General features: G+C 40.0%; 61 protein-coding genes, 2 tRNA genes and 2 pseudogenes. 42 read left to right on the top strand and 23 right to left on the bottom strand.

All coding sequences use genetic code 11. From position 1 onward, the window contains the following. Positions 1-271 precede the first annotated feature (271 nt). Entirely contained in the window at positions 272-2,056 is a 1,785-nt protein-coding gene (locus D0T87_RS09795; RefSeq protein WP_163174949.1) for an aminopeptidase P family protein, read from the top strand. 21 nt (positions 2,057-2,077) lie between these two features. Continuing rightward, on the top strand, positions 2,078-2,590 hold the full coding sequence (locus D0T87_RS09790) for a gamma carbonic anhydrase family protein (protein WP_163174948.1): 513 nt from the start codon (positions 2,078-2,080) through the stop codon (positions 2,588-2,590). Between the two features lie 83 nt (positions 2,591-2,673). Here D0T87_RS09790 and D0T87_RS09785 read toward each other — a convergent pair whose 3' ends face one another. Both D0T87_RS09785 and gltX read right to left on the bottom strand, forming a co-directional pair. Then, entirely contained in the window at positions 2,674-3,909 is a 1,236-nt protein-coding gene (locus tag D0T87_RS09785) for a 3-deoxy-D-manno-octulosonic acid transferase (protein ID WP_203558661.1), read from the bottom strand. Then, positions 3,909-5,426: a glutamate--tRNA ligase gene (gene gltX / locus D0T87_RS09780; protein WP_163174947.1), complete on the bottom strand. Its 1,518-nt coding sequence runs from the start codon at positions 5,424-5,426 to the stop codon at positions 3,909-3,911. The genes D0T87_RS09785 and gltX overlap by 1 nt, the downstream gene beginning before the upstream one ends. A 93-nt stretch (positions 5,427-5,519) precedes the next feature. On the opposite strand from gltX, the gene D0T87_RS09775 reads away from it, so the two are divergent. Beyond that, positions 5,520-7,613: an HD family phosphohydrolase gene (locus D0T87_RS09775; protein ID WP_163174946.1), complete on the top strand. Its 2,094-nt coding sequence runs from the start codon at positions 5,520-5,522 to the stop codon at positions 7,611-7,613. Here the strand turns inward: D0T87_RS09775 and D0T87_RS09770 are convergent. From D0T87_RS09770 to D0T87_RS09760, 3 genes are all read right to left on the bottom strand, one after another. Next, complete coding sequence (locus D0T87_RS09770; RefSeq protein WP_163174945.1) at positions 7,552-8,022, bottom strand: low molecular weight protein-tyrosine-phosphatase; 471 nt, start codon at positions 8,020-8,022, stop codon at positions 7,552-7,554. The genes D0T87_RS09775 and D0T87_RS09770 overlap by 62 nt on opposite strands. Before the next feature lie 38 nt (positions 8,023-8,060). Further along, positions 8,061-10,520, bottom strand: a complete 2,460-nt coding sequence (priA, locus tag D0T87_RS09765; protein ID WP_163174944.1) for a primosomal protein N' — start codon at positions 10,518-10,520, stop codon at positions 8,061-8,063. 85 nt (positions 10,521-10,605) lie between these two features. Further along, positions 10,606-11,199, bottom strand: coding sequence for a porin family protein (locus tag D0T87_RS09760; RefSeq protein WP_163174943.1), 594 nt, complete (start codon positions 11,197-11,199; stop codon positions 10,606-10,608). 242 nt (positions 11,200-11,441) lie between these two features. Between D0T87_RS09760 and D0T87_RS24595 the strand changes: the two genes are divergently transcribed. Further along, complete coding sequence (locus D0T87_RS24595) at positions 11,442-14,135, top strand: ATP-binding protein (RefSeq protein WP_239063590.1); 2,694 nt, start codon at positions 11,442-11,444, stop codon at positions 14,133-14,135. A 233-nt stretch (positions 14,136-14,368) separates the two neighbouring features. Here D0T87_RS24595 and D0T87_RS09750 read toward each other — a convergent pair whose 3' ends face one another. The 3 genes from D0T87_RS09750 to D0T87_RS09740 all read right to left on the bottom strand — a co-directional run bounded on the left by D0T87_RS09750 (position 14,369) and on the right by D0T87_RS09740 (position 15,877). After that, the gene (locus D0T87_RS09750) at positions 14,369-14,590 is read right to left on the bottom strand and encodes a DUF2795 domain-containing protein (RefSeq protein ID WP_002558131.1); all 222 of its coding nucleotides are present in this window, start codon (positions 14,588-14,590) and stop codon (positions 14,369-14,371) included. A 71-nt stretch (positions 14,591-14,661) separates the two neighbouring features. Further along, positions 14,662-15,225: a cob(I)yrinic acid a,c-diamide adenosyltransferase gene (locus tag D0T87_RS09745; protein WP_163174942.1), complete on the bottom strand. Its 564-nt coding sequence runs from the start codon at positions 15,223-15,225 to the stop codon at positions 14,662-14,664. A 31-nt stretch (positions 15,226-15,256) separates the two neighbouring features. Beyond that, positions 15,257-15,877, bottom strand: coding sequence for a hypothetical protein (locus D0T87_RS09740; RefSeq protein ID WP_163174941.1), 621 nt, complete (start codon positions 15,875-15,877; stop codon positions 15,257-15,259). A 71-nt stretch (positions 15,878-15,948) separates the two neighbouring features. Between D0T87_RS09740 and D0T87_RS25070 the strand changes: the two genes are divergently transcribed. Further along, positions 15,949-16,185 carry a CapA family protein gene (locus D0T87_RS25070; RefSeq protein WP_370526833.1) on the top strand — a complete coding sequence of 79 codons (237 nt, stop codon included), beginning with the start codon at positions 15,949-15,951 and terminating at the stop codon, positions 16,183-16,185. Between the two features lie 109 nt (positions 16,186-16,294). Here the strand turns inward: D0T87_RS25070 and D0T87_RS09730 are convergent, their stop codons facing one another. Then, on the bottom strand, positions 16,295-16,972 hold the full coding sequence (locus tag D0T87_RS09730) for an energy transducer TonB (protein ID WP_163174940.1): 678 nt from the start codon (positions 16,970-16,972) through the stop codon (positions 16,295-16,297). A gap of 363 nt (positions 16,973-17,335) precedes the next feature. Here D0T87_RS09730 and D0T87_RS09725 point away from each other — a divergent pair, with 363 nt between their 5' ends. Beyond that, on the top strand, positions 17,336-18,385 hold the full coding sequence (locus tag D0T87_RS09725; RefSeq protein WP_163174939.1) for a winged helix DNA-binding domain-containing protein: 1,050 nt from the start codon (positions 17,336-17,338) through the stop codon (positions 18,383-18,385). A 162-nt stretch (positions 18,386-18,547) separates the two neighbouring features. After that, entirely contained in the window at positions 18,548-18,838 is a 291-nt protein-coding gene (locus D0T87_RS09720) for a hypothetical protein (protein WP_163174938.1), read from the top strand. Between the two features lie 9 nt (positions 18,839-18,847). Here D0T87_RS09720 and D0T87_RS09715 read toward each other — a convergent pair whose 3' ends face one another. After that, positions 18,848-19,597, bottom strand: a complete 750-nt coding sequence (locus D0T87_RS09715; protein WP_163174937.1) for a DeoR/GlpR family DNA-binding transcription regulator — start codon at positions 19,595-19,597, stop codon at positions 18,848-18,850. Between the two features lie 225 nt (positions 19,598-19,822). Between D0T87_RS09715 and D0T87_RS09710 the strand changes: the two genes are divergently transcribed. The 9 genes from D0T87_RS09710 (at position 19,823) to D0T87_RS09675 (ending at position 25,935) form a co-directional block, all read left to right on the top strand. Continuing rightward, a complete protein-coding gene (locus D0T87_RS09710) occupies positions 19,823-20,335 on the top strand; it encodes a 5'(3')-deoxyribonucleotidase (RefSeq protein ID WP_163174936.1) in 513 nt (170 codons plus the stop codon). Between the two features lie 75 nt (positions 20,336-20,410). Then, positions 20,411-21,049, top strand: coding sequence for an HD domain-containing protein (locus D0T87_RS09705; RefSeq protein WP_370526832.1), 639 nt, complete (start codon positions 20,411-20,413; stop codon positions 21,047-21,049). Positions 21,050-21,401: 352 nt separating this feature from the next. Then, a complete protein-coding gene (locus D0T87_RS09700) occupies positions 21,402-21,884 on the top strand; it encodes a signal peptidase II (protein ID WP_163174935.1) in 483 nt (160 codons plus the stop codon). Between the two features lie 75 nt (positions 21,885-21,959). Further along, positions 21,960-22,454 carry a cupin domain-containing protein gene (locus D0T87_RS09695; RefSeq protein WP_163174934.1) on the top strand — a complete coding sequence of 165 codons (495 nt, stop codon included), beginning with the start codon at positions 21,960-21,962 and terminating at the stop codon, positions 22,452-22,454. A 71-nt stretch (positions 22,455-22,525) separates the two neighbouring features. Then, positions 22,526-23,995, top strand: a complete 1,470-nt coding sequence (locus D0T87_RS09690) for a RimK family protein (protein ID WP_163174933.1) — start codon at positions 22,526-22,528, stop codon at positions 23,993-23,995. After that, positions 23,992-24,444, top strand: a complete 453-nt coding sequence (gene rimI / locus D0T87_RS24210; RefSeq protein WP_203558660.1) for a ribosomal protein S18-alanine N-acetyltransferase — start codon at positions 23,992-23,994, stop codon at positions 24,442-24,444. The genes D0T87_RS09690 and rimI overlap by 4 nt, the downstream gene beginning before the upstream one ends. Positions 24,445-24,468: 24 nt before the next feature. Further along, positions 24,469-24,798, top strand: coding sequence for a carboxymuconolactone decarboxylase family protein (locus D0T87_RS24205; protein ID WP_203558659.1), 330 nt, complete (start codon positions 24,469-24,471; stop codon positions 24,796-24,798). 40 nt (positions 24,799-24,838) lie between these two features. Beyond that, positions 24,839-25,402, top strand: a complete 564-nt coding sequence (locus tag D0T87_RS09680; protein ID WP_163174932.1) for a Crp/Fnr family transcriptional regulator — start codon at positions 24,839-24,841, stop codon at positions 25,400-25,402. A 206-nt stretch (positions 25,403-25,608) separates the two neighbouring features. Beyond that, entirely contained in the window at positions 25,609-25,935 is a 327-nt protein-coding gene (locus tag D0T87_RS09675) for a multidrug efflux SMR transporter (protein ID WP_163174931.1), read from the top strand. 133 nt (positions 25,936-26,068) lie between these two features. On the opposite strand, the pseudogene D0T87_RS24590 reads toward D0T87_RS09675, so the two are convergent. Together D0T87_RS24590 and D0T87_RS09665 are read right to left on the bottom strand one after the other, a co-directional pair. Next, positions 26,069-26,206, bottom strand: a pseudogene (locus tag D0T87_RS24590) (RNA-directed DNA polymerase); the annotation flags it as partial. 79 nt (positions 26,207-26,285) lie between these two features. Next, on the bottom strand, positions 26,286-26,984 hold the full coding sequence (locus D0T87_RS09665) for a reverse transcriptase domain-containing protein (RefSeq protein ID WP_163174930.1): 699 nt from the start codon (positions 26,982-26,984) through the stop codon (positions 26,286-26,288). Between the two features lie 688 nt (positions 26,985-27,672). Here D0T87_RS09665 and D0T87_RS09660 point away from each other — a divergent pair. The 7 genes from D0T87_RS09660 (at position 27,673) to D0T87_RS09630 (ending at position 31,324) form a co-directional block, all read left to right on the top strand. Next, positions 27,673-28,755 (top strand): hypothetical protein, encoded by a 1,083-nt coding sequence (locus D0T87_RS09660; RefSeq protein ID WP_163174929.1) that lies wholly within the window; start codon positions 27,673-27,675, stop codon positions 28,753-28,755. A gap of 286 nt (positions 28,756-29,041) precedes the next feature. After that, complete coding sequence (locus tag D0T87_RS09655; RefSeq protein WP_163174928.1) at positions 29,042-29,251, top strand: helix-turn-helix domain-containing protein; 210 nt, start codon at positions 29,042-29,044, stop codon at positions 29,249-29,251. Between the two features lie 18 nt (positions 29,252-29,269). After that, complete coding sequence (locus D0T87_RS09650) at positions 29,270-29,557, top strand: helix-turn-helix domain-containing protein (RefSeq protein ID WP_163174927.1); 288 nt, start codon at positions 29,270-29,272, stop codon at positions 29,555-29,557. Positions 29,558-30,061: 504 nt separating this feature from the next. Next, entirely contained in the window at positions 30,062-30,394 is a 333-nt protein-coding gene (locus D0T87_RS09645) for a hypothetical protein (protein ID WP_163174926.1), read from the top strand. Further along, positions 30,387-30,659 (top strand): hypothetical protein, encoded by a 273-nt coding sequence (locus D0T87_RS09640; RefSeq protein ID WP_163174925.1) that lies wholly within the window; start codon positions 30,387-30,389, stop codon positions 30,657-30,659. Before D0T87_RS09645 ends, D0T87_RS09640 begins: the two co-directional genes overlap by 8 nt. Then, entirely contained in the window at positions 30,637-30,819 is a 183-nt protein-coding gene (locus tag D0T87_RS09635; RefSeq protein WP_163174924.1) for a hypothetical protein, read from the top strand. The genes D0T87_RS09640 and D0T87_RS09635 overlap by 23 nt, the downstream gene beginning before the upstream one ends. Further along, the gene (locus D0T87_RS09630) at positions 30,803-31,324 is read left to right on the top strand and encodes a hypothetical protein (protein WP_163174923.1); all 522 of its coding nucleotides are present in this window, start codon (positions 30,803-30,805) and stop codon (positions 31,322-31,324) included. The genes D0T87_RS09635 and D0T87_RS09630 overlap by 17 nt, the downstream gene beginning before the upstream one ends. 742 nt (positions 31,325-32,066) lie before the next feature. Here D0T87_RS09630 and D0T87_RS09625 read toward each other — a convergent pair. Both D0T87_RS09625 and D0T87_RS09620 read right to left on the bottom strand, forming a co-directional pair. After that, positions 32,067-32,423, bottom strand: coding sequence for a hypothetical protein (locus D0T87_RS09625; RefSeq protein ID WP_163174922.1), 357 nt, complete (start codon positions 32,421-32,423; stop codon positions 32,067-32,069). Between the two features lie 419 nt (positions 32,424-32,842). After that, positions 32,843-32,915: transfer RNA gene (locus D0T87_RS09620), tRNA-Pro, on the bottom strand. 128 nt (positions 32,916-33,043) lie between these two features. Here D0T87_RS09620 and D0T87_RS09615 point away from each other — a divergent pair. After that, a tRNA-Phe gene (locus D0T87_RS09615) sits at positions 33,044-33,116 on the top strand. A 239-nt stretch (positions 33,117-33,355) separates the two neighbouring features. Further along, positions 33,356-34,570, top strand: coding sequence for a site-specific integrase (locus D0T87_RS09610; protein ID WP_163174921.1), 1,215 nt, complete (start codon positions 33,356-33,358; stop codon positions 34,568-34,570). A 70-nt stretch (positions 34,571-34,640) separates the two neighbouring features. On the opposite strand, the gene D0T87_RS09605 is transcribed toward D0T87_RS09610, so the two are convergent. The 3 genes from D0T87_RS09605 to D0T87_RS09595 all read right to left on the bottom strand — a co-directional run bounded on the left by D0T87_RS09605 (position 34,641) and on the right by D0T87_RS09595 (position 37,470). Beyond that, the gene (locus D0T87_RS09605; protein WP_163174920.1) at positions 34,641-34,934 is read right to left on the bottom strand and encodes a helix-turn-helix domain-containing protein; all 294 of its coding nucleotides are present in this window, start codon (positions 34,932-34,934) and stop codon (positions 34,641-34,643) included. A 7-nt stretch (positions 34,935-34,941) separates the two neighbouring features. Beyond that, on the bottom strand, positions 34,942-35,226 hold the full coding sequence (locus D0T87_RS09600) for a helix-turn-helix domain-containing protein (RefSeq protein WP_163174919.1): 285 nt from the start codon (positions 35,224-35,226) through the stop codon (positions 34,942-34,944). Between the two features lie 183 nt (positions 35,227-35,409). Then, positions 35,410-37,470, bottom strand: a complete 2,061-nt coding sequence (locus tag D0T87_RS09595; protein WP_163174918.1) for a UvrD-helicase domain-containing protein — start codon at positions 37,468-37,470, stop codon at positions 35,410-35,412. A gap of 137 nt (positions 37,471-37,607) precedes the next feature. Here D0T87_RS09595 and D0T87_RS09590 point away from each other — a divergent pair, with 137 nt between their 5' ends. Beyond that, positions 37,608-38,192, top strand: a complete 585-nt coding sequence (locus D0T87_RS09590; protein ID WP_163174917.1) for a phosphoglycerate mutase family protein — start codon at positions 37,608-37,610, stop codon at positions 38,190-38,192. Here D0T87_RS09590 and D0T87_RS09585 read toward each other — a convergent pair. Next, on the bottom strand, positions 38,189-38,953 hold the full coding sequence (locus D0T87_RS09585) for a LuxR C-terminal-related transcriptional regulator (RefSeq protein WP_163174916.1): 765 nt from the start codon (positions 38,951-38,953) through the stop codon (positions 38,189-38,191). The genes D0T87_RS09590 and D0T87_RS09585 overlap by 4 nt on opposite strands. A 359-nt stretch (positions 38,954-39,312) precedes the next feature. Between D0T87_RS09585 and D0T87_RS09580 the strand changes: the two genes are divergently transcribed. The 4 genes from D0T87_RS09580 to D0T87_RS09565 all read left to right on the top strand — a co-directional run bounded on the left by D0T87_RS09580 (position 39,313) and on the right by D0T87_RS09565 (position 42,096). Beyond that, complete coding sequence (locus D0T87_RS09580; RefSeq protein WP_163174915.1) at positions 39,313-39,699, top strand: hypothetical protein; 387 nt, start codon at positions 39,313-39,315, stop codon at positions 39,697-39,699. A 159-nt stretch (positions 39,700-39,858) separates the two neighbouring features. Beyond that, on the top strand, positions 39,859-40,215 hold the full coding sequence (locus D0T87_RS09575) for a helix-turn-helix domain-containing protein (RefSeq protein ID WP_163174914.1): 357 nt from the start codon (positions 39,859-39,861) through the stop codon (positions 40,213-40,215). A 303-nt stretch (positions 40,216-40,518) separates the two neighbouring features. Beyond that, positions 40,519-41,145 carry a BfmA/BtgA family mobilization protein gene (locus D0T87_RS09570; RefSeq protein WP_163174913.1) on the top strand — a complete coding sequence of 209 codons (627 nt, stop codon included), beginning with the start codon at positions 40,519-40,521 and terminating at the stop codon, positions 41,143-41,145. A 3-nt stretch (positions 41,146-41,148) separates the two neighbouring features. Beyond that, positions 41,149-42,096 carry a DUF5712 family protein gene (locus D0T87_RS09565; RefSeq protein WP_163174912.1) on the top strand — a complete coding sequence of 316 codons (948 nt, stop codon included), beginning with the start codon at positions 41,149-41,151 and terminating at the stop codon, positions 42,094-42,096. 205 nt (positions 42,097-42,301) lie between these two features. Here the strand turns inward: D0T87_RS09565 and D0T87_RS09560 are convergent, their stop codons facing one another. Both D0T87_RS09560 and D0T87_RS09555 read right to left on the bottom strand, forming a co-directional pair. Further along, positions 42,302-45,385: a metallophosphoesterase gene (locus D0T87_RS09560; RefSeq protein ID WP_163174911.1), complete on the bottom strand. Its 3,084-nt coding sequence runs from the start codon at positions 45,383-45,385 to the stop codon at positions 42,302-42,304. Between the two features lie 33 nt (positions 45,386-45,418). After that, on the bottom strand, positions 45,419-46,741 hold the full coding sequence (locus D0T87_RS09555) for an ATP-binding protein (protein WP_163174910.1): 1,323 nt from the start codon (positions 46,739-46,741) through the stop codon (positions 45,419-45,421). A 1,108-nt stretch (positions 46,742-47,849) separates the two neighbouring features. On the opposite strand from D0T87_RS09555, the gene D0T87_RS09550 reads away from it, so the two are divergent. Beyond that, positions 47,850-48,200 carry a transposase family protein gene (locus D0T87_RS09550; protein ID WP_163175011.1) on the top strand — a complete coding sequence of 117 codons (351 nt, stop codon included), beginning with the start codon at positions 47,850-47,852 and terminating at the stop codon, positions 48,198-48,200. 55 nt (positions 48,201-48,255) lie between these two features. Next, complete coding sequence (locus tag D0T87_RS09545; protein WP_203558658.1) at positions 48,256-49,179, top strand: transposase; 924 nt, start codon at positions 48,256-48,258, stop codon at positions 49,177-49,179. Between the two features lie 514 nt (positions 49,180-49,693). Here D0T87_RS09545 and D0T87_RS24885 read toward each other — a convergent pair. Then, complete coding sequence (locus tag D0T87_RS24885) at positions 49,694-49,822, bottom strand: hypothetical protein (protein WP_255495862.1); 129 nt, start codon at positions 49,820-49,822, stop codon at positions 49,694-49,696. A gap of 167 nt (positions 49,823-49,989) precedes the next feature. Here D0T87_RS24885 and D0T87_RS09535 point away from each other — a divergent pair, with 167 nt between their 5' ends. From D0T87_RS09535 to D0T87_RS09490, 10 genes and pseudogenes are all read left to right on the top strand, one after another. After that, the gene (locus D0T87_RS09535) at positions 49,990-50,238 is read left to right on the top strand and encodes a helix-turn-helix domain-containing protein (protein WP_163174909.1); all 249 of its coding nucleotides are present in this window, start codon (positions 49,990-49,992) and stop codon (positions 50,236-50,238) included. Between the two features lie 2 nt (positions 50,239-50,240). Next, on the top strand, positions 50,241-50,789 hold the full coding sequence (gene fic / locus D0T87_RS09530) for a protein adenylyltransferase Fic (protein ID WP_163174908.1): 549 nt from the start codon (positions 50,241-50,243) through the stop codon (positions 50,787-50,789). A gap of 298 nt (positions 50,790-51,087) precedes the next feature. Then, positions 51,088-51,659: pseudogene (locus tag D0T87_RS09525) on the top strand (ORF6N domain-containing protein). A 575-nt stretch (positions 51,660-52,234) separates the two neighbouring features. Then, positions 52,235-52,522 carry a hypothetical protein gene (locus D0T87_RS09520; RefSeq protein WP_163174907.1) on the top strand — a complete coding sequence of 96 codons (288 nt, stop codon included), beginning with the start codon at positions 52,235-52,237 and terminating at the stop codon, positions 52,520-52,522. Then, a complete protein-coding gene (locus tag D0T87_RS09515; RefSeq protein WP_163174906.1) occupies positions 52,519-53,064 on the top strand; it encodes a GNAT family N-acetyltransferase in 546 nt (181 codons plus the stop codon). Before D0T87_RS09520 ends, D0T87_RS09515 begins: the two co-directional genes overlap by 4 nt. Beyond that, positions 53,061-53,504: a VOC family protein gene (locus D0T87_RS09510; RefSeq protein WP_163174905.1), complete on the top strand. Its 444-nt coding sequence runs from the start codon at positions 53,061-53,063 to the stop codon at positions 53,502-53,504. The genes D0T87_RS09515 and D0T87_RS09510 overlap by 4 nt, the downstream gene beginning before the upstream one ends. Positions 53,505-53,513: 9 nt before the next feature. Next, positions 53,514-53,870 carry a class I SAM-dependent methyltransferase gene (locus tag D0T87_RS09505; protein ID WP_370526834.1) on the top strand — a complete coding sequence of 119 codons (357 nt, stop codon included), beginning with the start codon at positions 53,514-53,516 and terminating at the stop codon, positions 53,868-53,870. A 143-nt stretch (positions 53,871-54,013) separates the two neighbouring features. Further along, positions 54,014-54,541, top strand: coding sequence for a GNAT family N-acetyltransferase (locus tag D0T87_RS09500; RefSeq protein ID WP_163174904.1), 528 nt, complete (start codon positions 54,014-54,016; stop codon positions 54,539-54,541). 5 nt (positions 54,542-54,546) lie between these two features. Then, a complete protein-coding gene (locus tag D0T87_RS09495) occupies positions 54,547-55,683 on the top strand; it encodes a DNA alkylation repair protein (protein ID WP_163174903.1) in 1,137 nt (378 codons plus the stop codon). After that, complete coding sequence (locus D0T87_RS09490; protein ID WP_163174902.1) at positions 55,680-56,273, top strand: YdeI family protein; 594 nt, start codon at positions 55,680-55,682, stop codon at positions 56,271-56,273. Before D0T87_RS09495 ends, D0T87_RS09490 begins: the two co-directional genes overlap by 4 nt. A gap of 12 nt (positions 56,274-56,285) precedes the next feature. Here D0T87_RS09490 and D0T87_RS09485 read toward each other — a convergent pair whose 3' ends face one another. Together D0T87_RS09485 and D0T87_RS09480 are read right to left on the bottom strand one after the other, a co-directional pair. Continuing rightward, complete coding sequence (locus D0T87_RS09485; RefSeq protein WP_163174901.1) at positions 56,286-56,627, bottom strand: DUF4405 domain-containing protein; 342 nt, start codon at positions 56,625-56,627, stop codon at positions 56,286-56,288. Positions 56,628-56,716: 89 nt separating this feature from the next. Beyond that, the gene (locus tag D0T87_RS09480) at positions 56,717-57,565 is read right to left on the bottom strand and encodes an AraC family transcriptional regulator (RefSeq protein WP_163174900.1); all 849 of its coding nucleotides are present in this window, start codon (positions 57,563-57,565) and stop codon (positions 56,717-56,719) included. Between the last annotated feature and the right edge of the window lie 106 nt (positions 57,566-57,671).

The following is a 57,671-nucleotide window of genomic DNA, read 5'->3' as shown; positions in this document are numbered from 1 at the left end:
TTAGTCTTATTTAATGCACCGACGATGACGGTGAATGGGCCGTTTTACTTTTTGCCTATATTGTCAACTGTTTAGCATCAGAAATCGAATTTAAACTTCTATTTTCAAACATCTTGAATATTTTAAACGTTAAATATCCTAACCGGAAAAAGAGGAAAAGTTTAATCTTTGTTTTGATTCGTTTTACCATCAGTTTTCAATCACTTTGCAATCTTTTGCCTACATTTGTATCCACAGTTACTCAGGAAATAAATTAATTCCATGATATATTATGAAGCAAATTATTCAAAACCGGATACAGGCATTGCGGAAAGTTCTGAAAGAAAAAGGGCTGAGTGCGTTTATTATTCCCAGTACGGACCCACATGTAAGTGAATACGTAGCTCCCCACTGGCAATCGCGTGTGTGGATTTCGGGCTTCACCGGATCGGCCGGAACGGTGGTCGTAACGCTTGAGAAGGCTGGGCTGTGGACCGATTCGCGGTATTTCATACAAGCTGCCGATCAGCTTGCCGGCACGGAGATTGAATTATATAAAGAAATGTTGCCCGAAACTCCAAGCATACCGGCTTTCTTGTGCAATGAACTAGCCAAAGGAAGTAAAGTTGGAGTGGATGGAAAGGTTTATGCAACAACGGCAGCCGAAGGTCTGCAAAAAGAATTAGCCGTTAGTGGCATTGAACTCATCACGAACATTGACCCGATAGCCCGAATATGGGCAGACCGACCAGCCATACCGCAGAATCCACCATATATTTATGACGAAAAGTATGCTGGTAAATCTACCGTCGAGAAACTCAGGGAGATCCGCATAGAGTTGGCCAAAAAGAACTGTGAAGCTATACTGATATCTGCTTTGGACGAAATTGCATGGACGCTGAATCTGCGCGGAAGTGACGTAAAATGCAATCCGGTAGTGATAGGCTACTTACTGATTACACAGCAGCACGCGATTTTCTTTATTGCTCCGGAGAAAGTAACCGGCGAAATTGAAACCTATCTGAAGTCGCAGGGGGTTGAAGCAAGGAATTACAGTGATATCGAAGATTATCTATCGCAGTCCGGCGCTTCACCTATTCTATTGAATCCGCTGCAAACAAACTTCACGGTTTATTCATCCGTCAACCCCGAAGTCGAGATTATCCGCAACAGTTCGCCGGTAGCTTTATTGAAGGCCGTCCGGAACGAGCAAGAGATTAAAGGAGTGCACAACGCGATGAAGAAAGACGGCGTTGCGTTGGTCAGGTTCTTAAGGTGGCTGGAAGAGGCTGTTCCCTCGGGCAAAGAGACGGAGTTGAGTGTAGACGAGAAGTTGCACGGCTTCCGGGCAGAACAAGACCTTTATGTCGGAGAGAGCTTTGACACCATTGCCGGATACAAGGAGCATGGGGCCATTGTACATTATTCGGCAACCCCCGAAAGCAGCAGCACCCTGCAACCCAAAGGTTTCTTATTGCTGGATTCGGGAGCGCAATACCTCGATGGGACAACAGATATCACCCGCACCATTGCCTTGGGAGAACTTACGGAAGAAGAAAAAACGGACTATACCCTTGTCTTGAAAGGACATATCGCGTTGGCTATGGCCAAATTCCCGGCAGGAACACGGGGAGCACAATTAGACGCCCTTGCCCGCATACCGCTTTGGAAATATGGAATGAACTTTCTTCATGGCACAGGACATGGGGTCGGCCACTTCCTGAATGTGCACGAAGGTCCGCAAAGCATTCGTATGAACGAAAATCCGGTTGTATTGCAAGCAGGTATGCTTACATCCAATGAACCGGGAGTCTACAAAGCCGGAAGTCATGGGATACGCATTGAAAATCTGATCCTTGCAGTCAAAGCAGGCGAAGGCATGTATGGCGATTATCTTCAATTCGAAACGGTTACCCTTTGCCCTATCTGTAAGAAGGGAATTATAAAGGAGCTATTAACTACGGATGAAGTCGATTGGCTAAACACATACCACCAAAAAGTATATGATCTTCTTTCTGAGCATCTTAACGAAGAAGAGAGGGCATGGCTCAAGGAAGCAACAACTCCAAACTCGTAACTCATAACTCAAAACTCAAATATGGCACTTATAAAATCAGTAAGAGGGTTTACCCCTAAAATAGGAGACAACTGTTTTCTGGCAGAGAACGCAACAATAATCGGAGATGTAGTGATGGGCAACGACTGTAGCATCTGGTACAACACGGTGCTAAGAGGCGACGTCAACTCCATACGCATAGGCAATGGCGTAAATATACAAGATGGCAGCGTGCTCCATACGCTCTATCAGAAATCGACCGTAGAGATTGGCGACCATGTATCCGTTGGTCATAACGTGACGATACACGGGGCACACATCAAGGATTACGCTTTGATCGGGATGGGTTCAACTCTGCTCGACCATGCCGTTATCGGCGAGGGAGCAATCGTAGCCGCCGGATCGCTCGTATTAAGTAATACCATTATTGAGCCCGGAAGCATCTGGGGAGGGGTTCCCGCAAAGTTTATAAAGAAAGTTGACCCTGAGCAATCGAAGGAGTTAAACCAAAAGATTGCACACAATTACCTGATGTATTCGGATTGGTACAAGTAAGTACAGAGTGAAGACACCGTAGGGGCGGTTCGCGAACCGCCCGAAAATGACTTCCTGTGTATTGGGCGGTTCGCGAACCGCCCCTACAAGTTGATCTTACTCAAGATTTTATCTGTTGCACCGGCATTGTCCGTTACATAATGCCCGGCACTGTTACCGGTTTCGCGCAGAAACTCTTTATCACCAATCAGTTTATCCAGAAGCGTGTTCAGCTCTTCGCCATTTTTGATAGAGAATGCCCCTTTAGCATCAATCAACTGAATAGCCTCCATGAACTTCTGGTATTTCGGTCCAAAGATAACAGGTATACCATAAACAGCCGCCTCCAGCGTATTGTGAATGCCCACGCCAAAGCCACCGCCAATATACGCAATCTCGCCATACCGATAAATAGAAGAAAGTAAGCCAAAGCAGTCAATTATCAGACAGTCTACCCTTTCCACCTTCTTTTCATTGGCTCTACTATAACGCACATAAGGACGTTTCAGCTTATCGATGATCTCCACCAGGTGATTTTCGTCTATCACATGCGGAGCGATAATCAGCTTCATCTCCGGATGCGTATTGAAATATTCAATGAACAAATCTTCATCCGGCCCCCATGAGCTACCGGCAACCAACGTAAATGAGCCTCCCTTAAAGCGTTCTACCAATGGCAGGTCTTTTGCTTCATTCCGTATCTCCAACACACGGTCAAAACGCGTATCCCCTACTACCGAAACCTTGGTTACATCAATTTTAGACAGGAAACGTTTGGAAGCCTCATTCTGAACGAACAAATGGTCGAAGTCTTTCAACACATCGCGATACCTTCCGCCATACCACTTAAAGAACACCTGGTCTTTACGGAAAATGGAAGATACACTATAAACCGGTATACGACGTTTATTCAGTTCATTTATATAGTTTTTCCAGAACTCATATTTTATGAAGAAAGCCATGCACGGCCTTGCCAGATCGAGGAACTTCTTCACATTCCGGGGCTTATCGAAAGGTAGGTAACAGATAATATCCGCTCCGCGATAGTTCTTACGCACCTCATAGCCCGAAGGCGAAAAGAACGTAAGCAGAATCTTATATCCCGGATGCTCCGCCCTGATACGCTCCATCAACGGACGCCCCTGCTCGAACTCCCCCAACGAAGCCGCATGAAACCAAATGTAGTTTGCATCCTTCTCGCGCTGCTGGCGAATCAGGCGATAAACCACCCAGTGCCCCTTCATCATTTTCCGGGGTTTACGACTAAAAGGAGCCATAACATGCACCCCAAAGTCATACAAACCAATACCGATATTATATAAGATATCTCCTATGGTCATTATCCAAGCACTTCTACGGCACACATAATACGAGCCAATGTTTCCTCCTTGCCCAGAACCCAGGAAATGTCAAACATGTGTGGACCTTTTCCTTCGCCAACCAATGCCAAACGGAAAGCATTCATAATATTTCCCGTATGATATTCCTTAGCAGCGATCCAGTCCATCACAACTTTTTCCTGTTCCTGAGGACTGAAATCTGAGATACCGCTCAGCACCTCTGCCAATTCCAGCATACACTTGGCCGAATCTTCTTTCCAACGTTTCTTTACCGTCTTTTCATCATACTTCGCAGGTGCAACAAAGAAGAAACTTGAAGCATCCCACAGCTCTTTCACGAAATTAACACGTTCTTTGGTCAATCCAACAACTGCCACCACCTTATCCATAGGGGCAGTCACTCCATGCTCCGCCAAAACAGGTACAAACATTTCGGCAATCTCTTCATTCGATTTCGCCTGGATATACTGATGATTGAACCAAATACCTTTTTTATAATCAAATTTAGCTCCCGACTTGCTACAACGGGCAAGGTCGAACAACTTAATCATTTCATCCATCGACATGATTTCCTGATCGTTACCCGGATTCCACCCCAACAATGCCAGGAAATTCAATACCGCCTCGGGCAAATAACCCGCCTCACGATATCCTGAGGACACTTCCTCCGTTTTTGGGTCTGTCCATTGCAATGGAAATACCGGGAATCCTAAACGATCACCATCACGTTTACTCAATTTACCATTACCCTCCGGCTTCAACAACAAAGGCAGATGAGCAAATACCGGCATCGTATCTTCCCAACCGAAAGCGCGGTACAACAATACATGCAATGGAGCCGAAGGCAACCATTCCTCACCACGAATCACATGCGATACCTCCATCAAGTGGTCGTCCACGATATTTGCCAAATGGTATGTAGGCAGCTCGTCTGCCGATTTAAAGAGCACCTTATCGTCCAGAACAGAAGAATTGATCACCACATCGCCACGGATCAAATCGTCGACATGCACATCTTCATTGGGTTCTATTTTGAAACGAACTACATATTGTTTTCCTTCCGCAATTAATGCAGCTACTTCTTCCTTAGACAACGTCAAGGAGTTACGCATCTGCATACGGGTCGATGCATCGTACTGGAAATTCGCTATTTCATTGCGTTTAGCATCCAGTTCCTCCGGAGTATCAAAAGCAATATATGCCTTGCCATTATCCAACAGTACTTGTACGTACTTCTTGTATATTTCACGTCTCTCCGACTGTCTGTACGGACCATGCTCTCCCCCAAAAGTTACCCCCTCGTCAAACTTGATATTCAACCAGTTGAACGATTCCAGAATATACTCTTCGGCACCTGGTACAAAACGTTGAGAATCGGTATCTTCAAGCCGGAATATAAAATCGCCACCATGCTGGCGGGCAAACAGATAGTTATATAATGCGGTGCGAACGCCACCGATATGCAATGCCCCCGTAGGACTTGGAGCAAAGCGAACCCTTACTTTTCTTTCAGACATAACGAAGTTAATATAGGTAAATCGCGCAAAATTAACCCTTTTTTTCCGATACTATCGTTTTTTTTCGTACTTTTCGAGAAAAAATAAAAGTTTATGTCGCGTTTCAAGATAAGAAAAGACCTGCCTTACAAAGAAATTATATTTAAGTCGCTCATATTTATTGCCATTGTAGCCCTTATTGTATACTTTCTACCTCGTGATGGCAAATTCAATTATCAATTCAGCATTGATAAGCCCTGGAAGTACGGGCAATTGATGGCTACATTCGACTTTCCCATATATAAAGATGATGCTGTCGTAAAAAACGAGCAGGATAGTATCCTGACAAACTTTCAACCTTACTATATATTAAACAACGAGGTCGAAAAGGAAAGTGTTGCCAAACTCAGGGCAAATTATAACACTTCGCTCCGGGAAATTCTTCCATCGACCGATTATATACGCTACATCGAACGGACCCTACGCGAGGTCTATCTGTCGGGAGTTGTTTCTGTGGAAGACCTGAACAGGCTACACCAGGACAGTACGGCATCCATCATGGTTATTGAAGAGAAAGAAGCCAATCCGCGTATGACCGACGGTATCTTCACCATCAAAGAAGCATACGAGTATATACTTTCGGCCAATTCGGAGTATAAGAAAGAAATCCTTCAGCAATGTTCGCTCAATGAGTACATCAACCCCAATCTGACCTACGACCAGGCACGCAGTGAAATGGCAAAGGCCGACTTAATCGACAATTATTCGTATGCTGTCGGTATGGTACAGAGCGGACAAAAGATCGTTGACCGCGGCGAAATCATTGATGCAAAAACCTACCAGATACTCGAATCTCTTCGCAAAGAATCTGTTAAGCGAAGCGAATCTAAAATACAGATGCGACTGATACTGATTGGACAAGTGGGCTTTATCGGGGTGTTTATTCTTTGCCTGATGATATACCTGCAATTGTTCCGTATAGACTACTTCGATCATATCCGTAGTTTGTCGTTACTTTTTGTTCTGATTGTACTTTATAGTATCATTACAGCATTAATGGTCAGCAACAATTTATTTAGTGTTTACGTCATTCCGTATGCGATGTTGCCCATCATCATCCGTATATTCCTTGATTCGCGTACGGCATTTATTGCGCATGTTGTCACTATATTTATCTGCTCCATTATTCTGCGCTTTCCATATGAGTTCATTATGTTGCAGATTCCGGCAGGGCTGGTAGCCATATTCAGTTTGCGTGAGTTATCGCAGCGCTCTCAACTTTTCCGCAGCGCTCTCCTGGTTCTGCTGACCTATGCTGTTGTGTATTTCTCATACGAACTCATCACAGAAAACGACTTAACCAAGCTGAATCCCAGCATGTACAGATACTTTGCCATCAATGGTGTTTCACTGCTGTTTACTTATCCGTTGTTATTCGTGTTAGAGAAGATGTTTGGTTTCACATCTAATGTAACACTGGTAGAGCTGTCGAATATAAACAACCCACTGCTGCGCCGTATGTCGGAAACGGCCCCTGGCACATTCCAGCATTCCATGCAAGTGGCCAATCTTGCCGCCGAAGCAGCCATACGGATTGGAGCCAAAAGCCAGCTTGTACGTACAGGAGCACTGTATCATGATATTGGAAAAATGGAAAATCCGGCATTCTTTACCGAGAACCAGTTAGGAGGCGTTAACCCTCACAAGAAATTAGGCTACGAAGAGAGCGCCCAGATCGTTATCGACCATGTACGGAACGGGCTGAAACTGGCCGATAAAAATAATCTGCCGCAAGCGATCAAAGACTTTATCAGTACCCATCACGGCCTTGGCAAGACGAGATATTTCTATATTTCCTGGAAGAACGAACATCCGGGCGAAGAACCCGATGAGGAATTATTCACTTATCCGGGGCCTAACCCTTTCAGTAAGGAAACAGCTATCCTTATGATGGCCGATGCAGTAGAAGCCGCTTCGCGGAGCTTACCGGAATATACGGAAGAAAGCATCAGCGGGTTGGTCGACAAGATTATTGATTCGCAGGTATCCGAGGGGTATTTCAAGAACTGCCCGATCACTTTCCAGGATATCGCAACGGTAAAAGAGGTATTCAAGAATAAACTGATGACAAGTTATCACACCCGCGTCAGCTATCCTGAGTTAAAGCCTCCAACAAACCGGAACAGGCGTCTTCAAGCAAGTCAATAACATGCTCAAAACCTGAGGAACCGCCATAATACGGGTCAGGAACGTGATCTGCCGGGATACGTGTATTATATTCCGTCATCCGGTGTATCTTCCGGAGTGCCTCTGTTGAGGGAGCGCGCTCTTGCAGGTCTGCGATGTTCTGATCGTCCATACCGATAATCAGGTCGAAGTCATAAAAGTCTTCGGTTCGTACCCGGCGGGAATGATGGGTCAGGTTGTATCCACGTTGCGAAGCATGGGCACGCATACGCGAATCCGGCAAATCTCCCTGATGGTAACCCGATGTTCCGGCCGAATCTATCACAAACTCTTTTTCCAGTCCGGCTTCTTCTACCAAACGACGCATCACACCTTCTGCCATCGGTGAGCGGCAGATGTTTCCTAAACAAACAAATAATATTTTTTTCATACTTATTACTTATCTTTTCCTTTTTATCAATAATTCTATTACATAGGATCAACATCATAATAAACAATCAACGATTTAAATCGTTCATCCATCAACATTTCGCGTTGGACTTGCCTCAACAAATCGCGGGCACGATTCATCGGTGCGTTGACCTCCACCTTTACAATAATCTTTTTGATATATAGTAATTGCACACGGGCAACCGGCGGATCGGCAGGTCCCCACACCCGGCTTCCAAACACTGCACGAAGTTTCTCGGCCATCACCCGGGCCATTTGCTCTAGCAATGCGGCATTCTTATTCTTTAGATAGACATAAACCAGCCGATAGTAAGGTGGATAATGGAACATTTGCCGTTCGGCCAACTGGTTCATCACCATCTCTTCATAGTTATTCTTTATTACCTGATCAATGATCGGATGGTCTATGCTTTTGGTCTGAAGGATAACTTTACCCCTTTTATTCTTTCTTCCGGCACGCCCGGCTACCTGAGCCATAAGTTGGAAAGCGCGTTCGTAAGCCCGGAAGTCGGGGTAATTCATCATTGTATCTGCATTCAGGATACCCACTACGCTTACATGGTCAAAATCTAATCCTTTCGATACCATTTGTGTACCGATCAGGATATCTGTTTTCGCTTGTTCAAAATCGGAGATTATTTTTTCATAAGCCGAACGGGTACGGGTCGTATCTAAGTCCATCCGGGCGACACGCGCCTCGGGGAAAATCAGTTTAATATCATCTTCAATCTTCTCCGTACCAAAGCCACGGTTTATCATTTCAATGCCTTCACATGCCGGGCATGAGCGTGGCAATGGAATGGTATAGCCGCAGTAATGGCAAGTCAGTTGGTTAATTTTTTTATGGTAAGTGAGGCTCACATCGCAGTTCTTGCATTTGGGCACCCAACCACAAGTACGGCACTCGATCATAGGTGCAAAGCCCCGCCTGTTTTGAAACAGGATTACTTGTTCCTTTTTATCAAGTGCATCTTTTATCTCACCCAATAAAAGGCGGGAGAATTGTCCTGTCATACGCTTCTTACGGGCAAGTTCTTTTATATCTACAGGAACGATTTCGGGTAGCTGGATTTCCTTGTAGCGTTCTTTTAGTTCCACCAAGCCATACTTGCCTGTGGTTGCATTGTAGTAGGTTTCGATAGAAGGGGTTGCTGTTCCTAATAAGACCTTGGCACCATACAATGAGGCCAGTACAATAGCCGCATTACGGGCATGATAGCGAGGTGCGGGGTCTTGCTGCTTATAGGTGTTTTCATGCTCCTCATCTACTATGATCAAGCCTAAGTCTCTAAAAGGCAGGAAGATGGACGAACGCACACCAAGGATAATATCATATCCTTTTTCGGTGAGTTGCTTCTGCCAGATCTCCACCCGCTCGGCATCTGGAAACTTTGAATGATATATGCCTAAACGGGAACCAAATACTCGTTTCAAACGCTCGGTGATTTGGGTGGTTAACGCAATCTCGGGCAATAGATAGAGCACCTGCTTTCCTTGCCGGATGGCCTCGGCAATTAAATGTATATATATCTCAGTTTTTCCGCTGGAAGTTACGCCATGCAGTAGACAAACATTCTTTTCCTGCAACTGTTCCACAACCTTGTCATGTGCCTGTTGCTGAAAGTCATTCAGCGGATTGAGTTCGACTGTCTCAATCTCTTGCCGCTTCAATCGCCCTACTTCATGGTGGTATACTTCAAATATTCCTTTCTCAACCAGTCCGTTAAATACGGCAGGCGACGCACCGGAACGTTGCAATAGTTCATTTTTGGCAACTTCTTTCAGCGCCTTAGTGCCCATAAAACCGGATAGTTCTATGTACTTCATTAACAGGGCCAACTGTTTCGGAGCACGCTCCAATTCATCGAAAAGACTTTTAATTCTTTCTTCGGTAGCAACCGGCTCTGCTAATCGTACACGTGCTTCTGTCTTGGGTTTATATGTTTTCCGGAGTTCTTCTTTAACGAAAATGGCTTCTTTATCGAGTAGTGCTTTCACTACGTTCAAGATATTTTTTATCTTGCTGGCCTTTTCCAGGTAGGTGACGGATTGCTCGGGTTCCCCGGCAAGCAAATCGAGAATGAGTTGTTCTTTATCTGTCAATCGTTCATCTGCCTCAAAGTCCGGATTATATTCTACGATTGTTTCACTCTCGATCTTCATACCCGATGGCAAAGCGGCTTTATATACATCGCCCTGTGTACAGAGGTAGTAATCGGCCAACCATTTCCAAAAGGTGAATTGCTTAGGCAATAAAATGGGAGATGGATCAAGTATAGTCGTGACCTCTTTTACCTCATAATCGGTTGGTGCATTACTGTGAATGCTGTGTACAATAGCCGTATAATATTTTTTCCGGCCAAAAGGAACCACAACCCTGCAGCCAGGCTCTATCTCTTCTACAATATCCTCGGGAAGCGAATAGGTAAAGGTTCGCGGCAAAGGTAAAGGCAGTATGACATCAACGTATTTTCTCATTGCAGGTACAAACTTATAAAAAAGAAACGGGTTAGCACACTTTTACTTGTGCTAACCCGTTATATTTTGTAGTGTTTATACTATCTTAAAAGAAGTAAGCAGCAGAAACTTGCCAAACTTTACTTTTATAAGAGTTCTTAGCACCAGTTACAGTATCCTTAAACGTCAATTCCCCCGTTTTACCTACAGGAATCTGATAGTTTACACCCACTTGAAGATGCTTAAGAAGCTTCACACCTGCTCCTAGATTAATACCCAACTGAGATTTCTTAATATCCCATGATGTATTATCATCTATCTTTATATCATCTTTAAAGCTAAAGAAGAAACTCGGACCAGCAGCAACATAAACCGAAGCAAGACTACCTAGCCCAATATTGTATTTCAGGTTTATAGGTAGTTCAATTCCATTTTCCTTTTCTGTTTCGCCATCAGCTTTAATCCCTCTTTGAGAGAACATCAAAGCACCATCTAGCCCCAAGCCTGCAAGAGGAATAGTTACATCAACCATCGGGCCAATGAAAAAACCTGTAAAATTACTTGTTTTGAAATCCGATTTATCAAAATCGGCCTTAGCCAAGTTTAAACCACCTTTAACCCCAAATTTAATTTGTGCTTGAGCAGGCATGGCCATAGCCACAGCTACAACGACCATTAAAACGCCAATAATTTTTTTCATAATTTAGTTATATTTTAAATTTACAGAGGACAAAGATATGTAATTCATCATTAAAAGAACAAAACGACACTACATTTTGTTGCCCGCACAAAGATTTAAAGTGTACAAAGACATATTTTTCTTTTATAAATGCAACTATTTCAGCCAATATATAAAGATGTTTCCATTTTTTTCCATACATTTGGCGAGCAGCAAAAACATTCAAAAACAACTTAGTACACTCATATATAGAGACTTCATTTATGATTGTTTACATTCCAGGTCTTAAGGAGACTTTAAGAAGGGGACTGATATTTATCGTTTTTTCCCTCCTGACGGCATTTTCATTTTCCGTATATGCAGATCAATCCATTCCCTCCAATTACATATTGGTTATAAACTCTTCTAACTTCCGTGTAGAATGGACATATAAATTATATAAAGAAATAGACGATGCTTTTCCTAAAAAAGGAGATCTGGCCGTATATTCCGAGACTTTATCTATATGGAATATTCCCGACCAGGCAACTATTGAGGAGAGAATAGAGAATCTACGACAAAAATACCCGTTACCGCCTAAAGTGGTGGTCATCATTGGCGATTTGGGTTGGTACTTCTGTCGTCCACTATTTGACACCAACTGGAAGGAAGTACCTACGATCATCTGTCATGCCAAAGAACATCAAGCAACAGATATACCCGAGATATATAGAACTGGTCTTCCGGAGAACGCCCAAACCGGAATCTCTCCAGTTTTGTTGGATGGATATAACATTACGTCTATACAAATCCCGTTTCTCATGCAGGAATCTATTGAGCTTATGCAGCACTTCCTGCCTAAGATGAAGAAACTGGTTTTTATTTCTGACGACCGGTTTATCTGCAAAATGGCCAGAAAAGAAATTACCCAGGTGTGTGAGGAGCTTTTTCCAAGTATAGAGTTAGCACTGCTTACGTTTCCGGAAATCAACACCGAATCTCTGCTTAAGTCATTAAGCGAATACGGGCAGGAAACAGGAATACTCTATTATTCATGGACAAATATAACAGGCCCCGAGAACGACAGTAACTACTATCCGCACGAACAGATATACAGTTTAGTTGCCGATATTGCCGCCACCCCAATCTTTACATTATCCGATCAATATACTGTGACCGGAGATTTTGCTGGTGGGATCTATATTCCTTTTAGCGAAGTTGCAAAAACAACTCTGCAAACCATTCAAGATATTCTGAGTGGCGAGAATGCGTCTGATATTCCATCGCAGAACGCAGGCACAGGAAAAATCCACCTCAATCACCGCAATTTACAAAAGCACGGATTGACTACTGCAGGCCTGCCCAAGGAAGTGATCTACTACGAAAAGCAACCATCGCTTTGGGAAAAGTTTTCTTATCCTATCACCATCAGCATAGGAGCACTTATCCTGATTATTCTATTTCTGATTATGCGCCAACGGATTAAACGATTGGAGTCGGCACAAAAGGAAAAAGAGAAAGAAATTGCTTCCAGACACGAAACCCTTATTCGTAACATGCCCATTATCTACTTCCAGAAACAACTAATAAGAAATAGTCAAGGGGCTGTTCAGGAGATTATCGTCCGCGATGTGAACCCGGCTTTTGAGAATTACTTCGGGATAAAAAAGCGTAATATTATAGATAAACGCTTTGATGGGGTGCTAAAAAAATATCCGATCCTCAATTTCATAGATAAGAATAATGTCAACATTAACCTATCGGTGGTTATTCCTAATAAAGAGGGACAGGTGAGGTATTTCGACAAAATGGTGTTTCAGGCTTCCGAGAATGACTACATTGATGTATTTTGTATTGACAAAACAGATGCACATAAGCTATTCCTGAATGCAGAAGAGCACCTCCACTCTTTGGAATCTATATTAGACAATCTTCCGATTGCTGCCAAGGTGAAAGATGTGGAGAATGAGATGAGGTATGTGTTCTGGAACAAGAAATCGGCCGAATTATTCGAATACCCGGCTAAAGGCGCTGTTGGTAAAACCGATTTTGAGGTGATGCCCGACGTAGCCGAGCAAATCAGAGATGAAGATATCGAACTTGTACAGACCGGAATCCCCCAGGTAGGCACACGCCATTTCTATACGAAGAAAGGCGAAGAGAAATTCACATACCAGAACAACAACTACGTCAACTTGTCTGATGGCAGAAAATGGATCATTTTCACCGCCTGGGATATCACCGACATGAAACTCATGGAGCGCGAGCTACGACGCGCCAAAGAACAAGCAGAAGAGTCGAACCGTCTGAAATCGGCTTTCCTGGCCAACATGAGCCATGAGATACGTACACCGCTAAACGCCATTGTAGGATTCTCGAGTATTTTGGCGCAGGAAGTCAGCGAGGAAGAAAAAGTAGAATACCTTAGCATCATTGAGCATAACAACAATTTGTTACTGCAATTAATCAGTGACATCCTCGATATCGCCAAGATCGAAGCCGGAACGTTAGAGTATGTTTACAGCGAGGTAGATATGAACAGGATCTTAACTGAAATAGAACAGACCTCGCGATTAAAGCTCAAAGAAGGAAGCAAAGTCGAAATTATCTCTGAGTTGGCATTACCCGACTTGCAATTATACACCGAACAAACCCGGGTCATGCAGGTCATTACCAACTTTATTAATAATGCAATCAAATTCACCGAAGAAGGCAGTATCCGTTTCGGATATCATATACCGGAAGATGGGTATATCTATTTCTATGTAACGGATACGGGAACAGGAATCCCAGCCGATAAGCAGGAAAAGATTTTTAACCGTTTCATCAAGCTCGACACCTTCGAACAAGGCACAGGACTGGGGCTTTCTATCAGCAAAAGCATTGTCGAAACATTGGGTGGTGATATAGGTGTAGAATCGGAAGAAAGAAAAGGTTCGACTTTCTGGTTCACTTTGCCGTATAGGACAAAGAAGTAAATCGACACCTGAAATTTCCTGTTAAACACGCTGGCTGGCTACGTTAACACGTCAACTCTGGGGCTTAACGCCACGAGTGCTGGTGTTTAACACGAAGGGTAGCCGCGTTACAGTAGAAAGTTGACGTGTTAACGTAGCCAGCCAGCGTGTTTAACAGGAAACCGGCAAGAAATAAAATGCCCGTAGACGCATGAAAACGTCTACGGGCATTTGTTATTTCGCTTTACCGCAAATCAGTACTCCTCTTCGTTAAAGAAAAAGTCTTCTTTGCTTGGATAATCTGGCCAGATATCTTCGATGCTTTCATAAATCTCTCCTTCATCTTCCATTTCCTGAAGATTCTCAATCACTTCAAGAGGTGCACCCGATCTCATGGCATAATCAATAAGTTCATCCTTAGTTGCAGGCCAAGGGGCATCTTCTAATTTCGACGCTAATTCCAGAGTCCAATACATAGTTCTAAGTATTTTAAAGTGTGAATAATATTTCTATTTCTTATTTTTCGGCAAAAGTATAATAAAATTTATCACTTACAAGTATTATTCCAAAATATTTCGCCTGTTTCTTCTACTATATTTATTCTACGCGATAAAACAAACAAATAATCCGATAAACGGTTCATATAAGATAATACCTCCGGAGATATTTTATATTCTTCGGCTAACGTCAATATACGCCTTTCTGCCCTACGACAAACGGTACGGCAAACATGGCAAACGCCTGCCCCTCTATTTCCTCCGGGAATAACAAATGTACGCAAAGGGGGTAAAGCCTCATCAATCAGGTCAATCTCCTGCTCAAGTTCGGCGATATGCGTGGCGGTGATAACACTAGCCTCGCGCAGTTCCATTTTATCCTGATCAGTAGCCAGGTGCGAACCAATCGTAAAAAGTCTATTTTGCACTTTCAGTACGGTGGTTTTATCTCTCTCATCTGTCAGATAAGTGACCAACAGCCCCAACTGGGCATTCAACTCATCGACAGTCCCATAAGCTTCCAGGCGAACATGTGTTTTCGCTACCCGCGTACCACCAACCAAAGCAGTAGTGCCCTTATCGCCCGTTTTTGTGTATACAAGACTTTTTTTCATGGCATTTATGTTTCAATAACACTATAACGATCTAAAAGTTGATGATATAGTGTTGTTTTATTTTTGAATGATCGAAAAAGAGAATCCCAAGGTCATACAAGTCAAACGTAATCCCCACACGTTCATCTACAACGACCCGCTTCCAAAAGGTTTTCATATCAGCAGAATGATATATTCCCCGTATAACCATCATCGACCGGCTTGTTGTTTTACCTACTCCATACTCGTAAAGATTTTCAACCAGTGCGATGTTTTCAGGATGATCAATATACAAAAAATCAACCTGCTGCATGGACGAAAGGTCGGCTATATTTTCCGAGGCCAGTGGAATATATCCGGCCGACCGTTTTCCAGCCTGCAAATAATAAGAAGTAATTCCCTGCTTCCCGGCATCAATTATCGTTCCGGGTTGCACCCTGTTGACGAGGCGAAACAGCAAACGATTCACTTTCTTCGAATGACTGCTTTCTCTTTTTACGCTTCCGGCCTGACTTACATGAGCGCTATTCTCAATTTCTCCATACGCATAATAGGCCGCCTTTTCATAGATCACATTCGTGATAAAATCGAATGCGAAAGGAGAATGCACACCATATCCGCAACGATATCTGAATCGTTTCAGCCAAATCCGGATTTGCTTTAGGTTACGCATTTATCAGTCAACATTTTGTTATCGAGCGCAAAGATAATTTTTTAAAGCAATTATCCAAGTATAAAAAATCATTGCAATCACTATATTTGCCAAAAAGTGCTGCATATCGCTTGATCAATGCGGGTGCAGACATTCTCATTGGCCACCATCCCCATGTTCTTCAGGAAGAAGAGATATATAAGGATAAACCGATATTTATAGTCTGGGTAACTTCATTTTTGACCAAAGCAAACCCGGGACTACCCAGTCTGCAATCATACAGGCAACATTTAATACGAAAGGCTTTGCGTGCAAGAAGTACCAGGTAGAGATAGAAACATGCAAACCTGTTATACAAGGTGAGACAACACTTAATTAAAAAGGAGATGCCCTCCTTATCAAAGAGCACCTCCCCATTCCCCTTTTATTTACTTCGTTTTATTGTAATTTAAAGATTACTGGTACGGTGTATTTTACACGTACAGGTTTACGGTTTTGCATTCCGGGACTCCACTTAGGCATCAGATTGATTACCCGCAGAGCTTCTTTATCTAAGTGAGGATCAATACCCTTCACAACTTCAGCATTCGTGATGGTACCATCTTTATCTACCACAAACTGCACAATTACCCGTCCTTGAGAACCTATTTCCTGAGATAGAGTCGGATACTTGATGTGCTTTGCCAGAAATGCATTCAAAGCCTTCCCTCCACCGGGGAATGATGGCATAACCTCGGCAAAAACAACAATCTCAGTTTCATCAGGGATAATCTCTTCCACTTCAGGCTTAATGTAGATTGGTGTAACAGCCTCACCTACATTCTCACTCGTCATGACTGTGCCTTCCGGTTCGGGCGAGGTGTCGTCTACAATTACAATTTCTTCCATGCGTTGCGCAGCTGGAGGAGGTGGTAAGGGTTTCTCAGGAACAGTTATCGGAATCAAGTCCGCAGTATAGACCAGATCTTTCACCGCCATGCTGGTGTCAATCTGTTTATCATATTGCGCCCACTCAAATGCAACGAACATAAAGGTAAGTACCGCAATAAATCCCATTAGCAACCAAGTGCCTCTATGGCTCTCGATGTCGGCTCGTTTAGTTTTCTTTACTTCCATGATAATTAGTTTAAGTAATGAATAATAAGGGAACTATTATATTTTTTAGTTAAACTCGTACATGTGCTTACCTTATGTAACTCAATATAGAATTTTATATAACAAGTTGTTTCTTTCCGTATGATTCTTTAAGGATTCACTGTCGTATTTTTCTTTTTTTTCGTTTTGACACTAAAACAAGTTAAATAATTAACTTAAAATTGTCAGCATTTAAACACATTATATTAACATTTATCCCACACGGACTTACGGTTATTTGCAGATTTCTTTAGAATAAAGTAAAAAAGCAATTCTGATTAAAAACAAGTTGTCTTATTTTTAATAGATTTGCATACCTATATATAATATAAAAGCAGGTTACCTATGATTACAAACATTCGGGTTTTAAGCCAACAGCTATCCGCCTCTCAATTCGACCAACCCAAAGATCTGGTTAAATGGATGGGTGCTATGCAGGCACAGGAGTATACCATGGCGAAATGGGCGATAGGCGCCCGGTTAAAATCAAGTTCCCTGCAACAAGTGGAGGAAGCACTCGAACGGGGCGAGATTATACGTACCCACGTTATGCGCCCCACATGGCATTTCGTTCCGGCAGAAGACCTGCGATGGATGCTACAGCTATCCGGTGAGCGGGTTAAAAAAGCCTACGACTCGTATGCCAAAAGATTTGGGATACCCGAAAGCACACATACTAAGTGCGGTAAGATATTCGAGAAAATATTAAGGGATAATAACCACCTGACCAAACTAGAAATCGGCGAAGAACTAATTCGTGCCGGAGTACTCGACGATCCTAACACCGCACATTACTTCATCAACCGGGCGGAAGCTACGGGACAAGTTTGCAGTGGAAGAGAGAAAAATAAAAAGTTTACCTATGCTTTGATTGACGAACGAATTGCCCCTACAAAAGAACTGCATAAAGAGGAAGCGCTTGCCGAACTTGCCCGGCGCTACTTCCGCAGCCACTCCCCTGCCAGTCTTCAGGATTTCCTCTGGTGGTCGGGGCTGACTATCACCGAAACACGAAAAGCCATCAATCTGATTAGTGACGAGTTGAATAAAGACCGGTTTGCTTCGCAGGAACTTTTCATTCATCAATCCTGGGTGGAATACAAGCCATGTGATGATGTGTTGCACTTTCTTCCACCATTTGATGAATACCTCATTAGTTATAAGGATCGGAGTGCCGTATTAGATCCTAAACACTATCCAAAAGCTTTTAATAATTTTGGCACTTTCTATCCGGTAATTCTACATAATGGAAAGATTATTGGCAACTGGGAAAGAGTGACAAAGAAAGGAGGCGTGAGCATCGAAACAACCTTCTTTGAAAAGAAAACAAAGGTGGAGAAAGAATTGCTTAAAGAGGCGGAAAAGAAATACTTAAGTTACTTATCAAATAAGTAACTAAAAGTATCATCAACCGACTTTACCGGCTACCCTATCTAAAAGCGGACTGTACGCCAATCATGTGCGTTAAAAATAGTATCCGAAACAAATAATTCCGGTTATTTTTCTATATCTTTATCATATCCCTGAAAGAGATATTTAACTTTAAAATTAGGAATTATGAGTTACGGAGGACATGCTCTTGATATGATCAAGCGATTAAAAGAAGGTCGGGAAGCACTCAACCGCCGCCGCGAAAAAGCCACAATCAAAGGCAGGAAGGCTCATATCGGTACGGGCAACACTCCCAAGAATCTGACTGCTGAAGAGTTTGACCGAATAAATAAAGCACTAAAGAAACGCGAACAGGAACAACAAGATTATTTCAATCGAATGACTATCATATTATCGCTTGCTGTAGTTGGCATAGCCATAGTAATATGTATAGTCGTTGAAACTCTAATTTTCTAGGCTGAGGGATTACATTACTATATAGGAATGCCGGGGCCAGTGCTCCTTTATATACTCTACTTTACTTTCATCCGTTATCAGATAATCAATATCGCCCAGAGAACCAACACAATATGACTCTGCGGTATTTAGTTTATAACTCTCCGCCAATACAATTCGTTTTTGTGCACGTTGCACCATCAGGCGCTTAATCAAAGCCTCTTCTCTATCGGGTGCAGTAAGTCCTTGCTGAGGATGAACACTACAAACTCCTAAGACCAACCAATCGGGTCTGATAAATTGCAAAGCCTGAAAGACAGAAACTCCTATCGTAACTTGCGAGGAAGGAAAAACCGTACCACCCAGAAAAATCAACTCTAATTTAGGATGGTGCATCAAAACATTAACTATCGGGAAGCTATTGGTATAGACTATCAATTCCATATCCATAGGAATCTGGCGAGCCACTTCAAGATTGGACGTACCTCCATCAATCAGCAAAACATCACCTGCCCGAAATAAAGAAACAACTTTGGTAGCCAACTGCTGCTTTTCTGCAATTCCGGTATGCAGCCGATCGGTAAATTCTAAAGGAATACCCGACCTGGCTATAGCGCCACCATGTACCTTAGTCAACAAGCCTTTTTCATCGAGTTCAATCAAATCGCGACGCAATGTATCATCCGACACACTCAACTCTGTACTTAGTGTTGTTATATAAACCCGATAGTTCTGATTTATCCGGTTTAAGATATACTGATGTCTCTCTTCCTTTAGCATAATACCGCAGATTTAAAGTTGCAAATTCACGCAAATTTAATTATATTCCAATGCTAAAACAAAGAAAAATGAGGGTTTTGTTTGATTTTGCGGTTTTCGATCAAATAAAAAGTTGCAAGAATAAGTATCCCGCAAGACGCCATAAAACTCCGCACATCATTTTTCTTCAGTAAAAACCCTTATTGGTGAAGAAAGGCATTTTGAACTCTTAAAAATACAAAAAAAATGAAGCATCAAATTTTAGTAGACATGGACGGCGTTCTTGCCGATGTTTATGCCCAGTACATCGCATTGGAATATGCCGAGTCGGGAATCAAACTCATTCAGAAGGAATTGAACGGGATAAGAGAAGAAGAGCTCCCCGCATTCAGAAAACATGTTCAGAAACCGGGCTTCTTCAGAACAGTGCCATTGATGCCCGACAGTATTGAGGGACTCCGGTACCTGAATAATAAATACAGTGTCTTGATTGTATCATCCGCTACAGAGTTTCCGAATAGCCTGATCGAAAAGCAACAATGGCTGAATGAATATTTTCCATTCATCAGTTGGAAACAAATGATTTTCTGTGGACGTAAGGATAGTATAAAAGGAAGTATTATGATTGACGATCATCCTAAAAATCTCGGAGTATTCAGCGGAAAGAAAATCATTTTCACCCAACCGCATAATACATGCCTAAGAGACAATTCTTACCACAGAGTTTCTGGTTGGAAAGACATTATGGAAATATTATGATAGTCGAAAATCTTTTTTGGAGATTCCGAATGAAAGGCATACCTTTGGCACGATTTTCAAGCAAAAACACATCATATGACAATGCCTATAAGCGGAATCCCCGAAACTCTTTCAGCATACATTGAAGGCAATATCATTCCACAATATGCAGCTTTTGACAAAGCGCACCAGGTTGACCATGCACAAAAAGTAATTGAAGAGAGCTTGAAGTTAGCTGCATATTATGATGTAAATTACATGATGGTCTACACGATAGCCGCTTATCACGACTTAGGTTTATGTGAGGGGCGCGAGTTCCACCACTTGGTTTCCGGCAGGATCTTATTGGCTGACAAAGAATTACCCCATTGGTTTTCTGTAGAAGAAATGCAAATCATGAAAGAAGCTATTGAGGACCACCGGGCTTCTAATGCACAACCTCCAAGAAGTATTTACGGAAAAATCGTGGCAGAAGCAGACCGTATCATCGATCCGCAAATAACCCTTCGTCGAACCGTACAATACGGACTATCGAACTATCCGGAAATGGATAAAGAACAACAATACGACCGGTTTCTGAGTCATCTCACCAAGAAATACGCTGAAGGTGGATATCTGAGGCTTTGGATTCCCGAATCGGACAATGCTAAACGGCTGACCGAACTTCGGCAGTTAATCGCAGATAAGGAGATACTTCGCATGGTATTTGATAAGATATACTTAGAAGAGAAGTAACGCCCTGATTGTTATAAAAAGGAGGTTGTAGTGTACAGGAAGATGCAAAGCTTACACTCCACATACAAATCTCATACAGGGTGGACGAAAGGAGTCAAGTCTTAAATCGAACTTAACATCAAATCAGTCAACCCAGTTCAGTTTACGACATGAGAAAGTTCCTTATCCGTTTCGAGAAAGTTTCTCATCTGCCTTGAGAAACTTTCTCATACTGAAAGAGAAACTTTCTCTTTAGCCAAATGAAACTATCTTTGAAGCAGCCTGCAGAGCAAAAAGTGTTGGTAATTACACAAATATACAGATTTCCCTGTGTAAACTTTGATTAGTTGGAAATAATCAATTATTTAGCACCATGAAAACAAAAAACCTAATCTGGTGGGTACTTGCTTTGGCCAGCCTTGATGTATTGATCAAGGTAATCATCGACGCCTACTTCCTTGACACACGGTTCACCATCATTCCGGGCTTATTTGAATTTAAGCCCACATTCAATAACATAGCCCCCTACTTCCTTCAGCTGTTAGGGCAACAGGTTGATCATATCTCACACATCACGCTTGTTTGCGTAATTGCACTAGCCGCCTGTTATATTTATAAACGGGCACTCAAAAAAGCAAGCAACCCCAAATGGCTGAATATAGCCTTTGCCCTGATCTTTGCCGCCATCCTGAGTTCCCTCACCGCCCAACTTATATATAAAGGTATATTAGACTATATTTATTTAAAGCCCCTGTTTGTGTTCGATCTGAAGGACATTTACGTCAACTGCGGCACGATCATATTTCTGTTTTATATCTATAACAGAGATAAAAACATCGAAACCACATCAAGCTAAAGAAGAACGATAAACCAGAAGGACACATCAACAAGAGAACAACTCCCCATAAATAAACCCAACCCCTTTACACATATGGCAACAATCTTCAAATCCACCCAAAGAGACTTCAAAGAAGCTCCCAACAAAATAGATTATTTCAAGATATTCACCGACGTATCCATTACCGGGAAGAACCTGAAAACCCAGAATCTAAACTTCGACCTGCGACAGTTACACCCGGGACAATACTCCGCGCCATACCACTCGCACCGTCATGCCGAAGAACTATTTATGATCATCTCCGGCTCAGCAACACTTAGAACGCCAAACGGATTGGAGATCGTTGAAGCCGGCGACCTGATGTTCTTCGAAATGGGCGAAACCGGAGCGCATCAATTATACAACCACACCACAGCCCCCTGCACCTTCCTGGATGTCAGAACCTATATCGGACATGACGTATGCGACTATCCGGATTCGAACAAAACCCTAATCGCCCCCACCATGGAAGTATTCGGCAAAGACTCCCAGGTGCCCTACTTCGAAGGAGAAGAACACATCCGCGACGTATGGGAGAAGCTGAAATAATTAACAATAAATTTCGCCGTTCACATAAAACTTTAATTACCTTTGACCCCTTGTAAAATGACACATATGCTATGAACAATGTTCTGGTTCTGCTCGACAGTCTGAACGACTGGAAGCCTTATTATGAAACCAACAGTATTCTCACCGTATCGGATTACCTGAAACATAAACCGCCCGGAAAAGAATCGAAAATAGTCATTAACCTTAGCAGCAACTACACCTACAACTCCGAAGGGTATTATAGTTCCTTGCTGGCGCAGGCGCGAGGGCATAGAGCCATCCCCAGCGTAGACACCATCAACCGGATAGAAAGCGGAACAGGCATGCGCATGGATGCCAGCCTGCACAAACTCTGCTACCAGTGGATTCAGAAAAACACACTACCCGAAGGCGACATCTGGTATCTCAACATCTATTTCGGCACCTGCCGCGAGAAGGGACTGGAACGCATCGCACGTTTCATATTCGACAATTACCCCGCCCCCATTCTACGTATCGGACTCAACACCCGCCAGCGCAACCAAATAGAAACCATACAAACCCTTCCGCTGAAAAGCCTCTCGGACGAAGAGCAGGACTTCTTTGCCTCGGCACTAGACAACTTCAACAAGAAAATCTGGAGAGCACCGCGCTCGCCCAGATGTTGCCGCTACAACCTCGCCATCTTTCACGATCCGGCAGAGAAATTTCCGCCAAGCAATAAAAAGGCGCTCACCAAGTTTCTCGACATTGCAAAGAAAATGGACATTCATGCCGAGCTGATCACCGAAGAAGATTCCGTCAGGCTGATGGAATTTGATGCCCTGTTCATCCGTTCAACCACATCATTGAATCACATCACATACAACCTGGCGCAAAAAGCCAAACAGAATGATATGATAGTGATCGACGATCCGCTTTCCATCATCAGGTGTACCAATAAAGTTTACCTGAACGAACTGCTCGAAAGAGAAAAGATATCCGTTCCCGCTTCCCGGCTGATATTCAGATCCAACGAAAATCACTTTGAAGAAGTTGCCGCCCAGCTGGGAACCCCATTCATCGTTAAGATACCCGATGGCTCTTTCTCGCACGGCATGCACAAAGTATCTTCCGAATCCGATTTCGAAAAAGCAATGAGCGTCCTGTTCGAAAAATCATCTATTATATTGGCGCAGGAGTATATCCCTACAGACTTCGACTGGCGCATAGGCATTCTTAACGGCGAAGCACTTTACGCCTGCAAGTACTACATGGCCAAAGGACATTGGCAGATATACAACCACGGGGTAAAAGGTTGCAATCAATCGGGACTGGTAGATACCCTACCGTTGTACCAGGTGCCGCAGAACGTAATACGCACCGCACTTAAAGCCTCATCGCTCATCGGGAAAGGACTGTATGGCGTAGACCTCAAGGTGATAAACAACAAAGCGGTAGTAATCGAAGTCAACGACAATCCAAGCATTGACCACGGCATTGAAGATGCTATACTGGGCGATGAATTATACTATCGCATCCTGAATTATTTCATCCGTTCACTCGAACTGAAATCACGATGAACACGGCTATACTTGTTGAACGCATTTCGCTTAGCGATCTCAGCGAAGTAATGGAAATAGAGAACGCATGCTTCGGAGTGGATGCCTTTTCGCGCCGTCAGATGTTTTACTTGATGACCTATGCCAAAGGAACATTTCTCGTAGCCAGGCACGATGGGCAGTTGGCCGGGTATATCGCACTGATCACCAGCAGGCGCCATAACACCGGCAGAGTATACTCCATCGCCGTATCCCCACAATACAGAGGACAAGGCGTTGGTAGTGCGTTGCTTAACAAAGCCATAAAGTATGCCCATATCATAGAGCTAAAAGCCATCTTCCTGGAAGTCAGAATGGACAACGACAGCGCCATCTCCCTATACGAGAAGAAAGGATTTACAAAACGCTCCATCAGGCTAAACTATTACGAAGACGGAGCCGATGCCTACAGCATGGTTCTCGGATTATAATTACCATATATAATAAACGATATCATGAAGAATTTCAATAAAGAACGAAACGACCTGAATCAAACGATGGCAGACAATGATGCTTTCTTTAAACTCTTTGGCGAGTTAGACGATAGTGTATATAAAGAAGGAGCAATCCCTAAAAAGTATAAAGAACTAACCGGATTATCTATTTCTGTTTTGTCACGATGCGAAGAGTGTATTCTATATCATTTGCAAGGATGTATATCTGTAAATGCTGATAAACAAGAAATCATTGAAGCAATTAAAATGGGAGTCATTGGAGGCGGTTCAATAACATATCCATCTGCAAGATTTGCTTTTAAAACAATGAAGGAATTAGAAATATTATAAAAACAAGAAGGCTTCAGACCAGCCTGATTATACAATCGTTATGAGCATTGAAATAATCTTAGATAACATCTATAAACTTCCGGAGCAATCAAAACAAAGTATTATAGAAAACATCACAATAGTTGAATACCCCAAAGGCCATCGCCTGCTGAATGCCAACAAGACCGAAAGAAATATTTACTTCGTCAAAAAAGGTATTGTCCGTGCTTATATCAATTCCGATGATGATGAAATTACTTTTTGGTTTGGAAAGGAAGGAGACACCGTTGTTTCAATGAGAAGCTATGTTGCCAATCGGAAAGGATATGAAAATATAGAATTACTAGAAGACTCTATACTATATAAATTAAACGGAGATGCATTGAGCAACCTATTCACGAAGGATATACATATAGCCAATTGGGGGAGAATATTTGCTGAACAAGAACTCCTCAAAACCGAAGAAAGATTGATTGCCAGGCAATTCAGAACCGCCTCCGAACGATACAGTGAATTAATCAATAACAATCCTGAATTACTTCAAAGAGTACAATTATCCCACATTGCATCTTACCTTGGAATAACCCAGGTTTCATTAAGTCGTATCCGGGCAAAATTCAAATAGTGTACTTTTTTATCATTTGTAAAATGCCATTCCATCTTCATTCCCGACCTTTGCAACAAAACTTAAATGATTATCCGCTATTACCCCTTCCAGAGAACTGGCAAGGTACCAGAGTCAGGCTTAGCCAATCCCGAAAGGGAGCCTGACACCAATAATTCACCAACCTCCGGAGGGTATACCAACCGATAATCATAAAAACTTATAATATGAATTGGATTATTTTAGTTGTTGCAGGATTATTCGAAGTAGGATTTACAGCATGTCTGGGAAAGATAAAAGAAACAACAGGCAACGAAATGTATTGGTGGATGGGCGGTTTTCTAATCTCCTTATCCATAAGTATGGCTTTGTTGATTAAAGCAACCCAAACACTACCCATCGGCACAGCCTATGCTGTATGGACGGGAATCGGTGCTGTAGGTACAGTACTGACAGGAATCTTTATTTTCAACGAACCGGCAAACTTTCTTAGATTGCTGTTTATATCTACATTGATCATCTCAATCGTAGGGCTAAAATTAGTATCGCATTAATGACGTAGGTGGTTGGTTCCGGTGAATCTCATACAAACGGGTATGGAGGCTACGGATATAATCGTTCAGCTCGTTAGCCTCACAACTCTTTCCCCGGCACATCCCTAATTTGGCATCCCAGATTTCTTCTTTAACCAAGAAACTTTAGCCCTCGCACGTAACCAACTACCGTCTTCTCTCGGTTTACACGAAGGTAGAGTGTGTCCTCAATATAATGAGTGATACTATCTTTCACTCTGACGGAGGCTCGTTTGCTCCTACAGAAAATCATGCAGTGAGTAGAGCAGGGGAACTTCCCCCCTGCGCCCTCTCAGAACCGGACGGGAACCTCTCAGCTCATGCGGTTCCCCTTATCCAGCCGTAGGCAAAACTCCATAACACCAATGAGCAAACAAAGTTTTATCACGCAGTGCAACCCTTCCCAACCAGTATTCAGCTCGCTGGCGATGTTTACGGCTTTTATACTTCCTGCGCACCCACTTGATCAGACATTGATTGATATACCGCAAAGTATATATCAACTTCGACTTATAGTAATGACCAGAATACGATATCCAACCTTGAATCTGCGAGTTAAACATATGAGCCAAATCAGACAGGCTTTTATTTACCTTTAGTTGAAGTTTCCAACTCCTCACCTCTTCTTTTACGCCTTTTATGGCTTTATCGGATATAGCAGGAAGATAATTAAAGAAAATCTTTCCATACTTATTCTTCGCCAAGCGAGGGCGGAACGTATAACCCAGAAAATCAAAACTTATATCAGGGTGTTCTTCAACCCTGTCGGCATCTTTACAATACACAATCCTCGTTTTCGTCTCGTGCAGCTCCAAACCAAACAGACGAAAACGCTCTTGCAAGACCGACTTCATATACACCGCTTGCTGGTAAGTCTTGCAGTGCAGAACTCCGTCATCAGCATAACGTTCCCACCAAGTAGCAGGATATTCCTTTGCCATAAAATTGTCAAAGGCATAATGGAGAAATAGGTTTGCAAGAACAGGACTTATCACGCCCCCTTGAGGAGTACCCGATGTGCGTCCCACCATTCTTCTTGGGGATAGACACTGCTTTTACCGGTTGGGGAAAATAGCTGCCTGAAGACAATTGTTAGCCGTGCTTCCGAGAAAAAAAACGTCCGCACGTCCGTGAGCCCCCCAGTGGTAAGATTAATAACTTCCATCCTATATATCAGCATCATTTACTCTGTCGTTACCGGATAGCTTTGAGACTTTGTTTTGTTTTGCAAACTCATCCTACGACTTGAACCTTATATGATGTTCGTGTTCCTCAGACCGGGACTTTGCGTACAGCTTCTTTCAGATTACACTCGCGGTAGACACCCTTGCTGTTCGGCTAACGGTTGGTCGCTACCTACCCCCGTAGTGGACTTGCACCACCAAGGATAAACATGCTTTAGGATACTTTTTTTTGCGTTTTCTTAGAATCGAGTAGGAAGAAAATGAAGTAGTTTTCTTCCTACTTTCATTTTCCACCTCTCAGTCGAGTAGGATATACTGAAAAGATGGCCTACGGGCCGGTAAGGTATTACAGATGTGAATCAGGGATACTTTATTTATACAGAACAATTTGTATTCATAAAATTATGAGGCGTGACAGATGCGATATTTGGCATGTTTTTCTTTTTGTATACTTTTATCTTTATGCTACACAACACCCTATTTTGTTTTGATTTTCCCTTTTAATTTCTGATTTTTGACATAAAACAATGGAAACATGAAAGAATCTATTCAGGAAACAAAGCAATTAGCTAGAACGATACAAGAGTCTGGTAGGAATCAGAGGGTGGGGTTTGTGGATAACAGAAGAAGCTATGCATTTCAAAATAATACAGTGAAATCAATACAAAGAAAGCATGGTGTAATACAAAGGATTGAAGGAGCAGATGGTGTTGATGGTCATGAGAATATCTTCCCTAACACTGCGAATTCGTTGTTGGAAGCAGCAGCTAAAACGGCCGAATATATTAGTCTTAGGGCAAGACGTAATCAACATAATATTTTTGGAAGAGCGACTTTGGGTGCGATGAATCCGGGCAATCTATATGTGCAATCTAATTATAATGAGGGCGAATTACGTAGTTTAGACTCGTGGGTTGAAATGACTTTACAAGGTGGAGGATATGTCAAAAGAGTAAGAATATGCCGCAGAGGTGATGGAGGAGGTATAGATACAACAATAATGGATAGAGTTATGGATGACCCTGCACCTACTGCATTTAATGCTGCACTAAAAACGGATATACATGGTGGAGGTGGAGATTTGGGAGGAGGTGAAAGATTTGAAAGTGCTCATGGAGTCACCCCACAAGATAATGGTGGATTGAGAATAGATCAGAATACAGCACGAGATGCTGACAATTTGACTAAGATAATTGGCGAAGGGGCTCGCTTTAGATGGCTTATAAATAAATTTAGAAACCATCAGGTAGGTAATGACACAAGAGGGATTTTTAACCATACAATAAATGTTCATACAGGTCGTTTTGTATGCAATCCAACATTTAGACATTTGTGGGGTTCATGGGAGTCGGCTTTTAATAAGTGCTATTTCGAAAATGAAGATAGTGCCGTAGAAGTACTGACAAATAGATTAGATAATGGGTGGAGAATTCCTAATGATGAGGATGCTCAGGGTGCCGCTCCAAGAGCACATGGCACATTGATTAATGGTCAAGTAACTTCATTATTAAGTATTGGAGGTCAAATTGCTCTAATGCCATCAGTGATAGCTGGCGAAGATATAACAGGTGCAAAAATTGCAACTGATTTAGCTATGACTTGGAATAGCAATCAATAAGTAAGAGTCATTGTATAAGGTGTTCTGTTATCCTCTCATCCTTCGGACGCATCTAACTTAATAATCTAGCTAATTATCGTGTAAGTCTCCATATTCGTAGGTGGATAAGGTGAAAGCAAAACCATAGACTCTACAGAATTAAAACATAGGCTTTGAAGGGAATTAAGGTTCGAATCCCCTACTTGAAAATGAACCTAAATGCTTACAGATAAAATCAAGATCAAAAAATAATTGATAATAGAAAAAGGATTCGTATATTGTATAATCATGTAATAAAATAATAAGTATGTTACCTAGATTATACACCACAAAAGAGGTTGCCGATTACCTGGGAATTAACAGAACTACTTTGCAAAATATGAGAGGTTTGGGGGAAATAGACTTTCTTCGAATTGGAAATGGAAGAGGAGTTATTCGATTTACAGAGGAGCATATTCTTAAGTATCTGAAATTGAAAGATAGCGGAAGTACATTGTCTGCGTTGAAAAGATATTAATGTTTTTGTTTTATCACCATGACTGAATACCAAGAAAAGCAATTGTTGAATTCTGTTAAGCGATTAGAGAAAATCGTTTTAAAACAGAGCGAGCAATTGGATTCATTATACGGATTACTAAAGCCAGTTGTTCCTAAGAGTGACAATTTTCTAACTGTTTATCAAGCGGCTAAGAAATTGCAATGTTGTACTGCCCAGATAACCAAAATGTGCAGAGAGGGGAAATTACCCTTTGCAACAAAGGTTGGTAAAAAATGGATGCTTTCAGACTTAGAGCTAACTAAGTACATAGGTAATATCCGATAAGTTGGTAGTCCTCTTATCATTTTTCGGATGGTGATATTAGGCAATGGCTAAAACCCGTATGCAAATATTGAGGCTCAAAAGGATTTTCCTTTCGTGATATTCGCTTGGTAAACAGTGCCAAAGTACGCCAAACTGCGCCAAAAAGAGATTATAAATCGACAAAAAACGCCAATTCCCGCCAAATGTAAAGAGTGTGCTTTGACAAGAAATGGCAATATCTGGCAATGATTTTGGCGAAATTTGGCGAAATTTGGCGAACATGAAATTTAAAAGACCCCAAGGTTACCACAAGGATAAAAGGTTATCTTTATATTGATTCTCAGTCTATTATTGCTATCTTTGTATTGTTGTGTGAAGATGCACGAAACTATAAAAGATCGTAAAGACTATGTTTGTACCAGCTTTTCCCCTCCGGTTTATTATTCCTTCAAAGGTTAATTTGTCTGTTACTGAAAAATCAGTGGCATCATTCGTGTTTTCTATAATAGATTAAAAGTAGAAATTATGGCAAGACCAAAAGGAACACCAAAAACCGGAGGACGAAAAGCCGGAACCCCAAACAAAGCAACATTGGATACCAAACAATGGATAGCTGCTATTATTGATAATAACCGTGAGCGGTTTGAAAAAGACTTAGATAGTCTTGAACCCAAAGAGCGTATTGTTATTATTGAGAAGCTAATGAGTTATGTTACTCCAAAGATGCAGAGCGTTAGTGTTGAGGCTCAAATACAAGCTGAATACGAATCGCTGTCCAAGTTGCTAAAAGAAGCTCCGGAAGAGGCAATAGATAAGATTGCAGAAAAGGTTATTAAAATGAAAGAAGTAAATGAGTAATAGAGATTTCTTATTAAGCGAGATTTCCCCAAAAGTAGAGGATCGTGACCAACTATTATTTATTGGGTTAAACGGGAGTGTTTCATTCGTAGGTGGAAAGATTGTCGAAAATACTGAAGAAAATCAAATCACCTTAAAGCCGGATGAGAAGATTAGTATCGGTTATTCATTTGATGCGAATATAGACAATTACACAAATAAAGATTGGGAAGAATGGTATAAACGTCGTAAAGAATTAAAGCATGAACAAAGTGAAGTTAAATAAGGAAACTAAAGCTAAATTATTAGCTAGTATTGCATCCGGGTATATTGATCTAGATGAGTTCCCAGAGATCAAAGAGCGATTGGCTCCATGCCCTATGTCAAAAGGAACTGCAAAGAGAATTATAAAAGAGCTTGAATCTAATAATGACTACAATATTTGAACTATCCAGGAACATTAAAAGCCTCATCAATGGATTTGAAAAAGAGGCTTTAAGCTGCATGGCCGAGAATATTCCAATATTTGAGGAATATGTTAGAGAGCAGCTATTTCACGGGATAGGCGGAGATGGCAAGCAATTACGATATACATATTTGAATGACCCTTTCTTTAGATCACCTGATGCCGGGCGATGGAGAAATAACTCCAAGGGATATATGTACTTTAAAAACAATGTACTTCCCCATAAATCCGGAACAACTTACCTTAATCTACCTGCTAAAAAAGGAGACCTCCCAGACTTGCATATTCGTGGGGACTTCCATAGATCAATCAAAGGGAAAGCAACTGAAAAGGGTATTATGATTGGCAGTAATGTTTCTTTTGCCGGTGACATTGAAAGTAAGTATGGAAACATCATATACGGCCTGTCACCTGAAGCAAAGAAGAAGTTTATTGATACCAAACTTTATCCCCGTATGAAAAGCTATGTAAGCAAATTCATTTAGCTTCTAATGGTTATTGTACTCCACTCATTTTTATAAAAATGACAAGGTTAGGACAAGGGTAAAAGAATTGCAAACCTGTGTTTGGGTGAAGTGTAGGTGTTGGCATACACAAGGAGAGATTCGGCTATAGATGCTTTGAAAAGAGACTTTATAGAGAATGACGATTATACCACTGTGCGGAATTCACCGGACAGTAGAAAACTTGCTCCGGCGGATTCCGAAGTAAGTTGGGGAGGTAATAATAAACTTGATTATGCTCTTACGGTGTCTTGTCTCGAATATTTCATATTGAACGATGATCACGTTTCGATCGGGTAAAATGCTGAACCTGGTAATCAATGACTTAACCCCAAACCACAGAAGCTCTTAAAAGAGACTCTATTAACAGCGATGACTATAAAGCTGATAAACCGAAAAGTTGATCAGGTTGTCATAGGCGAAACAACGGAATTCCATTCTTATATCAATAAAACACATCATAGATAGACCAATGCAATTTTGCATTCACCTCCTAATATAATAACCCCAAAGGTTTTTTCACTATCATAATACGCACGTGTGAAAATCGCTCGAAGATTTTCGGGGGTCATAACGTACACACATGAGAACCGATTTACCTTTTGATAATATGGCATACCGGAACCATAAGAGTGCAATTTTACAGATGGGAATTCCCCCTATGTAAAATCTAGAGGAAAACATAGGGTAAGACAAATTGTCCACCCCTTTTATAAAGTGCTTTTTAAGCACATTTTGGTTTTTCACGATTTTGTGAGAAACTAAATACCCAGAATTCCGGGGATTTTACATAGGGGGAATTTCCCTTATGTAAAGGTGAGATAATATCACCTTTTATAACTAGCTGGAAGTCAGCCTTAGGGGAAATATCCCCTATGGCTTTATTGTTTTGAATGTTAAGTTTTGACAGGTTCTTACGCTTATCATTTTGGTTTAACGTTTGATAATCAGCGAGTAGCATTTTTGCTATATGGCTAACAGGCTCCTCTTGATGGGCTTCGATAATCTCAGTGAGTTTAAATACGATTCCAAACCGTATTATAGAAATGATAGGGTTCGTCATTAAGACGAGATGTGGCATATTTAAATTTAGTTTTATTTCCCTTTTGTTGAGACTGCGTATATCACGCACCCCATAATGTGAGATTATTACACATTTAACATTTGCGCAAAATTATGCTGATTTATTCTATTCCTATTCTAAAGTAGATTTTATATTACCGTTTTTGGCGGCAATATTACATGCTCAAAAAGCACATTATAAAATCGGTCGGGGATCGATACCAAAACAAAAGGGCGTACCAAAAGATACACCCTCCGTTAGATTTAAAAACTACTCGCACACTTGCGATATCACAAAGATAACGATTTTGGTTGATGCGTATTCAATGCCAATCGTAATTTTGATTCGTCGTACCTAATTTTTAAAATATCTCTGATTTACCGAACAAAAACCGAACAAAAAAAAGGCGTAACTCGCTGAGAGTCACGCCTTAAGTGTCGGAATGAGGCGACTCGAACGCCCGACCCCTACGTCCCGAACGTAGTGCGCTACCAACTGCGCTACATTCCGCTCTTTTATGAGTACAAATTTACTTCATTATTTTAATTACTCAAATTTTTGCATGAAATATTATTTTTTATTTGCCAAAGATTTGCGGTATTAAAAAATATGCCTATCTTTGCACTCGCAATCACAAAGGTGCCATAGCTCAGTTGGTAGAGCAAAGGACTGAAAATCCTTGTGTCCCCGGTTCGATTCCTGGTGGCACCACTTTTAAAAGACTTCAAATTTGGTAAATCCCTGAAAATAAAACATTTCAGGGATTTTCTTTTTCCAAGAAATCCCCCATTTTTAGCAAAACTAAGCAGTTCCTTCGGGCTAAATCGTGGTCATTTTTTAAGCCACGAAAAATTGACCACGAATGACACTGTAAGTCGCTGATTGTCTTATCGTTTAAGACTCTCTATTAAGCATGGTTCAAGTATCTTTAAACCATTAATTTTTAGAGTATGAAACAGACATTTAATGTGCTTTTCTTTGTGAGAAGAACAAAGTTGAAAAAGACAGGTGATACGCCAATCATGCTACGCATCACTATTGAAGGGCAATTAGTTGAAATGCAACTTAAACGTGATGTAAAACCCAACCTTTGGAATCAGGCGAAAGAACGCTGTACAGGCAAGGATTCCGCATCTTTAGAGATTAACCGTTATCTTGAATCGGTAAAACTTCGCTTGTTTGAAATCCACCGAAAGATGGAGGAAGACGGCAAACTAATCAATCCGATGGAAATCAAGCGGAAATTTCTAGGACTGGATGAAGAGCACAAAATGTTCTTTCAGGTATTTCAGGAACATAACGACAAGTGCCGTGAACTTATTGGTAAAGATTACGCCAAAGTAACCATCTCCCGTTTTGACACCTGTTTGAAGTATTTTCGGGAAATGAGCCAAAGCCAATATCAACGAAAAGATATTCCGCTAAAAGAAGTCACTAACGGCATGATTCATGATTACATCCACTTTCTGAAAGCCGAAAAGGGATTACAGGAGAATACGGTTATCCGCTATATGAAGGTGGTAAAGAAAGTATTAAACATTGCGGTAAACTACGATTGGATACCGAAAAATCCGTTTGGCAATATCCGTTTCCACGAAAAGGAAGTAAATAAGGAGTTTCTAACCAAAGAAGAACTGGAAACATTACGCACAAAGGAATTTGATATTCCACGATTAGAACTGGTGCGGGATGTATTTTTAGTGCAGTGTTGGACTGGACTCGCCTTTATAGATGTGTCCGAATTAAAAGAAGAACACATCATTGCTGATAATGAGGGAAACTTATGGATACGCAAGGAACGACATAAAACCGGAATCATGTGTAACGTGCCATTGCTTGATGTTCCATTGGGGATTATTGAGAAGTATAAAGATCATCCACTTTGCCAGAAGAGAGGCATTTTACTCCCTGTATTGAGCAATCAAAAGATGAATAGTTATCTGAAAGAAATTGCCGATTGCTGCGGAATTAAGAAGAAGCTCTCGACTCACACCGGGCGCCATACGTTCTGTTCGGTAGTAACTTTGGCTAACAATGTATCGTTGGAAAACATAGCTAAAATGGTTGGACATACGAATACCCGAATGACACAACGTTACGCAAAAGTGTTAGACCAAAGTATTCTTCGGGATATGCAAGGCGTAAAAGAAAGTTTTGCGAAGTAATTAGGTAAAGAAAAAACGGCTGACTCATTCTCACGAATGTTCAGCCGTTCAGATAACCTAAGAACAACTCCTATAAAGAACCGTCATAAGCGGGACGAAACCGTTCTTCCAAAATCTTTCTAATATCAGATTCACGAAACAGAACTTTTCCCGGTAACTGAATAAATGGCAAAACTCCGTTATTCCGGTAATCCTGTAAAGTGCGTCGAGATATTTTAAGAATAGAACAGAGTTCCTCGCTTGTTAGATAACGTTCACCGTCAAATAACGGCTTATGCGTTTTCAGGACGTGTTCGATATAAGGCAAAGCATTGTTTAACGCTTGCAATAGTTCCCGGCTATCTTGATTAGTATATAGTTGCATGGAAAAGTTATTTAGAATTGATTTTACCTTGTTCCAACAGAGATTTCACTTCGGATATCCGGTAATAGATTTTCTTTCCGATGGTGGAGAATGACAGTGTACCGCTTTCACGAAGATGTTGCAGTCGGCGAGGCGGCAGATTAAGGGAAGCAGCCAGTTCTTTGCCCTCTATCCACTCCTGTTCTATGCACAGGGTATTATTAGATGGTCGTTTCGGAACTAATGAAGCTATCCGTTCCAGTTTCTTTTTGAAGGAATCAAAAGATTCTTTTTCTATTGCGATAATATCCATATTTATTCGGTTTTATACGTTCTGCCGACAAATATAGATGAAGAAATAAACGGTTTTTGGAAATGTGTAGAAGAGGAAGTGTATGGAACTTAATGGCTTATTATACCCTATCGGGTATTACTTATTCGTTTATTCCCAAAATAATACCCGAAGGGGTGTTAGAATGTGATCTGTATTGAGTTGTTATCGAATAAAATCACTTTTCGTTTCCGCACAAGTTAGTGTCAATCGGTGCATTGCCCTTGTTACTGCCACATAGAGCATACTCCGGTCAATCCCCGAATGATAATTCTTATCAGTCACTTGTGGAATGATTACTTCATCGAACTCCAACCCTTTTGCCATGTGAGCAGAAGTGATAATAACACCTTGTACGAAAGCAGAACTTTGATTTGAAAGGAAATAAATATCATCCATATAGGCTTTTAATTTATCTGCTATATCTTTCGCCTGTAATTCAGTCTTACAAACAATCCCAAGTGATTTATAGGACGATTTTTTGAATGTAGAAATCAAGTTCGCAATGCAGGATATTTCTTTTTCCTCACTTTTAAGTTTCAGTATTTGAGGTTTCTCTCCATGCCGGGCGACAGGTTCCAGCTCTTCGTTTTTCCGAATCTTCTGTGCAAAATCAGTTATCTCATAGGTTGAACGATAACTCTTGCATAGTTTCATCACCTCTCCCGTAATGAGTGCTTTCCGAATCATATCCGCATTCGATGAACCGTAAGGATTAACCGACTGGCTTGCATCGCCCAAAACGGTCTTTCGACAAGGATAGAGCTTTTGTATCAACTTATACTGTATAGGTGAGTAGTCCTGCATCTCATCAATCAAAAGGTGTTTGACTGGCGATTTTGCATTATTCCCATCCAATGCGATGTGGATATAAGCCAATGGCGCTAAATCCGCATATTCAAGTGTGCGATTCTTACGCATCTTAAACAACTCGGGCTTACCAATCCATTCAAAGAAATCTTTATAGACCTGTATATCGTTGTTCCCGGCAAACATATTCCTTATTTCTTTTTTGAGTATATTCCGTTCGGCAGTGGTAACTGTAATCCGATATTGAACTTGTGCCATTTCCAGAATATAATCACTCATTGTTTCAAAACGTTGGCGCATCGGATAGCGGTCAAAACGCCTGAATTGTTCCTCAATAAATTCAGCAGGAATAGTAACATACTTTGTTAGCTTTACATCTACCGCTTTGAAGTAGTTGTTCTCAATATGTAGGATAAATCGGTCGAGTTGGGAAATAAAATCAAACGATGCTTTATACTGTATGCGATCTGTAAAGCCGGGAGCGGGTTTTGTGAGTAATTCGTTTACCTGTTCAAAAAAGGTCTGAGACTTATATTTGTTGTCCAATACACCGGAGAGTATCTGCTCCATGCTCGTTTCGGGAACAGTCTCTTCGCCAAGTTCAGGAAGCACATTAGAAATATAATCGGCAAACACCTTGTTGGGTGAGATTATCAATATGTCCTTTGAAGAAATGCTATCCTTGAAAGCATAAAGCAGGTAGGCGATACGATGCAGGGCAATAGAAGTCTTTCCCGATCCGGCAACTCCTTGTATGATGATCGTTTGAGCCTCCTCATTACGGATAATCCGGTTCTGCTCCCGCTGAATGGTAGCAACGATATTTTTCATTTTATCATCCGCATTGGAACTTAATTCCTTTTGAAGAATATCATCATGAACGGTTAGCGAACTCTCAATCATGTATTCCATCCTGCCTTTTCGAATACGATATTGCCGTTTGAGTGTAATATCTCCCGTCACTTCGCCTGCCGGAGATTCGTAAGAAGCCTCTCCCAATTCATAGTCATAAAACATACTCGAAATCGGCGCACGCCAGTCATAAATAAAGCTCATCTTACTATCTGAATCGTAGAACGAGTGAACGCCAATATAGACAGGCAAAACTTTACTGTCTTTTTCTCTACTCTTAAAGTCAATCCGACCAAAGTATGGAATATCCAGTATCTTACCCAATCGCTTGCGTTTATCAATCACATTTTCGCCCAATGCAAAATGGTTCAAGATACTTTCCCTCATTGAACGTATCTCATGCGGGTCAATATCCTTATTCGACCATAGGTAATCCTTATACTCTGCCAGTGTATCGACATGTTCTTTCACCGACGCATCCGTGCTATTAATGATCTTATTCAGCAAATTGATAACCTGCTGTAAATACTCACGTTCCTGTTTCTCTGTTTTATTAAATATCATAAAGCACTCCTTGTTAATACATTAAAAAAGACACAAAAGGGTGCACAAAATTACTGTATCAAGGTGGTGTATGAAATGGCTATTTATAGCTATATATCGAGCTTGTTTTGTATCTTTGCACCCCAATAAAAAGAAAGATGGATATTCTTAAACTCGCAGAACAGAATCAGCAAGCCGCATGGGAAATACTGGAAGATACTCGTATTATCCCGGCATGGGAACGCATAGGTGCAACCGTTAATATTATCGGGTCGCTTAAATCCGGTTTGTTGATGAAAAGCAGGGATATAGACATGCACATCTATACCGACCATCTCAATATAATAGAGAGTTTCTCTGTTATGCAGGAGCTGGCAGAACGTCTTCCTCTGAAAGAAATCCAATATATAAATGGGATAGATACCGAAGAAGAATGTATCGAATGGCATGCCCGATATAAAGATAAGGAAGGGAACACATGGAAGTTCGACATGATTTATATCCGCCGAGGTTCCAAGTATGATGGCACAGTAGAGCGAGTAACCGATGCTATAATTAATCAACTAACACCTGAAATCCGCCAAACTATTCTTCAAATCAAATACGATGTGCCGGAAGGTGTACTTATTCCGGGCATAGAGATATACCATGCTGTTTTTACGGGTGGAGTGAAAACGTATGAGGAACTGGAGCAATGGAGAAAAACCAACCCGTTGACAAATAGTTTGGATTGGCTACCTTAATAGATGATGCCAAAATCGCGTGCAGTATTAATCGCCTCCATCACATTATCAACATCCAGTTTAGCCAATATATTCTTCCGGTGATTATTAACCGTATAAATGCTGATATTCAGTCTATCTGCAATTTCTTTACTTAGAAAACCCTGACGAATTAACAGAAGTATCTCTTTTTCCCTGTTAGTTAACTGTTTCTCTGCCGGAGTGAATGCCGGAGCAAATATCTCGCCAGTCTTACTATTAATAACCGTTCGCTTGATTCTTTCGGTAAATGTCTGGTCGGGAGATATATCTACAACTCCCATAATAATCCAAGCCTTACCATTCCTGTCTTTTTCAAGAACCTGCTGTCGGCTGATTACATTTACATACTGCCCTTTAGCATTCAGTATTCTATACTGAAACATCTGCTGATAGTCATTCCTTTCTTCTTGTGGAAGCGAATAAATAAACAGTCCATGTTCAATTTGGTATTCCAATAGTTGAACACGATCATCCGGATGTATTCTATCTTCCAATACATCGCCCTGTTTCCTTATCGTTTTTATCCATGTTGGGTTATATCCTAAAACAGTAGAGAAGTTATCAGAAGCAAAATCATATCTCTCCTTAAATACATCCACGGTAAAGATGCAGCTTTGGCTCATCCGGGAAAATTCCTGTATAGCTTTCCGCTTCTTACTCCATAAATCATAGTCAACATCAAGACTGCTGATTTGCTGTCTTGACCATAGTTCTCCGGGTGTTATATTCTTGGAAATCATGGTGCAAAGATAGCTACAAATAGCCATTTATTGGGTGGAGAACTTGTAATATATTTGAAGTGCCACTAAAAAAATCCACTGACAAGCATATAAAATCATATTTATTCACCTTATAAATAATTTGCTTATGTGGAAACATTTAGAATTGGGGTTATTCAGGCTATTGTCTGAACCTTCACAAGTCACAAACGAAGAAATGCAAAGCGCCTATGAAGATTTTGTAACACAAGTAGTAACCCTTAGTCAATCCGAACTAAACTACTCTGATTTTTTTCGGATATTGAATCTTTCTCGTATTGAGTTTGATTCGTTAGGATCATCACCTCTTTGCGGGCAGGGGGAAAAATGCAATTAAAAGAATGTATATTCAAAAGGGTATTACTTTTGCAAATTCTGAGTTGGCGTTATTGGAGAAGCAAATGATGTATCCAAAATTCTTTAATACAAAGAGTAATTCCTCAACATCGGATTTATATTTAGATACAGATATCATTTCCTATGTTGATATTATGGAGGTTATCACAGGGCTCTTTTATCTTGCAGGAATAAAAACCTCTGATGGCAAGAGTGTTTCTTTAAGTCGCCTTACTAATAGGTTTGAACGTTTTCTAAACTTCCAAATTAGTGATACCTACAAAAAAGAGGAAGAGGTTCTGCAGAGGTTACCAACAAAACGTACTGGTTTTTTAGACAAACTAAAGAGTCTGATTCATAAGAAAAGTAGTGACAAAGGGTACAAGTCTTGATTTTAACACTTTTGATACCTGCTAATAATCAGGCAAATATAAATAATATGTAGGGGAGTAGATGATCTATTCCCCTATTTTCATTTCATCATTCTGCCGAATTTTGCTTCGTCAATGCATTGGACATAAGAAGTATTAATCTGTAAAACGAAGCAAATCATGTATATAAACAATGAAGATTTCGAAATGTGGATGCAAAAGTTATCCAAGAAGTTGAACGATATAGGTCAAGACCTGAAATCGCTCATCAACACCAAAGAGGTATTTGACGAAGACGAGAAACTGCTCGATAATCAAGATTTAGCCTTTCTCCTAAAAGTATCTTACCGAACATTACAGCGGTATCGTTCCAGTAAAAAACTACCTTTCTTTATGATTGCCCACAAAACCTATTACCGCACTTCTGATGTTCGGGAGTTTGTGCGAGCGCACATGGATTTTCAAACCTATCAGGACTTTGAAAAGAAGCACCCAAAGCGCAAAGACAAGGATGATAAAGACCTGAAAGATGAATAAATCTTCTTTTTATGTTCTAAGCAGAATGACGCAAGCGAATGAAGGCTTGTTTTAGTTTACGCCTTTATTTTAACGCTCCGCATTTAGCAGAAACAACCTCGCCTACCGGCTCTGTTTGTTTCGCTAAATTAAGCAAGAGGGAACTGGACTTCGTCCTGTTCTTCCTCTTGCCCTGCGGGGCAAAGCCTTCGGCTTTAGTGGTTTAGCATAAACCACTATAATTAGTCCGATAATTAGCTTTTTATATTTATCGCTAACTATCAGCCATTTAATAGTATAAAATTCCATTAAAAAGTAATTATCATGAAAAATGAAGTCCCAAAGATTATATATACCACTGTTTCCATAGACAAGGAAACAGGGCGTTTAGTAGAAAAAATCTGTAAACGCTATTCGCTGAAAAAGAGTGAAGTTGTAAAGCTGGCATTCGGGTACATCGACAAGGCACATATCAATCCTGCGGATGCTCCCGAATCGGTAAAATCAGAACTTGCCAAGATTAACAAACGGCAGGATGATATTATCCGTTTCATTCGCCACTACGAAGAAGAGCAACTCAACCCGATGATACGGACAAGCCATTCAATAGCCGTTAAGTTCGATACGGCTGTCGGAATCCTGACGGAAAAAGTAAATTTAGAAATAAACACCTCAAAAGATAACCTTGTCAATGTTCTGAAAAAGTTAGACGAACATTTCGGCAAAATAGCAGTAGCAATAAATAACCAGTCCGCAAGCCTTGATAAACTATCCGCTACTATTGACAGCCATTCCAATATTATAAATAAGCAAACCCAAACACAACAAAGGAATAATCAGAAGCTATTGAAACTGATTTCCCTTTATTCGGAACTGGCAAGATGCGGAGTAATGGACGGCAAACGTAAAGAGAACCTAAGAGGTGAAATTAACGACCTGATAAACGAGTAACCCATGAATATAGATTTCCCGCCACCGTCCAAAGGCACATATAACAATGCAGGCAGTAGCAGAAAGCTATGTAATTATTTGGAGCATGAAGATATGGAACGCATGGAGCAGGGAATCTACACAGAAGGATTTTTCAATCTGACGAATGATAATATCTATAAATCACAGGTCATAAAAGATATAGACAGCAATATCGGGCAACTTATGAAAACGGATGCCAAGTTTTACGCTATTCATGTCAGTCCATCGGAAAAGGAGCTTCAGGCAATGGGAACAACCGAACAGGAACAAGCCGAAGCCATGAAACGGTATATCCGTGAAGTGGTTATTCCCGAATATGCTAAGAACTTCAATAAAGGATTATCGGCAGAGAATATAAAATTCTACGGAAAGATACATTTCAGCAGGGACAGGTCAAACAACGAATTGAATATGCACTGCCATTTGATTGTCAGCCGGAAAGACCAGACCAATAAAAAGAAACTATCACCGCTTACCAACCACAAGAACACTAAGAAAGGAGCTATCAAGGGAGGATTCAACAGGAAGAACTTATTTCAACAGGCAGAGCAGGGATTTGATAAACTATTCGGCTACCAACGCCAACTAACTGAAACCTTTGAGTACTATAACACGATGAAGAACGGAAGTATCTCCGAACAACTTAATATGCAGGAACACCAGATTTCCGATGAAAGAAAAAATACAGATATGCAGACTGGCTTGTATGCAGATAAGCAGGACGAACCGAATGAAAACAAGGTTGTATATAAACAAGACGACAACCTTTCAAACGATATTGAAAATAAGCAAAGTTTCAATCTCTCTGATTTGGGTTTATCCTCTGCATTGGGTTTGCTTACTCCTGAACCTAACAACAGCGATGAAGAACAGCAAATTCCGATGAAAAGAAAAAAGAAGAAGCCCAAACGAGGGTTTCGGCAAGGATAATCCATTTTATATTTGTAAAACAAGGTATATTCCAAGTCTGAAACATCAATGCCAAGCCCTTCGGGTTTTAGGAGATTTCTTCCTTTTCGTTCACGAAAAGAGTAAATCTCCTAAAAGCATTGCTTTATTCAGCCTTTCCATAAGAGAGGTGTTTAACAAATCTAAAAAGGAGAAAAAGTGCTTTATCTAAGAATAAGCAGAAGTGTCATTTCGTTTTGTTTTTATTCTTACTTGATTCCAATTTTCTCATAAATTCTGATTTTCCTTTTGCTTCTAATTGTTTTAAACTCAGTTTTATGTCAGAAATTAAATTAAGATAGTATGAGTCAGACTCCTTGGTTTTTGACCTCATATAGTAATATGTAATAAGTTTCATTACTCCAAAATCCTTTAAATATCTCCATTTTGAATTTTTCAAGTAATCTTTTATCATTTTTTGATAATTAGAACCTTTTATGTCAGCATAAATAAATAGAGATAAAAAACGTTCGTACTCTGATATATTTAAAGTTAATTTGTCAGAATTAATTTTTTCTAGAATTACAGGCTTTGTTTTTTGTGTGCCAATCCAATCTGAGATCAGAATTTGATGCAACATCGGTAGTATTCTAACAAAAAAACCAAAATTAACATTAGGGGGTAGTCCTGCTGGTTGTTTCTTGTTTTTTATGTAATGATAAAGCAAAGAATCTCGATATAATATTAAAAATGAGATTGAACTAGTTGTGATATTTTTCAAGGCGATTTTTTTCTTATCAAAATCATCAATTTCTTCGAGATTTCTAAATATTTGCGCAGCAAATTTTAAAGTTTTGTCTAATGGCTTTCTGCTCGAAATTTCTCTTTTTTCTATAGAGCGCTTAATAGGGATATTACTCAATTGTGCGTCATATAATTTTTCTAATTCCCCCTCAGTCGGCTTTTGTCGAACTTTGTCAATATTTAATCTTGAAGATAAAGAATCCTTAGATTCGAAGAATGGATCAATTTTATCATATTTTTCTGTAATATCTTCATTCATGCCTTTAAATACGGAAATCAATAGTTCTTGACTTAAGTCTAACAATTCTTCGGAATCAGTAGATAAACCAGAATAATAATCCAACTCATCCATATAATTCAGGCAATTATCAATAGTGAATATTTGTCTTTTAAATTCAGAATCATAGCCAATATGCTTTGAGAGAAAATAGTGATATAAAAACGCAAACTTGAATTTAATATATGATTCATCTGAGAAGGACAATAATCCTCGTCGTATAAAATCATCTACAACTTTTTGTGGACTACCAGAAAATCTGGTTTTAAGATATTCTGTCACTTTGTCTAATAAAACAGAATAAGTAATTCTATAGCTAAAGTTTTCATCACCTAAATCATGCATTACTTTTGCCACATAAGCTAAAAGACGCTGTTTGTTTGAGAAGCTAAAAGTGTCGTAGTAAATGTTCTCAATATTAATCTCTTCAAGCAAATTTTTAACGACCTGCTCTATTAAGATTGCATTATTTATTGGCTGACTCTCTTGTTTGTCTATAATCCATAAGAAGAGAGTTACTGATAATGGCGTTCGGGGCAGAGACAGGGATTCGAAATTCTTGATTAATCGATTAATCCTGTCTTTATAATCATCATTTTGCTCGGGAAACCACCTCGTTATCAATTCTTTAATTTGGGCAGATTTGAAATTTTGTATAAACGCTAAATTAAAATTGAAATTAATATTTGAATCGATAAAATCTTCTGGGAGATTACTTTCTATGATTTGTTCTCTTGCAGCAATTATTCTAATATTAGAATTAGTATTAAAGAAATGCGCAAGTTTTGATAGATTAACATTTCCTGTATTAAAATCAATATCATCTACAAGTAATGTGATATTCGCTTTTTGAATCAAATCTTTATACTCCGCAGCGCTAATTGACAGGAACTGCCTTATTAGCTGAGATATATCCTTGCTGCCAATTTCTTTGTATTTAATCAAGACAGGAATCTGATTGTAAAGTTTGTATGAATTAGAAAGCTCAATGAAAAATTTGTCAAGCAATATTGTTTTTCCTGATTCTTTCAATCCATATATCAAGAAGTTTTCTGTATTTAATAATATATCGTTTATTTTATAGTAAATAATTTCATCCATTTGAAAATGTGTCTCTGGTAAATTCGAGATAATAGGCTCTACAAATATTTCATTAATTTTACAAGGGCCAGTAGAGTTTGTTCCATAAGTGAATAGATGCTCATTAACATTGTCACATTGCACTTCTATTAGATTTCTTAAAGATTTATCAACAATAGAATTCTGATAAATGTCATTTTCATCTGGATATGATATCCTAATCACACCTTCATCATTTCCTATGTCGGTATTTTTAACAAAAACGTCATGTGTATCCAAATATTTTTTATATGATATTTGAACAGGTGTCTCTTTTGAGAATTCTATAATAGCATATCCTCCAACATAATCAACATGCTTAGACTTATTCCCCATACACGCTGGAGCTTGGCAGTAAAGAGTTTTTCCATAAAAATCTCTAGTAAAAGAAAAGTCCGTAGAGTGAGAATGACCATATAAATATAAATCAAATTTTGAATTTATTAATGGTCTAATATTTCTTTTGTCTATTTCAGAAAGATATTCTATTGAGTGATGTGATAATCCAATTATAGTCTTTTTATCTTTAACAAAATTAAGAGCCCTCAATATTTGATTTTCGCCAATAATCAATGTCTCTTTATCTGATTCATCATAACACCTCCAAGAAGAATTTAAGCAAACAATTCCTAAATCCAGTTCATCAATAACAAAACTTGATGAAAAATTTGTCAACTCCGATTTTTCGAAATCTTGAAAATGTGTTTTTTCGAATTTTTTAAAATCGGACATTCTTTGCAGGTACTTATTGTCAATCTCATCTCTGTCGATAAATTCATTAATTGAATCTACTGAGTTAAGTTTGCTTTTCAACCCTTCTTCCATTATTTCATCGGCTTTATTTCTATTCACATCATGATTCCCTGGCACAAAAAATATCTGTTTTTTACTAATGCTTAATTCTGAAACCATTCTTTCAATTACGACATCATTGAATTCTTTGAACGCATCATCAATAGTCTTAAAGCCGGCTCCCCCTTTATCTATTAAATCTCCAGTTATCACAACTATACACCTGTCTGTATTGATTGTTGATTTTAAGCTTTTTATCAGCGCAGATACAACTTTTCTCTTTTGATATGAATCTTTTTTATCGATGTGAAAATCTGAAATATGGATTATTTGAATCATAAATGTATTATTATTATTATTTAATTCGTGTTGCTACATGTCCTCCAACGACAAACAAACCATCTCAATCTGATACTTAGGCAGCAACTTAATCCTAAGATGTTCTACCTTTGCTGCCAATAATTCAGGCTTGAAATTCTTCTTTTGTCGCTTTACTTCTGCTGCTACTGCTTGGTTTTTCTCCAATTTCAAGGCAACAATATCAATTTCATTCTGATTGCCTTTGGGCTCCCACCACGAACCGATAGCACGATATTGAAAACTTTCAGCAAACTGTTGTTTGAAATATATCTCTAACATGATGCCCGAATAAGTTGGATAGTCGGATTTGATGATAGCCTGTAAACCAATGAAGTTCTTTATCTCTATCAGTGAACGATGGCGGTCGAAGTAGTTGAACCAAAAACGAATAAAATTATCCTGTATTTCGTAGCGGACGGCTTGACTTCCTTCTTTTGCCAAAATGGGACGTTGACGGATAATGATATTATAATCCTCAATCAATCGTTTGATTTGACCGCCTATGCTCTTATCTCCCAATGCTGCTTCAATTTCAGGTTGCGTATTGATACCACCCGAAATGGCACTTAGGATAGAGAAGTAGGTTGCATAATTTTTTCCGAACTCTTCTATCAAAAGGTTTTTTCCTTCATCGGTAAAAGGAGAGTTTTCCCGAACCATAAATGAAATCATTTCATCTATACTCAATGTGATGTTATCGCAAAATAACTCAACATACTTGGGAACTCCACCTGTAAAGGTATAGAGCGCAAGTAAGTCATCATTGGTGTAATTGGGATTATAATCACGCATAATTTCTTTTAGCGTGGTCAAATCGAATGCCGATAGCTTGATGATATTGTCCGCTCTGCCAAATAGAGGTTCTTTATTGTTTTGGAATATTTTCTGCATCAACGAATAAATAGAGCCGGATACAATCAGATTCATTTTTGATTTCTTCCGATAGGTGTCCCATATATTCTGCATATCGCTATACACCGATTCATTGATGTTATAGAACTCCTGAAATTCGTCAATGACAAGATTGAACGGTTTCTGTGAAGCCAGTTCCATTAGATATTGAAACAATGATCGGAAGGTGCGTATTTCTGCAGGAACAAACGTATCAAGCGATTGGCTGATGATAGGAATAAACTCTGAACAAAGCGTTGCTTCGCTTTTACGACCAACAAACAAATAGATAGTCGGTAAGCCTTCAACCGACTTCATAATAAGGCTAGTTTTGCCAATCCTCCTTCTTCCGGTTACTACTGTTAGACGGGAATGGTCACTGAACGATAAGTTTTGTATCCGTTTCAACTCTGCCAATTCGCTTGTTCTGTTATAAAACTTCATGTTCTTCTTTTTGTTACACCCGTAACAGTTACGGTAGTTACAAAGGTATAGAAAAATTTGGATATGCAGTCATCTTTCTCAATTTTAAACCAATAAATACTTTTTTAGAACACTAATTTGTTATTACCGTGCAAGTCAGGGAACAAGTGACCGCGCAAGTCACCCCAATAGGTTTAGTAGTAATGAATAACATATATATGGTATATTTTACTTTGTTTACATTCTTATATTCAGCAGATTATCTTCAAAACAACAGATATAAATAATTTGCGTTGATGTACAAATTGTGTCCTTTATTGCAAATTATTTATTAGTCACCAAACAAGCGGGAGTAAGTTGCCAGCAAATGAATGAGAAAAAGCTCTTTTGTTTTGTGCGCAAAACAAAAACAACATATTTTCGTCTTGTTGGCAAAACAGAAATGTCCTTAATTCATCTTAATACGTTGTTTTGTTTCCATAATGCACTATTTATGCTGCATAATAGAAACAAAATAAAAAAGATGGAGAATTTGTAGATTCGATTACAAAATAACTCAGTTCCGAAATGCGCATTTCGGAACTGACGATTTCGGAACAAAGGAAAGAAAAAATAAAAATTTTGGTATGGATGATAAACTAAAAACTGATATAAGCAAAATGGTTGATGATGTGGTATTGTCATGTGTCCATTAGTTTATTGTGTTGTGCTGTTATTAGTTTATTATGCAGAATCTAATATTGTAGGCTGTTAATCAGTATATTATAGCACTATTTTAAGATAATATTTCGAAAGAATCCTTCATTGTTATAGATATTTTTCCTACCTTTACAACAGAAATCATGCTAATAGCGAGCAGAACGATGAAAAATAATCGTGTGCTAAATCGTGTGGGATTCCAAATTTGAGAAAATATAAAAGGTTGACTATCAATAGAGATACAATAATAGTTCTCTTTCTGGTGGCACCACAAAAAAAAGAAACAAAATCACGTAAACCCCTGAATTTCGAAGAAGTTCAGGGGTTTTTCATTTCTAAGAAAACGCAAAAAAAGGTATCCTAAAGCATGTTTATCGGGTCAAGTAAAAAACCAAGTTGTTAATAATCGTATAATGTTTATCTTTGCATGATGCAAAGTTTTAAATTATCACGGTTAGTTTTTCCTGAAGTACTAATGTCGTACTTTGATGTTGTTGGTTATCAAGCGCACACTGATCGTCTTGATTTTTGGTTGGATGAGAAAGAGTTTTTGGATTTAGATGATTATAAGAAGGGCACTGTTCGTTCCTATGGCTTCACACCTGAGAAAGTTATTCAGGATTTTCCATTACGTGGTAAACCTGTTTTTCTGCATGTCAGACGTCGCAAATGGCGGGACACTTCCACCAGTGAGATATTCTCCTATACGTATGACGATTTGACGAGTGAAGGTACCAAACTAACGCCTGAATTCGTTGCTTTTTTAAAAGATACGGATTGAGACCACAGTAGCAAGTATATCCTCCATCGCAGAGAATTATGGTGTTAACGGTAAGTTGCTTTCCACGCAATACAAGGATCATATCAGTGACTATTACCAGTGGGGTCAGCTTGCCCATGCTCAGAATTATGTTTTATTTAAACGCAATATTGGAACAAATCTAGCTATTGACGAGACCTCATTAAGCTGTGGTGAGCTCTATACCATTGTCACCAATAAGGCCGGACGTGCAGGGCGAGGTACATTGGTGGCAATGATTAAAGGAACTAAATCAGAAGATGTCATAACAGTCCTTGAAAAGATAAACCTTATCAAACGAAAAACAGTCAAAGAAGTGACTCTTGACCTCTGGCCAACAATGATGAAGATCGTTCGCACAGTCTTTCCCTGCGCCACCATGACTAACGACCGCTTTCATGTGCAACGTCTTTTCTATGAAGCCATTGATGAACTCCGCATCACTTACAGATGGATGGCACGTGACCTTGAGAATGATGAAATTGACCGTTGTAAGAAAGAAGGAGTAGAGTATATACCCTTCCGATACAGTAACGGAGATACGCGAAAACAGCTATTGGCCAGAGCAAAGTATGTGCTGACTAAAAACTATACTAAATGGACTGAAACTCAAGCTGAAAGAGCTCGTATACTATTTGAAATTTATCCTGAACTGCGGGAAGTATACGACCTTTCCATGGAACTAACGGGGATTTACAACTATCATTATGAAAAAGATGTAGCCCGGGCTAAACTAGCCTTATGGTACAATAAAATTGAAAAGCTGGGATATGGATGTTTTAGGTCTGTGATGAACACCATGCAGAATCATTATGAAACAATACTCAATTTCTTCGTCAATAGAGAAACTAATGCTTTCGCAGAATCATTCAATGCGAAAATCAAAGCATTCAGAAATCAATTCAGAGGAGTAAGGGATATACCATTCTTTATTTTTAGACTATGCAAACTATGTGCTTGACTTTTTAACAATTCAACCTACTTTTTTACTTGACCCTGTTTATCCTTGGTGGTGCAAGTCCACTACGGGGGTAGGTAGCGACCAACCGTTAGCCGAACAGCAAGGGTGTCTACCGCGAGGGTAATCTGAAAGAAGCTGTACGCAAAGTCCCGGTCTGAGGAACACGAACATCATATAAGGCTCAAGTCGTAGGATGAGTTTGCAAAACAAAACAAAGTCCCAAAGCTATCCGGTAACGACAGAGTAAATGATGCTGATATATGGGATGGAAGTTATTAATCTTACCACTGGGGGGCTCACGGACGTGCGGACGTTTTTTTTCTCGGAAGCACGGCTAACAATTGTCTTCAGGTAGCTATTTCCCCCAACCGGTAAAAGCAGTATCTATCCCCAAGAAGAATGGTGGGGTACGGATACTTGATATCCCTACAGTTGAAGACCGTATTGCTCAAATGACAGCTAAGTTGTACTTTGAGCCATCCATAGAACCACTGTTTCATGATGACTCTTATGGTTATCGACCTAATAAATCAGCTATACAAGCTCTATCGGTAACACGAAGACGCTGTTGTACTTCTTCTTCATTCATTGAAAGAACTCTTTGGTATTCTTCGCACATCTGGTTTAATCTTTCTTTTGTCATTTCTGTAAGGGCTTAATCTTCTTTTCTTTCACAAAGGTAGGCTTTATAGTTACATAAACAATATGCAAACGAAGTTTTAGCACTACTTTAACAAACAAAATGTAGGTTATGTATTTACAAAATGAAATTAATTGTATATTTGTACTATAAATATAAAACCTACGCTCATGGATTTAAGAATTAAAGAAATTATCAAAGAAAAAGGATTGACTATTCAAGAAGTAGCCGATAAGATAGGCGTTAATCGTGTTACATTATCCAATAGCATTAATGGTAATCCAACTGTTGAAACATTGAATAAGATTGCGGGTGTTATCGGATGCCCGGTGACTGAACTTTTTGATCAACCGAAAACCGACACCGCTTCTCTAACTTGTCCGCACTGCGGGAAAAATATCAATATTAAAGCTGAATAATTATGAATACAAATGAAATAGATCGGTTGAGCCTTGAGAAGGCGCAGGCTTTGTTTGATAGTGGAGACATAAAACGTATTGAGGTAGGAACTACAAAAGGCTTGCGTGATATACACCGTTATCTGTTTGATGGGTTATACAACCTTGCCGGAAAGATACGCACCCTAAATATATCGAAAGGGAATTTCTGCTTTGCTAACTGTTTGTATCTTGACGTAATACTGCCCGTGATAGAAAAGATGCCGGAAACTACATTTGAGGAAATTATAGCTAAATATGTTGAAATGAATATCGCACACCCATTTATGGAGGGTAACGGCCGTTCTATACGCATTTGGCTTGATATGATGCTAAAAAAACAGCTCGGAAAGGTAGTTGATCGGCAGAATGTGGATAAGCACTTGTATCTGCAAGCTATGGAACGAAGCCATGTTAATGATTTGGAGTTGTGCACATTGTTACATCAAGAATCAACCGACCGGATAGATGACCGGGAAGTAATATTCAAGGGAATTGCCCAATCTTACTACTACGAGGGATACGAACCATAATTTATATCAATATTAAAGTCGAATAACAGGGATAACAGGGTTACTAAATTATTCATTTGTTCCTGCAATAGCGTAGAGCACCAACTTATAATATCCTATTTTACGGACGAAAAAGACGGTGGGGTTTATTGTAGCATTCATCTTAAACCCGAATCAAACATCTTTAAGCGTATCTGGAAGGCCATTAAATACATCTTTGGACATCGTAGTATCTATGGTGATTTTGATGAGTTTATTTTCAAGCCCGATGATGCTGATAGTTTGCAGCAAGTGGTTAATTACTTAAAACAGAATAAACATGAGTGATTTGCAAGTAATACAAAGTAAAATATACGAGATACGAGGCCAAAAAGTAATGTTTGACTTTGATCTGGCAGCCTTATACCAGGTTGAAACACGGGGTTTGAATCAAGCTGTCAAACGCAATATGAAAAGGTTTCCTTCTGATTTCATGTTTCAATTGTTGTCTGAAGAATGGGAAATCTTGAAATCACAATTTGTGATATCAAGTTGAGGTGGTACTCGTAAACTCCCTTACGCTTTCACAGAGCAGGGCTTAGCAATGCTTTCGGGTATATTGAACTCCGATATAGCCTAGCCATACAGGTTAATATTAATATCATGCGTGCATTTGTAGCCGTTCGCCAATTAATATCTAATCCTCCAGTAGATAGGGTAGAACAGTTGGAAAACCAAATGGAAAATCTAAGATTGTACATTGAAGAGGTGTTCACTGATTATAATGATATCAATGAAGATACCCGGGTGCAGTTGGAACTCATTAATCAAACGTTGGCAGAATTACAGGTAGAGAAAGAGGAAGCTGCCAAACCACGTAAACCAGTAGGTTTTAAATCTTATGAAAAATAGAATATCAAAACATGTTTATATGATGATAAGTAAAATGGAATGCTCCAAATACAGGTGAATTTATAGAAGTACTGCGAGAAGACCTTATGAGCCAAAGACGGAAAAGCGTCTATGCTGATTTTTAGTCAATTAAAGATATTGGTAAATGTTTTATAAATCTTAAAACTCGTCCAAAATGAGGTTATAAAAAACGAATCCACAAAACAGCCCCGACAAATCACCTATTTTGTCAAGGCTTCTTTTCCTACTTCTTCACCTTCCTTCTCAGTGCTTCATTAGCCGTTTTCACTTCATTATTCATCCTTTTAATGCAAAAGGCGTATTTCTTTGCAGACATAACATTGAGATCAATCTGCATCTTAAAATGAGTTTCCAGAGCCACGCATTCATCACAGAAGTGATCAGGGTTGACGGGTTTACTTCCCTTATTAGCGATTGCTGAATTGATACGATCTAAGTTGAATTGGCAATAATCTACCTGATTTATCAGATAAGTGCATAATCTTACCGCTTTGTATCTGTAAAAGCTGTATATTTATCTCGGGAATTGATCCTATTAAAGAGATAATAAAAACATGAAAGTAATCATTACAGGGTCGACAGGAATGGTAGGCGAAGGCACTCTGCTGGAATACCTTTCTAATCCCAATGTGGAAGAACAATTCAAAGGCTATGATGCTTGCTTCTACTGTGCCGGTAAAAGTTCGGTCAGAATGAATGAGCACGATTACACCCGGACCCACATACGATACAGCCATGTATTGCGTAAACAACTACAACAGAATGTACCCCGTTTTATACCCTGTATTGCGTTTATTATATCAAACTGCTGGCAAAGGAATCTTAATCAGATCATTTTATGATAATCAATAAAAGTCGAACCAAAATAAAGCCTCTTCAGGATGAAGACATTCCATTATTCGCCCAATGGTTGAATAAAGAATACATCTATAAATGGCTGTGTCCGGATGGAGAGGAACAGAAAGAGGCCTGGTTGGACGAAGTAAATAATAAAAGTGGTAAGTATGATTTCCTAAAACATTTTATCGTTTACCATAACGATAAGAAAATAGGATATTGTCTTTATGCCGACTGCTTTTACCTCAAAGATTTAGAGGAAGAAGGTCACGATTTCGAGGATTTGTATGGAGACGTTACTGAAAAGAACCAGACCTACGAAATCGGCTACCTGATCGGTGAGGAGGAATATCTGAGTAAAGGCATTGGTAAACTGATCATTCAACTATTAGAAGAAGAAATCATCGGATTAGGTGGACATGAAATAGCGGCAGACCCTTCCGAAGAAAATGTCATCTCAATAAAAGCCCTCTTAAGCAATGGATTTAAGAAGAAAGGGGATGGAGATTATAGAAAAAGAATAACTATAAAAATTACAGAACAATGAGATTTAACAACGTAAGATTATTAGTCAGAGATTTCGCCAAGTGTTTCAAGTTTTACTCCGAGCAACTTGGACTGGAGCCTTCTTGGGGTGATGAAAACAGTGGATACGCCAATTTCAAGGTAGCAGACGGAATAGAAGGATTAGCCCTTTTCGTATCCGATTGGATGGCTCCCTCTGTAGGTAATGCTGATAAAGAATTACCTGTCGGTTTCCGGGAAAAATCACTTGTAGCATTCAGTGTGGATAATGTGGATGACACCTATGCAGCTTTGAAGGCAAGGGGCGTGGTATTCATTAATGAACCTGTCGATATGCCCGATTGGGGAATGCGTATGGTACACCTGCGTGATCCGGAAGATAATTTAATAGAACTATCTTCCCCATTAGCTCCCGAACAATGCAGTGAAGAGCTAATAGAAGAAAGTAAGAAATACGAGTAAACAGACTTTATACCCGGCCGATCCAAATCCGAAAGCCGCCTGCTCGACCTGGGATGCGGCTCCGGTTTATACACCTTCTTGTTTAAGAATAAGGGATACGATGTAACGGGCATTGATTTCAATAAAGCCTCGATCGAATACGCGGCAGGAAAAAGAAATGATATTTGTTACATTTTCGGCGATTATATTCAAGAGTATCCCAATGGAAAGTACGATACGGTGATTGATTTATTGCGACTTAGGTACACATTCCGACAAAGACCGGGACACGCTGCTGAGAAGCATTTATCACTCTTTGGGTGCGGGAGGTGTTTTCATCTTCGTATTATTCGGAAGAGGAAATTACGCAAGTCTTGCAGCATATAGGATTCAGGAAAGTAATCATATATAAAGATATATTAGGGGGAGGACAACAGTTTCGCATCCAACAGCGAAATGTTCATTGTAGCCGAAAAATGAGAAAAGTAATTCCATAATAAATATCTTTGCCGGAAATAAGAACCTAAAGTATGAAACTAAAACGCATAACAAACAGTAATAACGAAGAAGCGCAACGCCTTATAGCCCTTCATAGCGAAACATTCCCTGAATACGAAAGATTTCAGGAAATCCCATTATTGGCCAATCTGATTGATAATGCACAACCGATGCAGTTCAACGGCATCTATGAAGATGACGAACTGGCCGGTTTCTTCATTTATTGGGATTTGGAAGACTCATATTATATTCATTTCATTGCTGTTTTCCCGGAAATGCGAAACCACAAAATAGGACAAAAGGTTTTGGATTGGGTTTCAGAAAACCTGCACCATCCTGTGTTTCTGGAATCGGAAATACCCTATAATGAAATCACCGCCCGGAGACTTAATTTCTATAAAAGAAACGGCTTTAAGGAGCTGGCCAATGACCCGGCAATCCTTTCCGATGTGCGCGAAGGTGGTCATCCCCTATGGTTTATGGGAACACAGGAAGTCGATGATTTAACACCCTACCTGATTAAGATAAGAGACGGAGTTTATTACGCAACAGGAGAATAAATAATATGGCAGAGCCTTTTAAGAACATGTACAACGAACAGTTTTTCGAAAGATTTACGAAAGACTTAAAACTCGTTATCCCCCACTTTGATGCCCGTGCATTTGTGTCGCAGGCAATGGACAATGAATGGGAAAACAGAGAACTTAAACAACGCGTTGCGCACATCACAACGGTACTGAAGAACTTCTTGCCCGCGGATTATAAAGAAGCAATCGCCAAAATTCTCGAACTACTGGACGGTATAGAAACCCAACATCCCCATTGTTCAAAAATAGACGATGCGAAGTTTGGCTTAACGTTGGAGTATGGAGCGATATTAGACAATTATATAGAACAATACGGGTTGGACGATTACGAAACCTCTATAAAAGCGATAGAGAGAATCACCCAGTTTACAAGTTGCGAGTTTGTCGCCCATCCTTTTATCGTTAAATATCCCGACAAAATGATGGCTCAGATGCTCATTTGGTCGAAGCACGAACATTGGGGAGTCCGCCGGCTTGCGTCAGAAGGTTGCCGTCCGCGCCTTCCCTGGGCAATGGCTTTACCGAATCTGAAAGAAAACCCCACGCCAATCATTCCTATATTGGAAAATCTTAAAAACGATCCGGCAAGATTTGTGCGGCTTAGTGTTGCCAATAACCTGAATGATATTGCCAAAGATAATCCCGGAGTGGTGATTGATCTGGCGAAAAGATGGCAAGGAGAGTCGGAAGAGGTAGATTGGATTATTAAACATGGCTGCCGGACACTCCTGAAGCAAGGTAATCCGGAAGTGATGGAGTTATTCGGTTTGGGTTCTGCGAAGAATATACGCATTGAGAATTTGCAGATCTCAACACCCGAAGTTAGAGTCGGAAATTCGCTGGAATTTAGTTTCAACCTATTGAATAACAGTAATAAGAAAATTAAAATAAGACTTGAGTACGGACTGTATTACCAAAAGGCAAATGGTGCGTTATCGAAGAAAGTCTGTAAAATCAGCGAAAAAGACTATGCAGCAAATTCAATCACACGTATTACCCGGAAACATTCTTTTAAAGTAGTAACGACGCGGAAACTTCACCCCGGACTTCATCAGGTTGCTGTTATAATCAACGGTAATGAGTTTGAAAAACATAACTTTGAATTGATAGAATGATAAACACAGCTAACAACCTGTCACAATCGTCAATAGAAATAAAATACTTTGAAAACAGAAGAGATTGGCGAAAGTGGCTGGCAGACAACTTTGAGACAGCTCGTGAAATTTGGTTTGTATTCCCTCAAAAGTCGTCGGGCAAAAAAAGTATTGCATACAATGACGCCGTTGAAGAAGCCCTTTGTTTCGAGTGGATTGACAGTACGATAAAACCACTGGATACAGAACTTCGGATTCAGCGTTTCACCCCCAGAAACCCTAAAAGCACCTACTCGCAGGCCAACAAAGAAAGGCTTAAATGGCTATCGGACAATAAAATGATACACCCAAAGTTTGAGGATAAAATACGGGATGTATTGTCTGCCCCTTTTACTTTCCCTAATGACATAATCGACAGGCTGAAAGAAGATAAAACGGTATGGGAGAACTATCAACACTTTTCCGACCCGTATAAACGTATCCGGATTGCATACATTGAAGCAGCAAGGAAACGACCCGAGGAATTTGAAAAACGACTGAACAACTTTATAGGTAAAACAAAAGAGAATAAAACAATAAAAGGATTCGGTGGAATTGAAAAGTATTATTGAATTCCCTCAACGTTATCTCCCCTGCATTTCCGGAAAAGCAACAAACAAAACCACCACAATCAAAACACCTACGAAGAAAGCCCACAATGCCTCTCTACTTATACCTGTTCCTTTTGTTTTTATGTACGATTTCAACGCCTTCCAGTTCATTACAGTATGAAGAGCGGCAAAAACAGCAAAACCCAACCCAGTTAATACATGAAGAACTGTGAAGAAATGGATAGCCATCCCCTCCTCGAAATTCTCAAATACCTTAATTAACACCCCTGTAATAACCAATACTATTAAAGTGAGGAATAGGCTGACAGATACGAACTTACGTCGATTAAATGACTTTCTTTGTAATGCTTCCATTGTTTTCAATTTTTATTAATTGTTATCTGGATACAAAGTAAGCCCAAAGAACAGACTGGAGAAATGGAGAAAAAAAGGGAAGGCTTGGACTATTTAAGGTATTTCGCCCTGAACTGCGTAGGCGACAGCTTTGAAATCTTGGTAAACAAGCGCGTAAAATACGCCCAATCCTCATAACCCAATTCCAGAGCAATCTCTTTCACACTCATGTCGGTATAGAACAACAAACGCTTAGCCTGAATCACAATCTCCCCCCGGATATAGTCCCCTACATTCTGTCCGGTAACCTCCTTAATCACCTCATACAGATACACCGCAGAGATATTCATTGCCGCCGCATACTGCGCAGGACGCTTCATGAAACGGTAATTCACAGCCAACAAAGATTTAAACTCGTGCGTAATAACCCTCAATCGTTTGCTTATTGCCAGAGGAAACTTTTCCTGATACATTTCAGCAATCATTCCGATATAAGACGAAAGCAAATCCCGCAGAATATACCCTCCCGTATTTCCATTGTTCGATTGAAGCCGATTATAAATAACAGCAGCACAGCTTCTTAAATCATTCATTGTCCTCTCTTCCGGTTTCATACTATTTCCGGCAGAAACAAACCTTTCAAACATCTCCTTATACTCATCCCTTACCACCATGCCGTCAACAGCCAGAAACCACCCACGCCCTCGGATGCCCCTTCCCGGAAGATGAACCTGCCCCGGCAGAATGCAAAGAATAGTCTTCTCCGTTATTTCACACTCTTCGAAATCAATCAACAGCTTCCCCCCTCCTTCCTCAACCAACAGGAAAATATAATATTCGTCTCTGTGAGCATGAAGGTCAGGAGGCGTCTGATGCGGATTATCTTCAGAGAAATACCGCATCAGCGCAATCTCTCCCGGAAAGTGCTCCGAACTTTTACGAGTAGGAATAGTATTCATTGGTATAAATATATAAGTAACTTTTCATAATTAAGCAGCATTATGCGCATAGTTAATTCTCAGCCCTTTCCCTATTGCGGCCAACACCCTGTTGGTTGCGTAGAAG

The sequence above is a fragment of the Bacteroides sp. 51 genome, from assembly GCF_010500965.1.
GTDB lineage: Bacteria > Bacteroidota > Bacteroidia > Bacteroidales > Bacteroidaceae > Bacteroides.
The sequence above is the reverse complement of the archived record's forward strand: the minus strand, read 5'-3'. Positions and strand labels throughout refer to the sequence as shown.

Coding starts and splice junctions, on each gene's coding strand:
- D0T87_RS09795 (WP_163174949.1), top strand. CDS start 272: ATGAAGCAAATTATTCAAAACCGGATACAGGCATTGCGGAAAGTTCTG.
- D0T87_RS09790 (WP_163174948.1), top strand. CDS start 2,078: ATGGCACTTATAAAATCAGTAAGAGGGTTTACCCCTAAAATAGGAGAC.
- D0T87_RS09785 (WP_203558661.1), bottom strand. CDS start 3,909: ATGACCATAGGAGATATCTTATATAATATCGGTATTGGTTTGTATGAC.
- gltX (WP_163174947.1), bottom strand. CDS start 5,426: ATGTCTGAAAGAAAAGTAAGGGTTCGCTTTGCTCCAAGTCCTACGGGG.
- D0T87_RS09775 (WP_163174946.1), top strand. CDS start 5,520: ATGTCGCGTTTCAAGATAAGAAAAGACCTGCCTTACAAAGAAATTATA.
- D0T87_RS09770 (WP_163174945.1), bottom strand. CDS start 8,022: ATGAAAAAAATATTATTTGTTTGTTTAGGAAACATCTGCCGCTCACCG.
- priA (WP_163174944.1), bottom strand. CDS start 10,520: ATGAGAAAATACGTTGATGTCATACTGCCTTTACCTTTGCCGCGAACC.
- D0T87_RS09760 (WP_163174943.1), bottom strand. CDS start 11,199: ATGAAAAAAATTATTGGCGTTTTAATGGTCGTTGTAGCTGTGGCTATG.
- D0T87_RS24595 (WP_239063590.1), top strand. CDS start 11,442: ATGATTGTTTACATTCCAGGTCTTAAGGAGACTTTAAGAAGGGGACTG.
- D0T87_RS09750 (WP_002558131.1), bottom strand. CDS start 14,590: ATGTATTGGACTCTGGAATTAGCGTCGAAATTAGAAGATGCCCCTTGG.
- D0T87_RS09745 (WP_163174942.1), bottom strand. CDS start 15,225: ATGAAAAAAAGTCTTGTATACACAAAAACGGGCGATAAGGGCACTACT.
- D0T87_RS09740 (WP_163174941.1), bottom strand. CDS start 15,877: ATGCGTAACCTAAAGCAAATCCGGATTTGGCTGAAACGATTCAGATAT.
- D0T87_RS09730 (WP_163174940.1), bottom strand. CDS start 16,972: ATGGAAGTAAAGAAAACTAAACGAGCCGACATCGAGAGCCATAGAGGC.
- D0T87_RS09725 (WP_163174939.1), top strand. CDS start 17,336: ATGATTACAAACATTCGGGTTTTAAGCCAACAGCTATCCGCCTCTCAA.
- D0T87_RS09720 (WP_163174938.1), top strand. CDS start 18,548: ATGAGTTACGGAGGACATGCTCTTGATATGATCAAGCGATTAAAAGAA.
- D0T87_RS09715 (WP_163174937.1), bottom strand. CDS start 19,597: ATGCTAAAGGAAGAGAGACATCAGTATATCTTAAACCGGATAAATCAG.
- D0T87_RS09710 (WP_163174936.1), top strand. CDS start 19,823: ATGAAGCATCAAATTTTAGTAGACATGGACGGCGTTCTTGCCGATGTT.
- D0T87_RS09705 (WP_370526832.1), top strand. CDS start 20,411: ATGACAATGCCTATAAGCGGAATCCCCGAAACTCTTTCAGCATACATT.
- D0T87_RS09700 (WP_163174935.1), top strand. CDS start 21,402: ATGAAAACAAAAAACCTAATCTGGTGGGTACTTGCTTTGGCCAGCCTT.
- D0T87_RS09695 (WP_163174934.1), top strand. CDS start 21,960: ATGGCAACAATCTTCAAATCCACCCAAAGAGACTTCAAAGAAGCTCCC.
- D0T87_RS09690 (WP_163174933.1), top strand. CDS start 22,526: ATGAACAATGTTCTGGTTCTGCTCGACAGTCTGAACGACTGGAAGCCT.
- rimI (WP_203558660.1), top strand. CDS start 23,992: ATGAACACGGCTATACTTGTTGAACGCATTTCGCTTAGCGATCTCAGC.
- D0T87_RS24205 (WP_203558659.1), top strand. CDS start 24,469: ATGAAGAATTTCAATAAAGAACGAAACGACCTGAATCAAACGATGGCA.
- D0T87_RS09680 (WP_163174932.1), top strand. CDS start 24,839: ATGAGCATTGAAATAATCTTAGATAACATCTATAAACTTCCGGAGCAA.
- D0T87_RS09675 (WP_163174931.1), top strand. CDS start 25,609: ATGAATTGGATTATTTTAGTTGTTGCAGGATTATTCGAAGTAGGATTT.
- D0T87_RS09665 (WP_163174930.1), bottom strand. CDS start 26,984: ATGGTGGGACGCACATCGGGTACTCCTCAAGGGGGCGTGATAAGTCCT.
- D0T87_RS09660 (WP_163174929.1), top strand. CDS start 27,673: ATGAAAGAATCTATTCAGGAAACAAAGCAATTAGCTAGAACGATACAA.
- D0T87_RS09655 (WP_163174928.1), top strand. CDS start 29,042: ATGTTACCTAGATTATACACCACAAAAGAGGTTGCCGATTACCTGGGA.
- D0T87_RS09650 (WP_163174927.1), top strand. CDS start 29,270: ATGACTGAATACCAAGAAAAGCAATTGTTGAATTCTGTTAAGCGATTA.
- D0T87_RS09645 (WP_163174926.1), top strand. CDS start 30,062: ATGGCAAGACCAAAAGGAACACCAAAAACCGGAGGACGAAAAGCCGGA.
- D0T87_RS09640 (WP_163174925.1), top strand. CDS start 30,387: ATGAGTAATAGAGATTTCTTATTAAGCGAGATTTCCCCAAAAGTAGAG.
- D0T87_RS09635 (WP_163174924.1), top strand. CDS start 30,637: ATGAACAAAGTGAAGTTAAATAAGGAAACTAAAGCTAAATTATTAGCT.
- D0T87_RS09630 (WP_163174923.1), top strand. CDS start 30,803: ATGACTACAATATTTGAACTATCCAGGAACATTAAAAGCCTCATCAAT.
- D0T87_RS09625 (WP_163174922.1), bottom strand. CDS start 32,423: ATGCCACATCTCGTCTTAATGACGAACCCTATCATTTCTATAATACGG.
- D0T87_RS09610 (WP_163174921.1), top strand. CDS start 33,356: ATGAAACAGACATTTAATGTGCTTTTCTTTGTGAGAAGAACAAAGTTG.
- D0T87_RS09605 (WP_163174920.1), bottom strand. CDS start 34,934: ATGCAACTATATACTAATCAAGATAGCCGGGAACTATTGCAAGCGTTA.
- D0T87_RS09600 (WP_163174919.1), bottom strand. CDS start 35,226: ATGGATATTATCGCAATAGAAAAAGAATCTTTTGATTCCTTCAAAAAG.
- D0T87_RS09595 (WP_163174918.1), bottom strand. CDS start 37,470: ATGATATTTAATAAAACAGAGAAACAGGAACGTGAGTATTTACAGCAG.
- D0T87_RS09590 (WP_163174917.1), top strand. CDS start 37,608: ATGGATATTCTTAAACTCGCAGAACAGAATCAGCAAGCCGCATGGGAA.
- D0T87_RS09585 (WP_163174916.1), bottom strand. CDS start 38,953: ATGATTTCCAAGAATATAACACCCGGAGAACTATGGTCAAGACAGCAA.
- D0T87_RS09580 (WP_163174915.1), top strand. CDS start 39,313: ATGTATATTCAAAAGGGTATTACTTTTGCAAATTCTGAGTTGGCGTTA.
- D0T87_RS09575 (WP_163174914.1), top strand. CDS start 39,859: ATGTATATAAACAATGAAGATTTCGAAATGTGGATGCAAAAGTTATCC.
- D0T87_RS09570 (WP_163174913.1), top strand. CDS start 40,519: ATGAAAAATGAAGTCCCAAAGATTATATATACCACTGTTTCCATAGAC.
- D0T87_RS09565 (WP_163174912.1), top strand. CDS start 41,149: ATGAATATAGATTTCCCGCCACCGTCCAAAGGCACATATAACAATGCA.
- D0T87_RS09560 (WP_163174911.1), bottom strand. CDS start 45,385: ATGATTCAAATAATCCATATTTCAGATTTTCACATCGATAAAAAAGAT.
- D0T87_RS09555 (WP_163174910.1), bottom strand. CDS start 46,741: ATGAAGTTTTATAACAGAACAAGCGAATTGGCAGAGTTGAAACGGATA.
- D0T87_RS09550 (WP_163175011.1), top strand. CDS start 47,850: ATGCAAAGTTTTAAATTATCACGGTTAGTTTTTCCTGAAGTACTAATG.
- D0T87_RS24885 (WP_255495862.1), bottom strand. CDS start 49,822: ATGACAAAAGAAAGATTAAACCAGATGTGCGAAGAATACCAAAGAGTT.
- D0T87_RS09535 (WP_163174909.1), top strand. CDS start 49,990: ATGGATTTAAGAATTAAAGAAATTATCAAAGAAAAAGGATTGACTATT.
- fic (WP_163174908.1), top strand. CDS start 50,241: ATGAATACAAATGAAATAGATCGGTTGAGCCTTGAGAAGGCGCAGGCT.
- D0T87_RS09520 (WP_163174907.1), top strand. CDS start 52,235: ATGAAAGTAATCATTACAGGGTCGACAGGAATGGTAGGCGAAGGCACT.
- D0T87_RS09515 (WP_163174906.1), top strand. CDS start 52,519: ATGATAATCAATAAAAGTCGAACCAAAATAAAGCCTCTTCAGGATGAA.
- D0T87_RS09510 (WP_163174905.1), top strand. CDS start 53,061: ATGAGATTTAACAACGTAAGATTATTAGTCAGAGATTTCGCCAAGTGT.
- D0T87_RS09500 (WP_163174904.1), top strand. CDS start 54,014: ATGAAACTAAAACGCATAACAAACAGTAATAACGAAGAAGCGCAACGC.
- D0T87_RS09495 (WP_163174903.1), top strand. CDS start 54,547: ATGGCAGAGCCTTTTAAGAACATGTACAACGAACAGTTTTTCGAAAGA.
- D0T87_RS09490 (WP_163174902.1), top strand. CDS start 55,680: ATGATAAACACAGCTAACAACCTGTCACAATCGTCAATAGAAATAAAA.
- D0T87_RS09485 (WP_163174901.1), bottom strand. CDS start 56,627: ATGGAAGCATTACAAAGAAAGTCATTTAATCGACGTAAGTTCGTATCT.
- D0T87_RS09480 (WP_163174900.1), bottom strand. CDS start 57,565: ATGAATACTATTCCTACTCGTAAAAGTTCGGAGCACTTTCCGGGAGAG.